The organism is Desulfocurvus sp. DL1XJH-121, assembly GCF_054819825.1.
The window spans coordinates 1-57671 of sequence record NZ_JBTVWW010000016.1; the positions used below are offsets into that span (position 1 = coordinate 1).

The following is a 57671-nucleotide window of genomic DNA, read 5'->3' on the forward strand; positions in this document are numbered from 1 at the left end:
CATGACGTTCTCCTGGTCGAGGTTTCGGTGAAGTTTCGTAACTCCAGCCGTACCCCAACCAAGGGCGGCATGACCACTTCGCTTTTGTGGTCTACTGTCAGGTGATAACTAACAGCACATTTTGTGGTTCCTCCGGGCGGCCGTGCCCGGAGGATTCGAATTTCCCTTGCGCGACGGGGTATTGTGCTCGTATCATTCCCGGCATTGACGAGGAATAGGGGCTGGTTTCGTGATATCTCAATCAATTGGGACGGAGGCCATGGGCATGGAAGACGCCTTGAACGATGTGCTCGCCGAGCTCGCCCGGGAGCTGGAGCTCAATCCCGCGGGGATTCTGCTGCAGGACGGCTACACCTGTCTGGCCGTGGACAGGGCCAGAATCGTTCACATCCGGCTGGTGGAAGACGTCAACGATGTTGACGTCTTCATGGAGTTGGGCAGCGTGCCTGCCGGGTGCCGCCAGGCCGTGTGCGAGGACATGCTGCAGGGCAACGTCCTCTGCCAGGCCACGGGGGGCGGGGCTCTCGGCCTGGATCCCGAGCGCGGCGTGGCCACCCTGACCATGCGCCTGGGTGTTCCTGGTATGGATGTTGCCTATTTCAAGGCCAGGCTGGAGGCCTTTCTCACGGCGGCCCTGTTCTGGACGGAGCGCATCGGCGCTTCGGGCCCTGCCGGGGAGAGCCCGGGAACCGACGTCATCGGCGACGGGTTCCTGAGGGTCTAGGAGGCGGCCGACGTTTCAATTCGGGCAGACAATCGCAGCACGGAGCATTCCCATGGCACTTGAAGTCAACGTCGGCAGCCAGAGGGTCTCGGTGGACCTGGAGGCCTTGAAGAACACCTCGGGCACGCTGTATCTCCAGGGCGGCGAGATCAAGGAATCCAAATTTTCCCTGGGCCGGTCCATTCTCGGCTTCTTTTCCTCTTCCATCCGGCAGCAGAACAGGGGCGCCCTGCAGGCCCTGACCATGGCCATGCGGCAGTCCTTCGGGGCCGTCCCGTCCACGGTCCAAAACCTCGACAAGATCAGCGGCTCCGACATCCCGCGCATGGCCAACCGCGCCCGCATGGAAGGGTTCATGGGCAGGGTGCAGGCCGAGTACGGCTGCTTCGCCCAGGGCACCCTCGGCGAGATCCGGGGCATGCAGGACTGGGAGCTGAACAGGATCCTGGACAGCGACGGGCGCACGGAATCCAAGATATCCAGCCTGGAACACGGGGTCGAGCGGCAGGAGACCCAGGGCCTGGGCAATCTGGGGAAGATCATGCGCAACGCCGATCTCAGCCCCCGCGAAGTGCTCACGGGCATGCGCGACATCCCCCGCTTCGCCACGCTCTATGACGGGGGTTTCGGCCTGGGCAGGGATTTCACCGTGGGCAGGCACACGGAGCAGGTCCTGACCCAGTATGAGGACCAGAAGAGCCACTACGACCTGGACGGGATGACCGCGCGCCTCCAGGGCAAGCCGGGGTTCGAGGATTTCAACGCCGACCGCTTCATGAAGACGGTGCTGGCCTTCCACGACATCGGCAAGTCCCTGTGCCACGGGGACAACGCCCGGCAGCACGAGTTCACGGTGCCCATCATGAAAGAGGCCATGCAGAAGATGGGCTACAGCGAGCAGCAGGTGCGTCTGGCCCTGAACCTGGTGAACAACGACCTCCTGGGCGAGTGGCAGCAGGGCAAGACCCACGACGTGAAGCAGGTCCTTTCGGGCATTCGCGGGCTGGCCCAGGATTCCGGCGTTCCCCCCAGGGACCTCCTGGCCATGCAGAAGCTGTTCTACATCAGCGACGCCAGCTCCTACCAGCCGTTGCGCGAAGCGTTCATGGAAGCGGACTCCAGCGGCAAGCTGCACTTCTCCGACAACAGGACCGACGACGTGCTGGCCTCCTTCGCCCGGGAGCACGGCGCCCTGGGCCAAAAGATCGGCACGGCCCTGCTCGCGCCCGACGCCCTGGCCGGCAAGGAGCTGTATCCGGTCAAGCTCTTCTCCCAGGACCTGTCCGGCACGGGCACCAACGTCTACGACCTCTCGCGCACCATTCTGGAGAACAAGGACCGGCTCAGGGAGCAGATAGCCAAGCTGGAGCCCGCGGAGTTCCGCGAGGTCGCCGCCAAGCGCCTGGACCAGGCCCTGGAGATGGCGACCACGGCCCTGAAGATGGACGCGGACCATTGGACCGCGGAGCATACCCAGGGCGTCATCGTGGCCCGGCTGGACATCCGCAGGGCGGGCATATCCGACGTGCTGCCCCGCACCCTCGGGGCCCAGACCCATGAAAAAGCCTATTTCGGGGAGCTGGAGGGCATGGACGGTCTGCGCGGCAAGGACAGCGTCTCGGACAAGTTCTACGAGCTGGTGGACGCCCGGGGCGGCAGTTCCGCGCTGTTGCAGGTCACGGGACAGTGCCAGGTGTTTTCGTCCTGGTGCCCCACCAGCATGGCCGTCAAGGGCTACCTGGCGCGGTCCCGCGCCGTGTCCGAGGACCACTACTTCCAGGCCAAGAGCGACCAGCACGGCCCCGTGACCATCAAGTCCGGGGAATGCTACGAAAAGTTCGCCCACGCGCCGCGCGGCTATTGGCAGGGCCTGAATTCCGGCATCACGGGCGGGGACATGGGGGCCTATATCGACCAGGTTTCCACGACCACGGACCGCACCAGGGAGGACATCGCCGGACAGCCCGCCACGGATACCTCCATGTTCGACACCTCCATCCGCTACCAAGTCGCCATGCAAATGGAGATGTTGGCCAATTTCGATTTCCCGGGCAACGACCCCGAGAACGGCGTGATCCGGCTGTACCGCGTGGAAGGGCAGGGCGTGCTCGCCATGTACGGCATCGAGAACCCCGGGGACAAGGGCGTGATGACGCGCGGGGCCTCGGATTCCTCGTCCATCCTCAGCCCCGTGATGGGCGCGGGCGGCCAGGACGCCACCGTCACCACGGTGCCCCACCACCGGGTCTTCAACTCCTTCTTCCTCGGCGCGCAGCATTCCAGCGTGTCCGACTCTCATGCGCAGACCAGCGTGCTCATGGGCAACATGCAGCGCGAGGTTCTGTTCATGAGCGACGGGCTGGAGACGGAGTTCCTCGGGGATGGCCAGGATCTGTGCCGCGAATTCATGAGGCAGCCCGGCGTGGTGGGCAACATCACGGCTACGACAACCCAACCATAGGGGAGATATCCCATGCTCGACATACAATCTTCCGAATATACGTACCTTGACGGCGCTCCGGCCCTGCGCCTGGTCATAGACGGCAAGGACGCCTATGTCTGCGGCGTGCGCAAGCCGCTCCTGGACGCGGGCTTCGTCTATCTCATCAGCCTGACCCCGGGCCTGCAGTGGGAGGACGAGTTGCCCGTGGCCACGGTCCCGGCCACCCCCGGGCTTTGCGCCACGGACATGCGCTTCCCGGGCGTCACCGACGACCCTGAGGTCCTGCGCCTGACGCGCGCTTTCCTGGCCGCCCTTCGCGGCGGGGAAGGGCGGGGCTTCAAGCCGGGACCCGTGTCGTAGGGCTTCGGCCCCGCAGGGCGGCGGCCGCGAGGACGAAGACCTCGGCCCGGTCCAGGCCCGTTTCCCGTGCTGTACACACGAAGAGGGCGGCCTGTGCCGCCCTCTTTTTTTTGCGGAGTGCGCAGGGCGGCGATCACGGGATCGGCTCTGCGCGGCGTCGCCTCAGTCCAGGTTCTTTTCAGCCAGCCAGGCGGAGAGCAGGTCCGCGACGGCGAGGTTGTTCAAATCGGAAAATGGGAAATGGGTGTTGCCGAAGATGCCGATCTCGGGCAGGCGCACCAGCGTGACGTCCCCGCCATGCCGGTTGACTGCGTCGGCCCAGAGGCGCGCCATCACAAGCCTGACTCGCCATTGGTCCATCCAGAAGAGTTCCGACGGCTCGTCGGGAATGTAGTCGCCGTAGTAGAGGACGATGGGGATGCGCGTCAGCTTCATGAACTCCTCCTGCGGCACGCCGCGGGCTCCGAAATCGCCGAAGGCGCTTTTGACCGGGGGAGGGACTTCCCCTTCGGGGAAAATAAAGTTGCTGCCCGGTTCGTAGGAGGCCACGGCGCGGATGTCCTGGCTCTTGAGCACCGCCGCCCAGCCCATGCCGCCGCTGTGGGAGTGGGTGACGAGGATGCCCGGGCCGATCTTGCGGAACAGCGCGGCCACGGCGTCGGAGTTCGCCTCCAGGTCAATGGGGCCGGTGTCGGGTGTCATCTGGCGGAAAAACTGGGCCAGGGCTTGCGGCGACTTCGAGAACTGAACCCCGGGGTGGTAGTGCGGCCAGTAGCCGACCCTGAAGAGGTTGAACCAGAATTGATCGTTGGGGACCGCTTCGACGGTCGCGCCCTCGGTGCCGCGTCCCGCGTTGCCTCGCCTGGGCTGGTCCAGGACATAGACGCTGAACCCCCGGCGCAGGAAGATGGTCTGGTAGCCTTCGCGCCCGTCCGGCGTGGTTTCCCAGGTCTTGGAGAACTGGCCGAATCCGTGCCAGAGCACGAGAGGGCGTTCACGTGTGTTTTCGGGAACCTGGTAGAACACGTAGGCGTGGTCGCCGTGAAGGGTCTGGCCTTCGGGTGAACGGGCGGACGCATCGAACGTTCCCGGATGCCGGATAACCTTGCCTCCGATGGCGAAACTCCCTTGCTCCTGGACATGGAGCGCATCCCGCCGGGAGAGGCCGGCCGTGGCGCCGCACGCCGCCACGAGCAGAAGCAGACATAGGATTAAGAGCGGTCGAAAGCGGTTGTCGAGGCCGTCCATGAGTTTCCTCCTCACGTGATGGTTCGCCGTTATGCCGCCTGTGAGGGGAGTCAGTCCCGCTGCGCTTCCTTGGCGCAGACCTGGTCCAGGATGTCCCGGAACCAGGGTTCGCCGCGCACGGAGTCCAGATCGTCGTCTTCCAAGACAGCAACGGCGATATAGATGCGGTGCATGGGCTCCCCTAGGCAATGGCGAGGTGGCCCCGCCGTTTGCTGTGGCGGCTTGAATATCCGATACCCGATTTTTGTCCAGAAGCACAGCCCGGCGAGTAGGCGGTATCCTGTCCGTTTTCCTTCTGTGGAGCGGGCCTGCTTGGCGAAGTTTCGCGAGCATGAAGAGGGGGACGACATTATTTGTGTTTGTACAGGGGAGAATCTGTTGCTTGCGTGCGTCCTGAATGGGCGTTTGCATTTTTAACCCGGATATCCGGCCAGGAGCGCAGCTGTTTTTGAGCATTTGATATATCACCTTTCATGTCCCGACCTTCTCTGCTATCCTACGCGCATACTATGAAGAAGTTGCGCGCGGCGGCCCCTGGGCGGAGTTTTTCGCGCGGCGCAACGCTTAAGGCGGTCCAGCCCGGTTCGGGCGGAATTCGTCGGTTTTTTGTTTTCGGAACCTTTGGCCTCAGCCTCTTTTGGGAGTCGTTATGCGTTCGGGAAAGGTGTTTTTCTCGCTGTTGGTGGTCGTCCTGCTTCTGGTGGGCGCGGTCTGGATCGTGTCCTTTTTCCGGGGGGCTTCGTCCCTGGACAAGCCCGTGGCCTTTCAGGGGGCCGAGGGGGGGCGCATCGAGCCCCTGGGGGTGGTCTTCGATCCCCCGGCCCTAGACGAGGCCCCGGAGGATATCCGCGAGGCCGTGCTCCTGGGCTACAAGATCATGACTGAGACCAAGAAATACGCGGGCAAATACGTGGGCAACGACCTGGCCTGCACCAACTGCCATTTCGACGGGGGGCTGAGCAAGGACAGCATCCCCCTGGTGGGCGTGGCCGCCACGTATCCGCGCTACCGGGGCCGTCGCGACTACTCGGCGGACCTGACCCTGCGCACTTCGGGCTGCTTCGAGCGCAGCATGAACGGCGTGGCCCCGCCGCCCCACGGCCAGATCATGCAGTCCCTGCAGGCCTATTACCACTGGATTTCCAAGGGCATCCCCATCCACGCCGACGTGCCCTGGCTGCGTCTGCCCCATGACCTGGGCATCGACCACAAGCCCGACATGAAAAACGGCGAAGCCGTGTACGCCGACGTCTGCGCCCGCTGCCACGGTGACGACGGCCAGGGCACGGACATCGCCCCGGCCCTGTGGGGCGACGGGTCCTTCAACGACGGCGCGGGCATGCACCGCGTGCGGACCTTCTCCAGCTTCGCCTACCGCTTCATGCCCAAGAACGCGCCGGAGTTGACCAAGGAGCAGGCCGTGGACGTGGCCGGGTTCGCGCACGGCAAGCCTCGGCCCAAGTTCAAGGCAACGCATCCCAACAAGATCGAGCGCGTGCTCAAGCTCGGGGAGGGGATGGTGAAATGAACTTTCCCGTACATCACATCCCGGGCCTGGGCGACGGCATGACCATCGCCCTGGACGCCGTGCTGCACGTGCTCATCAGCCATGGCCTGGCCATCGGCCTGGTGACCATGGTGGTGCTCTTCCTGCACCTGGGCGTGGCGGGCAGGGGCCGGTTCTGGATCGACATGGCCCGCAGGCTCCTGGGCCCGGCCGTGGTCGTCACAACCTCCGTGGGCGCCATGACCGGCGTGGGCATCTGGTTCATCACCGGCACCCTGGCCCCCCAGGGCATAGGCTCCCTGATCCACCTCTTCTTCTGGCCCTGGTTCATCGAATGGCTGGCCTTCACCAGCGAGGTGATCCTGCTGGTGATTTTCTATTTCCTCTGGGACAGGATTCTGGAAAAGCGGCCCTGGCTGCTGGTCCTGGTGGGCTGGGGCTACGTGGCCGTGGCCCTGGCCTCGGCCGTGCTCATCTCGGGTATCCTGGGCTTCATGCTCACCCCGGACGGCTGGCCCTGGGGCCAGGGCTTCGCCCAGGCCTATTTCAACCCGACCTTCGCCCCCCAGTGCTTTTTGCGCATCTTTGCGGGCCTGGCCCTGGGCGCTCTAACGGCCCTGGCCTGGGTCGCCTGGCGCTTCAAGGGCGCGGACGCTGACCGGCGGCGGGCCCTGCGTCTTTGCGGGCTGGTTCTCCTGGCCTGCGCCGCGGTGGCGGGCGCGAGCGCGGCGATCTATTTCTCCCGCGTGCCCGCGACCTACCTGACCCACTGGAAGTTCGCCGTGGCCACCTCGGCCCTGTCCCAGACTCCCGGGTTCCTGCCCGTGCTGAACACCGTGGCCGTGGTCTTCCTGGCCCTGGCCGGATTGGCCGGGCTGGCCGGACGGCGCATGTTGTCCCGCGTCCTCTGCGTCCCGGCCCTGGTCCTGGCCGTGGGCCTGGTGGTGGAGTTCGAACGGGTGCGCGAATTCGTGCGCGGGCCCTATCTCATCCCGGGCTACATGTACGCCAACCAGGTGCCCCTGACGCGCGGCCTGGACGCCGCGCGCACCGGGCTGCTGCCGCATCTGGCCTGGGTGGCCGAGAACCATGAGCCCGTGGCCGGAGCCCGGGCGGGCAGGGCGCTGTTCGACGCCAACTGCGGGGTCTGCCACACCATCGGCGGCATCAACGACATCACCGCGCGCATCCAGGGCCGCACCCTGGAAGGCGTCAACGCCATCACCTCCATCACCGAGAGCATGGTGCCCTTCATGGCCCCGTTCTCGGGCACGGAGCAGGAGCGGCTGACCATGTCCACCTACCTCTACCATCTGGCCAACCGGGACGTGCGCCCCAGGCCGCAGCTTCTCAAGGAGGGCAAGTGATGGACGCCGTGACCGATCTGTTCCTGCGCATGCCCCTGTCCGAGGGCTGGCTGCGGGGCCTGCTCTTCGTGACCTTCGGCCTGCACCTGTTGTTCGTGCTGCTCATGTTGGGCACGGCCATGCTCAGCCTGTTCTTCTTCCTGCACGGCAGGGCCACGGGGGAGGGCGCGAACCCGGGTTGGGACCGCCACGTGGCCGAGTCCCACCTGGGGCTGAAGAGCTTGGCCGTGGTCCTGGGCGTGGGGCCGCTGCTGCTCATCCAGGTCAAGTATTCCAACGCCTTCTTCACGGCCACGGGGCTCAACGCCTACGCCTGGCTGGCCGTGATTCCCCTGCTCATCTGCGCCTTTCTGCTCATCGACGCCTTTGCCCACAAGCTGGGCTCCCTGCCCAGGCTGTCCTCGGTGCTGGGCGTGCTGGGCGTGGGCCTTCTGCTCACGGTGCCCGCCGTGTTCACCGGGGCCCTGTCCCTCATGGAGCGGCCCGATCTTTGGGCCCCGGTTGGGGCTCACGGCTTCGCGGACCTTGGGGACTACGTGCCGCACTGGGTGCTGCGCTACCTGCACGTGCTGGGGGCTTCCCTGGTGCTGGGCGCTGCCTTTCATCTGTTCTTTTCGGCCTCGCGCAACCCCGAGCGCGCCGCGCGGCTGCGGCGCTGGGTCTTCGGAGCGACCCTGTTCCAGGTTGTGGTGGGCCTGCCCCTGGTCTTCACTCTCATGGACACGTTGAGTTGGCCCGTGGTCCTGGCCGTGACCGTGGGCACCCTGGCGGCCATGGCCGTGCTCTGGGCTCTGCGTCCGGCGGCCTGCAAGGAGGGGCGGCTGGCCCCGGCGGCGCTGCTGGCGCTGTTGCCCGTGGCCCTGGTGGCCATGCTCACGGCCCGCCAGATGCTTCAGGAACAGGCCATGGAAGGGCCGCATCAGGCGGCCCTTGAGGCCCGCGCTGAAGAGGCCAAGGCCCTGGCCCCCCTGCGCGAGGAGGCCCTCGCGGGGTTCAAGGCCAAGTTGGCCACGGTGCACGACAACGGGGCCACCATCTTCGAGAAGAGTTGCGCCCCGTGCCACGGCCTGAACGGGCGCGGCAAGGGGCCGGCAGCGCGCAGGCTCTTGGTCCAGGCCGAGGACATAGCCTCGGTGCGTGTGCACAGGGATTACCTGCACACGATCCTGGCCATGGGTGTGCCCGGTTCGGCCATGCCCTATTTCACGGTTTTCGACCGCGGCAAGCTGGAGTCCGTCATGGATGAACTGGATAAGCGTTTCCAGGTCTTTTCGGACCCGGGCCGCGCCGGGGCCGCGGGCGCGCGGGCCGAGGAGGTCTGGGCCGACACCTGCGCCACCTGCCACGGCGTGGGCGGCGAGGTCAGCGAGTTCGGCGCGACCCTCAGGCCGGCCCCGCCGGATCTCACGCGCTTCACGGTCATGCCCGCGCGGGCCATGCAGATTATCAGCGAGGGCTATCCGGGCACGGTGATGCAGCCTTATCGGCATCTGCCCGAGGACGTGCTGCGCGGGCTCACGGCCCTGGCCGTGGACATGTACCAGCCGCCCGCGCGTTGACGGCCGGGCCGGATTCCGGGAGCCGTCCGGCGTGGAGCATCGGTTTCATCCTTTCCATGCCGCCTTCGGGCGGGGGAGGGCATGGGCCGCCCCTTTTTGTGCCGACTTGACCGGAGGGGTGTTGCGCAGACGCTGTGCGCGCCGCCGCCTGCCCGCCGTGACGGGGCGCGCGGGGCGGCTTCCTCGAACCATCAAAGCAGCTCCTGCCCGCTACGCCGTCCTGTTCGCGGCCGCGCCGTTCTCCCGCAGGCCCCAGGCCCCGGCGCGCAGCCCCAGGAAGAACCGGCGGGCGTTGGCCCCCATGGTCCGGATGCGGTAGCCGCCCTCCTGGACCACCAGCACGGGCAGGCCCAGGGAGCCGATGGCCCGTCCGTTGGCCTCGAAGTCGCCCTGGCCCAGGGCCCAGGTGCCCGTGGGGTCGCCCTTGGCCGTGTCCAGGCCCAGGCAGACCACCAGCACGCTGGGGCCGAAGGAACGGATGCGCTTGAGGGCCTTTTCCAGGGCCTTGGCGTAAGCCTCGCCGTCCACGTTTTCCTTGAGGGGCAGGTTCAGGTTGCAGCCCCGCCCCCGTCCCTCGCCGGTTTCGTCGGCGAATCCGCTGAAATAGGGATAGGCGAAGCTCGGGTGCCCGTGGATGGACACCGTGAGCACGTCTTCGCGGCCGTAGAAGATGTCCTGGGCGCCGTTGCCGTGGTGGTAGTCGATGTCCAGCACGGCGATGCGCCCGTGGGCCGAGAGGTGGTGGGCGGCCACGGCCGCGGAGTTGAAGTAGCAGAATCCGCCGAAGGATTTGCGCTCGGCGTGGTGCCCCGGGGGCCGCACCAGGGCGTAGGCCAGGCGTTGGCCGTCCAGGATGGCGTCGGCCGAGGTCAGGGCGCAGTCCACGGCCCCCTTGGCCGCCAGGAAGGCGTTTGCGTTCAGCGGGGTGAAGGTGTCGATGCAGTAGTAGCCCGCGCGCACGGGCAGTTCCTTGGGCGGCCGGGCCTGGTTGCGGATGGGGAAGACGTACGGGTAGAGGGATTTGCCGGGCTTGAGGCTCGCGGTGGCGGCCTTGAAGTAGCGCACCATGCCCTCGTCGTGCACGGCCAGGATGGCGCGCTCGGGGTGGCGCTTGGCCTCGGCGCGCTGGAAGAGGCCCGTGGGCTCCAGGGCCTCCAGGATCCTGCCCACCCGCGCCGGGGACTCCACATAGCCGCGCTCGTGCACGTGGTGGATGTCGTGGCGTTCGTTGACGGTCAGGAAGATGCTCGGGGTGCTGCCCGGCATCGGGGCCGGGGCCTGGGTGATTGTTTGGCGCGGTTTGCGGATGCGCACGGGGTTGTCCCGGAAGGAGCGAACCACGCCGTCGACGTAGCCCGCGGGGCAGCGCTTGCCGTACTTGCGCTCCAGTATGGCGCGCACGATGGTCTTGGTGGGCCCCAGGGGCGGCGCGGCCATGATTCCCAGGCCGTCGAAGACCAGCACGGGCGGGCTGTCGTCCTCCGGGGACAGGGGGGTCTCGTAGGCCGTGTTCACGATGGGCCTGGCCCCGTAGCGTTCGTAGAATTTGAGCCGCGCAGCGTTCTGGCGCAGCAGCGAGGCGTCGCGGCAGATGGCCGAGTCGTCGGACGGGCATTCCAGGAAGATGCCCATGTCGCCCAGGAGCAGCGCCTCCTCGCGCACGCGTTCGTAGAGCGAGCCGCCGATGCCCCGGCTGGTGCGGCCGGGCAGGGAGCCGATGTAGTCCAGATAGCAGAAGGACAGATCCGGCGCGTGCAGCAGCAGGGCGAAACCGCGCACCGCGTCCCGCCCCTCGGCCACGAAGAGGATGGTCTTGAAGCCGTAGGACAGGGGGTCGCGCAGCTTGGCCGGGATGTCCTCGTACTCCCCGGCCGGGGCGTCCCGGAACTGGGCCTTGAGGATGGCCTGGACCTGGGCCACGGCCTGCCGGTCGCGCGGCACGATGTCGTCGAAGATGCGGCGGATGCGGAACATGAGGCCTCCGGGATGGGAATGGGGGGATTGTCCGAAATGTATACCCGTCCACGGCGGGGCGCAATATTCGGCCACGGACGTGCGGGAGGGCCGAGGCTTGAACCGGCCTTCGATTGGGCCTACACTGTGCGCGCTGCCGCCTCCCCGCCGTGACGGGGCGCGCGGGACGGCTTCCTCGAACCACCATCGCTCCCCATGCAAGCAGCTCCTGCCCGCTACGCCGTCCTGTCCGTGGCTGCGGCCCTGACCACCCTGGGCCTCAAGTCCGGGGCCTATTTCCTCACTGGGTCCGTGGGCCTGATGTCCGACGCCGCCGAATCCGTGGTCAACCTGGCCGCCGCCGGGCTGGCCCTGTGGGTGCTGATATTGGCCGCGCGTCCGGCGGACGAGCATCACGCCTACGGCCACGGCAAGGCCGAGTATTTTTCCAGCGTGTTCGAGGGTGCGCTGATCATCGTGGCCGCCGGGGGCATCGCCTGGGCGGCCTGGGGGCGCTTCCTGAGCCCCGAGCCGCCCCAGCGCCTGGGCCTGGGCCTGGGCCTGGCCCTTGTGGCCTCGGCCGTGAACTTCGCAACCGCCCGCGTGCTTCTGGCCGCGTCCCGGCGCTACGACTCCATCACCCTGGAGGCCGACGCCCGGCATCTCATGACCGACGTCTGGACCTCCGCCGGGCTGGTGGCCGGGCTGGGGGTCCTGCTGATCGCGCCCCCGTCCTGGGCCTGGCTGGACCCGGCCGTGGCCCTGGTCATGGCCGGGAACATCGTATTCACGGGCATGGACCTCATCCGGCGCTCCTTCGGCGGGCTCATGGACGCGGCCCTGCCCGACGAGGACATCCAGGCCATCGGGGCCGTGATCCGGGAGTGCGCCCCGGAGCACGTCACCTACCACGCCCTGCGCACCCGGCGCTCCGGGGCCAGGCGCTTCATCGACTTCCACCTGCTCCTGCCCGGGGCCACGCCCGTGGCCGAGTCCCACGCCCTGTGCTGCGACATCGAGGACGCCATCCACAAGGCCCTGCCCGGGGCCCAGGTGACCATCCACGTGGAGCCCATCGAGGAGGAGTCCTCCCGCGACGGGCGGGCCGTGGGCGGGCTGTGCGAGGCCCGGGTGGGCGGCACGGTCTGCCCCTTCGCCGACGAGCCGCGCAAGGACTGATTTTCCCCGGCCATGAAAAGCCCCCGCCACTGGTCTGGACCGGAGGCGGGGGCCTTGTTTTTGGTTCGGCGGACCCCGGGGGTTACTTCACGCCCTTGGAGTTCAGGAACTTGCTGTACTGCTGGTCCGTGCCCTGGATGTGGTCGATGAGCCACTGCTTGAGGAAGCGCAGCACCTCCATGGACACCGTGGCCCGCCCGGCGCGCAGGTCCGCGTCGAACTTGGCCACCGTGTCCACGAACTTGACGTGGATCTTCTTGTGCTCCTTGCTGTTCGGGTAGCCGTGCTTGTCGAACAGGGTCTCCTCGAACTTGAAGTGGGTCACGGTGTAGTCCTTGAGGCGCTTGACCACGTCCAGGAGGATGGCGTTGCCCCGGCGGTCGCGCATGGCCGCGTGCAGCTCGTTGATGAGGTCGATGAGGGTCTTGTGCTGCTTGTCGATGGCCTTGACGTTCACGGACAGGGAGTCGTCCCAGGATACGAGTTGGCCCTTGACGTCGTCGGCAGCGCCGCCCTTGGCCTCGCCCAGGTCGCGCACCAGGGTGTCCAACTCCTCGACGAGGCTTGAGATTTCCATCAGCGCCTGGGCCGCCGAGGTCATGCCCTGCGCCGTGTCCCCGGCCACGCGCGTGACCTCGGCCACGGCGCGGTTGATCTCCTCGGCGGTGGCGGACTGCTCCTCGCTGGCCGTGGCGATGGACTCCACCTGCGTGGCTGTGTCCTCCACCAGGACCACGATCTCCTCCATGGAGCGCCCGGCCTCGTTGGCCGCGCCCGTGCTCTGGGCGATGAATCCGGCGGTGTCCTCTACGGCCTTGATGTTGTCCTTGGCCGTGGCCTGGATCTCCTGCACGGCCTGGCTGACCTCGCCGGTGGCGGCCATGGTCTTCTCGGCCAGCTTGCGCACCTCGTCGGCCACCACGGCGAAGCCTCGCCCGGCCTCGCCCGCGCGGGCGGCCTCGATGGCCGCGTTGAGCGCCAGGAGGTTGGTCTGGTCCGCGATTTCGTTGATCACGTTGATGACCTTGCCGATGCCGTCGGCCTTGACGCCCAGCTGGTCCATGGTCTCCTTGAGATTCAGCATCCGGCCTTCGATCTGGCGCATGGAGTCCACGGCCGTGCGCACGTCCGTGGCGCTGGCCTGGGCGTTCTCGCGCGAGCGCGCCGCGCTGGCCGCGGAGTCGGATGCGTTCTTGGCCACCTCCATGACCGTGGCGCTCATCTCTTCCATGGCGGCGGCGGTCTCGGTCATGCGGTCGCGCTGGACCTCCACGCCCTGGTTTACGCGGTCGATCTGGGAGGTCAGCTCCTCCACGGCGGAGAAGACCTTGGCCGAGATGGGGCGGGCGGTGTGCGCGGCCCGGGCCATGGATTCGGCCAGGGCCCGGCCCTTGTCCACCAGGGCGCGGGCCTGGGACAGCTGCGTCTCGGCCTCGCGGGCCTTTTCGCGGGCCGTCGCGGCCTCCTGGTCGCCGTGGACCCGGGCGGCGTCCAGGGACGCGCGCAGGCTTTCGATGCCGGCCAGGATGGCGGCGGGATCGCCCGCCAGGGGGCGCGAGGGCGGCGTGGCCTTGCCGCCCTTGGCCAGGGCGGCGGCGTAGTCCTTGACTACCCTGATGGGAGCGGTGAGGGTTGTCTTGAAAAGTACGGCTGAGGCCAGGGCGGTGAGGGCGGCCAGCACGGCCAGCACGGTCACGGCCGGGGCCGCTTCCTCCGGGCCCAGGGCCCAGGGCGCGGCAGCTGTGGCGGCGATCAGGGCCAGCACGGCATATTGAATGAAAAAGGGGAAAGTGGGGCGCACGGGGAGTCTCCTGTGAAGTTGTTGAGCGCAGCGAGGCGTGGAAAGAGGTATATTAGTAACAATAATCAATTGTCAATAGGGCAGGAATGGAGTATCCTGTCGCGTTGCCAGCCGTAAGAATTTGGGGTAGCTGTGCTCGCCATGTCAAGCAAGAACGCCTGGTACGAGCATCTTTCGCGCCGCCGTCTGGACCTGGAATCCCGGGCCCGGCTGCGGACGGTCCCGGCCGTTGACCGGGGGGCCGACGCGCACCTCATGGTGGGCGGTCGGAGGCTCGTGAACCTGGCCTCCAACAACTACCTGGGCCTGGCCGGGGAAGCGGCCCTGCGCCGGGGCGCCGAGGCCGCCATGGCGGACTGCGGCGCGTCCAGCGGGGCCTCGCGCCTGGTAACGGGCAACTACGCGGCCTACGACGCCCTGGACCGGGCCGTGGCCCGCTTCAAGGGGGCCGAGGACTCCCTCACCGTGGGCTCGGGCTACGCCGCCAACCTCTGCGTGATGACGGCCCTGGCCGGGCGCGGGGTCACGGTCTTCTCGGACCGCCTGAACCACGCCAGCATCGTGGACGGCATCCTCCTGTCCCGGGCCGAGCACGTGCGCTACCGGCACTGCGACATGGAGCACCTGTCGGCCATGCTCCAGCGCCACGCCGACGCCCCGCGCAAGATCCTGGTCACGGACACGGTGTTCAGCATGGACGGAGATCTGGCCCCGTTGGAGGACCTGGCGCGCCTGGCGCGGGACCACGGGGCACTGCTGGTCCTGGACGAGGCCCACGCCACCGGGGTCCTGGGCAAGGGCAGGGGCCTAGCCCACGAGCTGGGCCTGGAGCGCGAGGCCGACGCGGTGGTGGGCACCTTCTCCAAGGCCCTGGGCTCCTACGGGGCCTTCATCACGGGCCGGGGCGAGGTTCTGGACGCGGTGCGCAATTTCGGCCGCGCCTTCATCTTTTCCACCTCCCTGCCTCCGGCGGTGGTGGGCGCGAACCTCGCGGCCCTGGAGATAGTGGCCGCCGACCCCTCGCGAGGGGAGCGCGTTCTGGCCCTGGCCGCCGGGCTGCGCGAATACCTGGCCGGCCTCGGCTTCGACACCGGGGACAGCGCCACGCAGATCATCCCCGTGGTCCTGGGGGACAACGAGTCGGCCCTGGCGGCCCACCGCCTGCTCCTGGAGCATGGCGTCTACGTCCCGGCCATCCGCCCGCCGTCCGTGCCCGAGGGCACGGCCCGCCTGCGCCTGTCCCTGCGCGCGGACTTCAGCGACGCGGACATGGACGCGGTGCGCCGGGCCTTCGCGGCCCTGGCCGGGGCCCGGCGGTGAGCGCGCCCCAGGCCGTGACCTTCGTGTCCGGCTGGGCCGGGTACGCGGCCCTCATGCCCCGGGTGGCCGAGACCACCCGCTTCGTCCAGCCCTTCGCGGACCTGGACGAGGCCGGGACCCTGGCGGCCCTGCGCCGGGGCGGGGACCTCCTGGCGGCCTGGTCCACGGGCGCGCACATGGTCCTCAAGCACGCCGACGAACTCTTCCCCCTGTACGGCCGCATCGTGCTCTTCGCCCCGTTTTTGAGCTTTTGCGCGCACACCCCCCGGGACACGGTGCGGGCCATGTTGGAAAACCTCGCCTCCCAGGGGCCCGAGCGCACGGTGCGCGCCTTCTGGCGCGCGTGCGGGGCCAAAAGGGTGGACTTCGTGCCACCGCTGGAGCATTGTGATAGACTGTGCGCCGGGCTGCGCTATCTCCTGGATTCCCTGGCCGCCGTCGAGCCCGGTCGGGACGGCGGCGGGGTGCGCATCCTGCACGGCGCCGGGGACCGCGTGGTGCCCATGGCCGCGGGGCGGGAGGTGGCTTCGCTGCTCGCCGGGGCCTGGCTTTCCATCATGGACTTCGGGCATCTGCCCCCGGAGCGGATCATACTGGACGTGTTGCATGAAGAAACGGGTTGCCCTGCATTTCAGCCGCGCGGGTGAGACCTACGCCCGCGCCGCCGACGTGCAGCGCGAGGTGGCTGGGCAGTGCGCCGCGCTGTTGCCCGCCGGGCATTTCCCCCTGGCCGTGGAGATCGGCGCGGGCGGGGGCGTGTTCACCGAGGCCCTGGCCGAGCGCCTGAGCTGGGACCGCTACGTGGGCCTGGACATCGCCCCGGGCATGCTCAGGGCCGCCGCGCCCCGGGCCGAGGCCCTGTACGTGGCCGGGGACGGCGAGGCCGCGCCCCTTGCCCCGGGCCGGGCCGACCTGCTGGTCAGCTCGTCCACCATGCAATGGTACGAGCGCCCCGAGCATTCCCTGCCCGCCAACCTGCGCCTCCTGCGCCTGGGCGGGCGCTTCGCCATCGGCATGTTCGTGCGCGGCACCCTGGCCGAGCTGGCCCGCGTGAGCCGCGAGACGGGCTTCGGCAGCGTGGCGCCCCTGCCCGACGTCCGCGACATCCTGGCCATTCTGTCCCTGATGCGGGACGTGCGCTACGGGTTCCAGACCGTGTCCTACGCCCGGACCTATCCCTCGGTGCGCGAGTTCCTGCGCCGCATCCAGGAGACCGGGGCCACCAGCACCCAGCGCAAGCGCCCCTTCTCGCGCGAGCGCTGGCGGGCCTTCCAGGAGCGCTATGCCGACCTCTTCGGCGAGGGCGGCGGGGTGCGCTCCACCTATCGCGTCCTCTACCTCTGGGGCGAACGCTGCGCAGGCCGTTGAAAAGCAGCGATCTGCTTCGTTGCTGCGGAAAATGCAGACCCTCGCGTATTGAAATACGCGTCGGTCCTGCATTTCCCTTGCGCCTCGCATCTCACTACTTTTGAACGGCATGCGCGGGGCAACCCGCTAGGCCTCCTTTCCATTTCCTGTTCCCGCTTTTCCGATTCCCCGGCGTTGTTTTGACGGCGGGTCCGGAGCTTTCCTTTTTTCCCGTCTTCCGGGCCCAGGCCTTGCTCTTTGGGGGCTGGCGGGGATTCGGCCAGTGGCGGAAATTCCTGTGTTTTGCTTGGCGCGGAACTTGCTTCCCAAGGGGCAGACCCAAACCCCAGGGAGGTCTTCGTCGATGCAAGAAAGTATGTATTCCGCCATGTTCGGGGCTCTGACCCAGGAACATCGCATGGATATCATCGCCAACAATTTGGCGAACGTGAACACCACCGGCTATAAGCGGGACCGCCAGGCCTTCAAGGACGTGTTCGTGAGCTACGCCCACGACACCATCCGCGAGCCCATGATGAACATGCGCTCCGAGGCCCTGTTCCCGCCGCCCGACTACTACGCCAAGCCCCGAATCGCCGTGTCCAAGACCGAGTTCACCCAGGGCGCCCTCAAGCAGACGGGCAACGACCTGGACGTGGCCCTGTCCGGCGAGGGCTTCTTCAAGGTCCGCGCCCAGAACGGCGAGGACTACTACACCCGCGACGGGGCCTTCTCCCTCACGTCCGAGGGCCAGCTCATCAACGGGCGCGGCGATTCCGTGCTCGGCGGGGGCGACGTCGTGGAGATCCCCCCGGGGTCCAAGGTCTTCATCGACGACCAGGGCCGCATCATCGCCAACGGCGAGGAGATCGCCGTCCTGGACATGGTCGACGTGGCCGACACCATGGAACTGGAGAAGGTCGGCGCGAACTATTTCAAGCTCATGGACGGCGCCCAGGGCGGGGAGGTTCCCGTTCCCGAGGGCACCGTGGTGGCCCAGGGCTACCTGGAGCAGCCCAACGTCGAGGTGGTCACGGAAATGGTCAATATGATCGAGACCCAGCGGGCCTTCGAGGCCTACCAGCGGGTCATCACCACCACCGGCGAAACCGACAGCAAGGCCATCCTCAAGGTTGGCTCCGACAAGTAAGCGGAGGATTCGAGCCATGATGCGTTCATTGTGGACCGCGGCCACGGGCATGGTGGCCCAGCAGCTGAACATCGACGTGATCTCCAACAACTTGGCCAACGTGAACACCATCGGCTTCAAGAAGAGCCGGGCCGAGTTCGAGGACCTCATGTACCAGAACCTCAAGATCGCGGGTTCCCCCACCGCCGACGGCACCCTGACCCCCACGGGCATGCAGATCGGCATGGGCGTCAAGCCAACGACGGTGCACAAGTTCTTCACCCAGGGCGACTTCCAGAGCACGGACAACCCGTTGGATCTGGTCATCGAGGGCGAGGGCTTCTTTCAGGTGGAGGTCAACGGCGAGATGGCCTACACCCGCGCCGGCGCCTTCAAGCTGGACAGCGAGGGCCGCGTGGTCACGGCCAACGGCTACGTGCTGCAGCCCGAGTTCACCGTGCCCACGGACACCTCGGACATCACGGTCACGGAGAACGGCCACATCTCGGCCTTGGACGACGAGGGCAACGAACTCGCCGGGGCGGACATCCCCCTGTACATGTTCATCAACCCCTCGGGCCTCAACGCCATCGGCAAGAACCTCTACAAGGCCACCGAGGCCTCGGGGGACGAGGTGGAAGGCACGCCCGGCGAGGACAACGTGGGCACCATCGCCCAGGGCTACCTGGAGATGTCCAACGTGGAGATCGTGGACGAGATGGTCCAGATGATCGTGGCCCAGCGCGCCTACGAGATCAACTCCAAGGCCGTGACCACCTCGGACCAGATGCTGCAGACAGCGAACCAGATCAAGCGCTAGCGATAGCGGGAGCGACAGTACCATGCACGGCAACCAAAAGCGGACGATCACAACGGCGAAGGCGGCCACGGCCGCCCTGTTGGCCGCCCTCGTGCTGCTCGCGGCCGCCGTTTCGGCCGGGGCCGGCTCGGTCCAGGCCGAGTGGCGCCTGTCCGTGGGCACGGCCGCCGTGGCCCAGGGCGACAGGGTCCTTCTGGGCGACATCGCCTCGCCCGTGGGCAAGCTGCCCCGGGAGCACTGGCAGCGCCTGGCGGCCATCAAGCTCTGGAACGCCCCGGACAAGCCCGGGGTCCGGCAGACCGTCTCCCGGGACAAGCTCGAGGAGATGCTCGCCTACTACCTGGGCGAGGTGGGCCAGCTCTGCGTGCTCTCGGGCCAGTTGGCCGTGCAGCGCGGCGGCAAGGTGGTCCAGGGGCCGGAGCTGGAAAGCCTGGTCATGGATTCCCTGACCCGCCGGGTGGTCGGCATGCAGGGCGAGGTCCGGCTGCGCGACTTCCGGCTGCCCTCGTTCATCTTTCTGGACGATTCCAAGAGCGCGCTCGAGGTCGCCGTGGCCGGAGACTTCAGGCCCGGCCGCCTGTCCCTGCACCTGGTGGAGAACGATCCCGCGGGCAACGCGGGCAAGCGCTACACCGGCTCCGTGTTCATGGACCAGTGGCTGAGCGTGCCCTGCGCGGTGAAGCCCATCGCGTCCAAGGAGCGCCTGTCCCCGGCCCTGGTGGCCTTCCAGCGCAAGAACGCGGCGTACCTGCGCGGCGAGCCCTGGGACGGCCGCGATTTCGGCCAGCGCGTGATCCGCTCCATCGGCGGGGACGAGGTCATCTATGCCGACAACCTGGAAGACGTGCCCCTGATCAGCAAGGGCGCCGGCGTGAGCCTGGTCTTCCTGGGGCGCTACGTGCAGCTCACCACCGACGCCAGGGCCCTGGCCGACGGCAGGATGGGCGAGCGCATCGCGGTGCAGAACATTTCCAGCAAGCGTGAGATCATTGCCGAGGTCCTGGACGCGAACACCGTGGTGGTGCGCTGACATGGCCCGGCGGAGGATACGAACCATGCGTACGACGATTGCGGCCATCCTGGCCATGGCTCTCCTGGCGGGCTGCTCCGCGCCGAGGTCCAACCCGGCCCCCGCGCCCATGCTTACGCCCCCGGTGGCCGAGGCCGTGCCCGAGCAGGAGAACCCCGGTTCCCTGTTTGATCCGGCGGAGGCCCATTACCTGTACGGCGACAACAGGGCCCGCAACGTGGGCGACGTGGTCCTGGTGAACATCGTGGAGACCTCCGACGCCAAGCACGAGGCCACCACCAAGTCGGACCGCGACTCGTCCATCGACTTCGGCATCGAGAGCTGGGCGGGCAAGGGCGACGCGGGCCTGGTGCCCATCGTCGGTTCGGCCCTGGGCCTCAAGGGCAAGGTGGGCTCCACGTCCATGTTCAAGGCCAAAGCCACCAACGCCTTCCAGGGCGACGGCGAGACCGAGCGCAAGTCCCACATCACCGCCACCCTGGCCGCGCGCGTGGTGCGCCAGGTGCCCGGGGGCCTGCTGCAGATCGAGGGCGCCCGCGAGATCAAGGTCAACAACGAGACCCAGATCCTGGTGGTGCGCGGCCTGGTGCGGGCCAAGGACATCTCCCCGGACAACTCCATCTCGTCCACGTATCTGGCCGACGCCAAGATCGAGTACTTCGGCGAGGGAGTGCTCGCCGACAAGCAGCGCCCGGGATGGCTGACGCGCATCCTGGACAACGTCTGGCCCTTCTAGCCAACCTGGACCCACGGTGACAGCAATGTACAGCAGAAACGATTCCGCCCCCCGCCCGCGCAAGGCCGTCCTGGCCCTGATGCTGGCCCTGGCCTGCGCGCTCCTTTGGCCCGCCCCGGCCTCGGCCGTGCGCCTCAAGGACATGGCCGCCATCGGCGGCGTGCGCAGCAACTCCCTGGTGGGCTACGGCCTGGTGGTGGGCCTCTCGGGCACGGGCGACAAGTCCAGCGGCTCGCAGTTCACCATCCAGTCCATGGTCAGCATGCTCGACAGCCTGGGCGTGGCCGTGGACCAGGCCCAGCTGAAGCCCAAGAACGTGGCCGCGGTCATGGTCACGGCCAAAATGCCCGTGTCCGCGTCCCCTGGGTCGCGCCTGGACGTCACGGTCTCCTCCCTGGGCAACGCCCAGAGCCTCCTCGGCGGCGTGCTGCTGCTCACGCCCATGCGCGGCGTGGACGGCAAGGTCTATGCCCTGGCCCAGGGCTCCCTGGCTCTCGGCGGCGTGTCCGTTCAGGGCCAGGCCGCGGCGGCCCAGAAGAACGTCACCACCGTGGCCAGTATCCCCAACGGGGCCGTGGTGGAGCGGGGCGTGCCCTTCAAGTTCAACCAGCAGGGCGAGATCAAGTTCCACATGAACGTGGCCGACTTTTCCACCACCATGCAGGTGGTCAAGGCCATCAACGACACCCTGGGCCAGGATTTCGCCACCGCCGACGACGCGGGCACCGTGCGCCTGCGCGTGCCCCAGGAGTTCAGGGGCAACCTGGTGCCGCTCATGGCCTCCCTGGAGAATCTCGAAATCAGCCCGGACACCAAGGCCAAGGTGGTGGTGGACGAGAAGACCGGCACCGTGGTGCTGGGCCGCAACGTGCGCCTGTCCAAGGTGGCCGTGGCCCACGGCAATCTGCACATCGTCATCAGCGAGGGGGCCGACGTGTCCCAGCCCGCGCCCTTCGGCGGCGGCCAGACCACGTCCACGCCCACCACGGACATCGGCGTGAAGGAGGAGAACCGCCGCCTGACCCTCATGGAGGGCGCCACCCTGCAGGAGCTCATCGACGGTCTGAACAGCATCGGCGCCACGCCCCGCGACCTCATCTCCATCCTCAAGACCTTGAAGACCGCCGGGGCGCTGCACGCGGAACTGGAGGTCATGTAGCGTGATAGGCAATTTCGACGCCACCAGCCCCCTGGTCGCGGGCGACGCCCCCGAGGAGGTCCGCCGCAAGCTGGCCCTGGACGAGGTGCGCCGCAACCTGAAGTCCTCCGGCCCCGGGCAGGAGGAGAAGCTCAGGAAGGCCACCCAGGGCTTCGAGGCCATCTTCATCAACAAGCTCTGGTCCGAGATGCGCAAGAGCGTGCCCAAGGAAGGCATGCTGCACAGCCGCGAGGAGGACGCCTACGTCTCCATGTTCGAGCGGGAGATGTCCGTGAAGATGGCCGAATCCGGCGGCATCGGCCTGGGCAAGATGCTTTTCGAGCAGCTCAAGGAACAACTGGCCGACTCGGCCAGCGGCACCCGCAGCCGGACCCTGCCGCAGCCGGACCTGTCCATGGCCGAGGCCAAGAAGCCCATCCCCTTGGACAAGCCCAAGGACACCATCAAGTCCCTGGAGGACGCCCAGCGCGTGAAGTCCCTGCAGGAGGCGGGGCTCGTCCTGCGCCAGGCCGCCGCGCAGACCCCGGGCCCGGCCGAAACCGCCGACGCCATGCCCCAGCGCATGGAACCCGATTTCAACCCCCTGGCGGACACGGACCCCAACGTGGGCGCCGCCGCCTCGGCGCCGCCTGAGATCATGCGGAAGGCCCTGAACCTGGCGGCCCGCATCGAGATGGGCGACGCCAAGGCCCGCGCCGTGGCCCAGGCGCGCAGCGCCGCCCCCGCCGCGGACGCGGACAAGGGGCTGCCCGGCGCCCTGGTCTGGCCCGCGCAGGGCGGCGTTTCCGAGGGCTTCGGCTGGCGGACCGACGCGGCCACGGGCGAGCGCTTCTGGAAACCCGGGGTGGAGATCGCCGCCGGAGCCGGGGCCCCGGTCAAGGCGGGCTGGGATGGCAAGGTGGTTTTCGTGGGCCAGCGCGGGGAGACTGGGGATACCGTGGTCTTGGAGCACGCGGACGGCTGGCGCTCCATCTACGGCCAGGCCGGGAAGATCAAGGTCGGCGTGGGGGATCGGGTGAATGCTGGCAGCATTATTGCAACGATGGGGAGCGACAGGCAAGACTCGCCCGCCTCCCTGTACTTCGAGATCCGCAAGGGAGAGCAGGCCTTCAACCCGGAGACCCTCCGGGAACGTAGACAGAACGTGGCTTCTGTAGAGAAACGTTAAGCGACGGAGCGGCTCATGCTTGACAGGATCACCGACAACATCCGCCGGCAACTCAAGGGCCTCGAACTCCTCTCCACACTTCTTGAGGAAGAATTTGCCTGCCTCACGGGCAGGGATCCCCAGGCCGTGACCGGCTGCGAATTCTCCATCCAGGAATTGTTGCGCCAGTTGGCCGTCGAGCGCATGACCCTCAAGGGCATGGTCAAGGACGTGGCCCCCGAGGCCAGGAGCCTGCGCGATCTGGAGGCCGTGGTGGCTCCCGAGGCCGCGGCGGAGTTCAGCTCCCTCCTGGACCGGGTGGACCCCCTGGAGCAGCGTTGCGCCGTGCAGGCGGAAAAGAACTCCCGCATCGCCTTCGCCCTGGCCGACCAGAGCCGGGGCCTTCTGGAATACATGCACAAGAAGATCCAGCCCAAGTGCCAGGACACCTACGCCAAGAACGGCCGCTTCCAGGACCACAGGCCCGAGGCCGCCATCCTCAGGGGGAGGTCCTAGAAGATGGCCGGTTTGAATACGCTCCTCGATATCAGCAGGGGGGCGTTGTACGCGAGCCAGGCCAGCATCGAGGTCACTGGCAACAACATCGCCAACGTCAACACCCCCGGCTATTCGCGCCAGGTCGTGCAGCTCGAGGAGTCCATCTCCATCGACTACTCGCCCGGCCAGCTCGGCACGGGCGTGAAGGCCGTCCAGGTGATGCGCTACTTCAACGACTTCGTTGAGGAGCAGTACGTGGACAAGTATTCCCAGCAGAGCCGCTGGGACGCCGCCTACCAGAACCTGCGGGCCGTGGACAGCCTGTTCAACGAGAGCAACGTGGACGGCCTGAACGCCGCCCTGGCCCAGTACTGGGCGGACTGGCAGGAGCTGGCCGACAACCCCTCCCTCATCGCCGCGCGCGAGGCCCTGGTGGGCAACACGCAGAACCTGCTCAACTCCATGCACACCATCGAGCAGGACCTGAACTCCATGCAGCAGCAGGTGGACGAGTTCATCGGCCAGGAGGTGGAAGAGGCCAACGGCATCCTGCGGCAGATCGCGGACATCAACCTCCAGATCCAGTCCCACGACGTGCCCGGGCAGAACAACGCCAACGCCCTCAAGGACCGCAGGGCCGTGCTGGTGCGCGAGCTGGCCGGGATGATCGACGTGGACTACGTGGACAACGGGGGCGGCGACTTCCTGGTCATGACCAAGGCCGGGCACACCTTGGTGGACGGCATCGAGGTCTACGGACTGAGCTTCGAGAACGCCCAGGCCACCAAGGCCCTGACCACGGGCTCCAATTTTCAGGGCGACATCTATTTTTCCGGCAGCGACGACTTCGAGTACACCTTCGAGGTCGTGTCCGGCGGGCAGGTTTCCAACGCGGGCAGCGCGGCCATGATGCGCGTGTCCCTGGACGGCGGCAAGACCTGGCTCACCGACGACGACGGCAACGAGCTGCGCGTGGCCGCCCGTCCCGAGGACGGCAAGGTCACCGTGGGCGACCTGGAGGTCTGGTTCGGATCCGAGACGTCCTTTTCGGGCACGGCCAGCGGCGACCTGGAGGTGGGCGACTCGTTCACCATCGTGCCCAAGAAGGGGCTGTACTGGCACCAGACCACATCTTCCAAGGTGAACATCACCCCCCAGGTCTTCGCCAACGGGTCGGACAACGAGCGCCGCCTCGTGGGCGGCTCCATCGCCGGGTACTTCCAGTTCCGCGACCAGCACGTGGGCCGCTACAAGGACATGCTGGACGGCTTCGCCAAGACGCTGGTCTGGGAGACCAACCGCCTGCACAGCCAGGGGGCCGGGCTGCAGAAGTTCGACACCGTCACCGGCACCTACAGCGTGGATTCCACCACCGCCGCCCTGGGCAGCAACGGTTCGGGCCTGGCCTTCGCCGAGAATCTGCAGGACGGCAACATGATGCTCTATTTCTACGACGAGGCCAGCGGCGAGCTGGCGTCGGGCGCGTCCTTCGGGCCCCTGGACTTCGGCGGCGGGGCCAATTTCGACGCCTCGGTGCACAGCCTCGTGGACGTGCGCAACGCCATCAACTCCACCTGGGGCACCTATGTGACCGCGGACATCGTCAGCGGCCAGCTGCGCCTCACGGCCCAGGACGGCTACGAATTCGCCTTCGGCACGGACTCGGCCGGGCTGGCCGCGGCCCTGGGGGTGAACACCTTTTTCGAGGGCGACAACGCGGCCAACATCGAGATGACCACCAAGGTGCGCTCGGACCTGGACTTCATCTCCAGCGGCCACGTCAACGGCGCCGCGGAAACCAACTCCGGCGACAACACCTCGGCCCTGAACATCGCCCAGCTCAAGGACAAGGTGGTGACCATCAACATCAACTCCGAGAACCCCGTGAACCAGACGCTCGGCGACTACTTCAACGGCCTGGTTTCGGGGGTGGGCGCGGACACGTCCACGGCCAAGTTCAACTACCAGTACAACGCGACCCTGGCCCAGGACCTGGACACCAGGCAGCAGGAGACGGCGGGCGTGAACCTGGACGAGGAGATGGGCAACCTGATCAAGTTCCAGCACGCCTACACCGCCGCCGCCAAGCTCGTGAGCACGGCGGACAGCATGATGCAGACCCTGCTGGGCATGAAGAACTAAGGGGATCCGGACATGCGCATTTCGCACCAGACGCGGTTCACCTATTTCATCGGCAACATGAACTCCTCCCTGGAGGAGCTCATGGAGCTGAACATCAAGGCCTCCACCCAGAAGGACATCAACCGTCCCTCGGACGATCCCGTGGGCATGGCCCGCGTGCTCCGGCACCGCAGCACCATCTCGGACCTCGGGCAGTACAAGGACAACCTGAACACCGCCAAGGGCTGGCTGGGCCAGGCCGACAGCACCCTGACCCAGGTGAACACGATCCTCACGCGCATCCGGGCCCTGGCCGAGCAGGCCGCCACGGGCACCATGAGCGCGGACAACCGCGAGCAGGCCAGCTACGAGGCCCGCCACCTCTACGAGGAGCTCATCGTCCTGGCCAACTCCGAATACGAGGGACAGTACATCTTCGCCGGGCACAAGACCGGGGAGCAGGCCTACGAAAAGGCCCTCTGGCTGATGGACAACGACGGCTCCACCGCCGGCACCAACTTCAGCATCACCGGCGACACCGAGAAGTCCATCGTGCTGCGGTTCCTCTCCGACGGCGTGGTGGGCACCGACTCCCTGGACTACGAGTATTCCCTGGACGGCGGCAACACCTTCATCACCGGCAACGTCCCGGCCACGGCCGGGGACAAGACCCTGGACCTCGGCGGGGTGCAGTTGACCCTGGAGGCCGGGACCACGGTCACGGCCTGCGACAACACGGTGGAGGGCGACCAGGACAACGGCACCTGGATGTGGGTGCGGCCCACGGCCCTGTACAAGGGCGACGACGAGGACGCCGTGAGCGTGGACACCATGGGGCCGTCGGCCCTGTCCAACGCGGCCGCGGGCATCTTCGCCCAGGACGTCACCGTGCGCATCGACTCGGACACCACGCTGGGCGGCAACCCGGTGGAGTATTCCTACAGCCTGGACGGCGGGGCCACATGGGTCGAGGGCCTGGAGGCCGACGGCTCGGACAGCACCACCGAGTTGACCCTGGTGGTGCCCGGCGGCACCCTGACCCTGTACGAGACCGGCGCCAGCGGCAATCTGCTCAACGCGGGCGACCAGTGGGTCATCAGACCGCGCATGGCCGACGTGAAGATGGAGATTTCCCCGGGCGAGAACATCACGGTGAACAGCGTGGGCAAGGACGTGTTCGGCGGCATCTACATACCGCCGGGCTCCACGTCGGCCGTGATGGCCCCGGGCGTGCCCGACAGCGAGAACATGTTCGACGCCGTGGGTCGGCTCGTCGCCTACATGGAGACCAACAACCAGAGCGGTTGCCAGCAGGCCCTGGCCGATTTGACTCCGATTTCGGAAAGGATCATGAACAATGCCGCGCGCATCGGCGCGGCCGAGAACAGGCTGGAAGTCGCCTCGGGCATGCTGGACACCCTGAGGATCAACGAGGAGGAACGCCTGTCCAGCGTGGAGGACGCGGATCTTACGGAACTCATGACCAAGCTCGCCAACCAGCAGATCGTGTACGAGACCGTGCTTAGGTCCTCGTCCATGGTCATGCGCATGAGCTTGATCAATTACCTGTAGAGGGGGCGGGCGGCCTGGGGCCGCCAAGGGGCCGTTCTGCCAGGATGGCGGGGCGGATGAACCACAGCCACATGGACGGATATGCTGATTCTTACCCGTCGGCCGGGAGAGAGCATCTATCTCGGCGATGACATAAAACTGACGGTCCTCAGCGTGCAGGGCAAGCAGGTCAAGGTCGGGCTTGAAGTCCCGGACGACATGCCCGTGTATCGCGAGGAAGTGTACCTGCGAGTGCAGGAGCAGAACAAGATGGCCCTCCAACTCACAGCAAAGGATTTGCTGGCGGCGACACAGTTATGGCACAAAGAGAAGTAGAGAATACCATCCAGACCCGCTTGGGCGAGCTTTCGGTGGACATGGACCGTGTGATCCGTTTTCCGAGGGGCATCATCGGCTTTGAGGAATGCAAGAACTTCACGCTGCTGCACCTGCGGGACAATTCGCCGTTCCTCATGCTGCAGAGCATGGACAGGCCCGAACTCGGGCTGATGGTGGCCGACCCCTACACCTTCCTGGCCGACTACAAGGTCAAGATCGGGTCCGCCGAGCAGAAGATCCTGCAGCTGGACAACGTGCGCGAGATCGCCGTGCTGGTCACCGTGTCCATTCCCCCGGGCAAGCCCGAGGAAACCTCCCTGAACCTCATGGGGCCCATCATCGTCAACTCCCGCTCCCGCGTGGGGCTGCAGGTGCCGCAGGTGGACGCCCAGTATCCCTCCCGCTATCCCGTGGGCGAGGGCGCAAAAAAAGCCGCCGAGGCCCTGGCTCAAGACTAGGGCGCCCGGCGGCGTTGCCGTCTGTTTTCAGCGGAGCGGGGCCTGGGCTCAGAGGAGCATTTCCAGGTCCTCCTCCACGATCTTGGCCGCGGTCCTCTGCAGGTCGGGCTCGTACTGGCCCGAATCCACGAGTTCCTTCAGCCTGTCCACCTTCTGCTGGCGGACATCCGCTGTGTTCTGGGCCGCGGTCAGGGCCTCCCCGAAGAGCTTGCCCTCATCGGATATCCTGACCGAGTCGCTGCCCCCCGCAGCGGACTTCGCCCCCTTGGCTCTGGACGTCGACGAGTCGGTCTTCGAAACCTTCTCGTAGCCGCGCAGGCTGGATGTGATTCCTGAAAGTTCCATAGCCGTTCTCCCCTTGAGTGACTTAAAGCATCGTTTCGTTGACCTTCTCCAGCGTGACCTCCCACAGTCTGTTGAAGAGGGTTTGTTTTTCCGGACCCGTTACCTCCACCGGGCCCTGGTCTTCGATCCTGAAGACCTGCAGATCTATTTCCGATGGGGGATAGGCGAACTCTAAGCGTCCGCCGAATTCAACCTCCATCTGAGCCAGGATCCCCTGGACCACCTCATTCTCACTCCCCGAGACAATGAGGTTTTCCACGATTTCCCTGGCGATCTGCTCCACCAGCATCTTGCGTTTGGCCAGGCGCGAAATGGTGACGTCCTCTTCCGCTCCGGCCGCCGCAAGCGAGCGTTTGAACCGGGCCAGGCGGCGCGCGCAGGTCAATTGCCTGCTGTACGTCCGAAGCATCCGGTTGGTCTGGTATGATGTCGCTGCGCTCACGTCGAGTCCCTTCTTACCCTGCTTATCGGTCCCCAAGGGGCGAATCTTTAGATGTGTTTATCAAAAATTTGGAAAAAATCGCAACGTGTCGTGATTTTTGGCACTCTTTTTTCAAGGGCCCCGGTCCTTGAATGCCGGGCCTGGATGGTTTAGACAGTGACGACCATGACGGACAAACCTTCACGCGTGCTTTTGGTGGTCCGCGCCGAGAACAGCGAGGCCCCGGCCCTGGCCGACGAGATCCGGGCCTGGCTCGAGTCCCGGGGCGTCGAGGCCCTGGTGGCGAACCATCCCGGAGAGCGGGGCGGCTCGGCCGGGGATCTTCCCGTGTCCGGCTGCGACCTGGTCATCGTGCTCGGCGGCGACGGTACCATGATCAGCGTGGCCCGGCAGGTGGCCGGCCGCGCGCCCATGGTCGGCCTGAACATGGGCCGCCTGGGCTTTCTCTCCGAGCTGTCGCCCCGCGACTGGCCCCAGTTTCTGGAACGGGTCCTGGCCCGGGCCTGCCGCTATTCCGAGCGCCTGGTCCTGGAATACTCGGTTTCCCGCGACGGCGCGGAACTGCGCCGGGGCCTGGCCGTGAACGACGTGGTCCTCAACAGGGGCAGCCTGGCCCGGCTCATCCGCCTGGACCTGGACCTGGGCGGCGAGGCCCTGGGCAGCCTGCGCGCCGACGGGCTGGTGGTTTCCACGCCCACGGGCTCCACCGCCTATTCCATCTCCTCGGGCGGGCCCATCGTGCAGCCCGAACTGGACGTCTTCACCGTCACGCCCATCTGCCCGTTCCTGCACAATTTCAGGCCCATGGTCCTTTCCGGCGGGGCGGTCTTCACGGCCCGCGTCCAGGATCCCAGGAGCGAGGTCTTCCTCACCGTGGACGGCCAGGACTGCCTGCCCCTGGAGGCCGGGGACGAGGTGCGCGTGGCCCGCTCGGCGCGGGGTCTGAGGCTCCTGGAGCCCGAGCGCCCGGCCTGGGTCACGCGGCTGCGGGACAAGGGGCTCATCGAGTAGAACACCATGCGAACGACGCCTGTTTTCGACATACCGGCCCGCGTGCTGCGGCGCCTTCCCCTGGCCTGCGCCCTGGCGGGCCTGCTGCTCGCGGCCGTGCTCTCGGGCTGCGCCGTGAAGCCCTACGCCCCGTCCGCCCCGGCCACGGCCGCGCGGGCGGCGCTGTCCCTGGACGCGGCGGAGCAGGGCCTGTCCTCCTGGCAGGACCTGCGCCCGGCCCTGGAGCGCAGCCTGGCCTACGTGGCCGCACGGCCCCAGCAAGCCGCGGCCCTGGACCGCGACGGCCTGCGCGTGACCTGGGCGCAGCTGGACTCCACCCTCACGGACCTGCTGGCCCTGCTGCCGCGCCTGGACAAGGAGCCCGGGCTGCTGGCCGAGCGCTTCGTGTGGCTGCGCGTGGCCCCCGAGCCGCTCATGACCGGCTATTACGCCCCGTACCTGGACGCCAGCCCCGTGCGGACCGAGGAGTTTCGCTATCCCCTGTACGCCGTGCCCGACGACCTCCAGGTCCTGGACCTGGGCGACTTCCACTACCGCTGGAAGGGCCAGCGCCTGGTCTTTCGCATGGAGGACGGCCAGCCCGTGCCGTACTACGACCGCGAGGCCATCGACTTCGACGGGGCCCTGGCGGACAAGGGCCTGGAAATCGCCTGGGTGCGCGATCAGACCGACGTGTTCTTCCTGCAGATCCAGGGCTCCGGGCTGCTGCGCTTCCCCGACGGCGGCACCCGCCACGTGCTCTACGCGGGCAAGAACGGTCACAAGTACGTGAGCCTGGGCCGGGTGCTGGCGGATAGGGGGCTCCTGCCCCTGGAAGGCATGAGCATGCGTGTGATCCGCGAGTTCCTGGCCGCCAACCCGGACAAGAAGCAGGAGCTGTTCTCCACCAACCCCAGCTACGTGTTCTTCCGCCTGGGCGACGACGGGCCCTACGGGGCCATGGGCAAGCTGTTGACGCCGAGGGTCAGCATGGCTACAGACCCGGGAACCCTGCCCCTGGGTTCGGTTCTGGCCTTCGACACCGTGCTGCCCCCCGAGGCCCCGGGCCTGGACGAGACCCGCGTGGCGGGCATCGGCCTGGCCCAGGACAAGGGCGGGGCCATCAAGGGCACGCGCCTGGACTACTTCTGCGGCAGCGGGCCGGACGTGGAATATTTCGCCGGGCACATCAAGGCCCGGACCACCGTGCATCTTTTACTCAGCCGCGAGGCCTATACACGATGACAGCCGTCACCCTGGCCGCACTGCAAGAGGCCGTCGCCCGGATCATCGACCGCCAGACCGAACAGGTGCGGGCCTGGCACGCCGCCGAACCCGGCGACCTGCCCGAGCCCGCCCCGGCCCCGACCCTGGAGACCCTCGCGGCCCTGGCCGCGCGCGAGAATCAGGTTAACTATCAGCTCTGGCACGTCGAGGACGACGCCCGGCGCACTGACGTGGACGACGCCGACATCGCCCTTTGCAAGCGCCGCATCGACGGCCTGAACCAGCGCCGCAACGACCTCATCGAGAAGGTGGACGCCTGCCTCGTCCCTCTGGTAACTCCCCTGATTCCGGGGGACGCGCCCGCGCGGCACAACACCGAGACCGTGGGCTCCGCCCTGGACCGCCTGTCCATCATGGCGCTGAAGGTCTTCCACATGCGCGAGCAGACCGGGAGGACCGACGTGGACGAGGCGCACCGCGAGTCCTGCCGCGCCAAGCTCTCGGTGCTCATGGAGCAGCGCTCGGACCTCGGGGCCAGCGTGCTGGAGCTGCTGGCGGACTACGCCGCCGGGCTCAAGCGCCCCAAGGTCTATTACCAGTTCAAGATGTACAACGATCCCAAGCTCAACCCGGCCCTCTACGCCCCCAAGGCCAAGGCGTAGCCAGGGCCCGAGGGGCCACTCATGTCCAGCTACGAAGCCGTCATCGGACTCGAAGTCCACGCCCAGCTCAAGACGAAGACCAAACTCTTCTGCGCCTGCTCCACGGAGTTCGGGGCCGAGCCCAACTCCCATACCTGCCCGGTGTGCGCGGGCATGCCCGGGGCCCTGCCCGTGGTCAACGAACGCGCCGTGGAATACGCCACGCGCATGGCCCTGGCCACGGACTGCGCCGTGAACCTCAAGAACGTGTTCGCGCGCAAGAACTATTTCTACCCGGACCTGCCCCTGGGCTACCAGATCTCGCAGTTCGAGCTGCCCATCGCCGAGCACGGCCACATGGACATCGACGCGGGCCAGGGCGTCAAGCGCATCGGCATCACGCGCATCCACATGGAGGCCGACGCGGGCAAGTCCATCCACTCCCAGGCCGACAACCTGAGCTTCGTGGACCTGAATCGCGCCAGCACGCCGCTCATCGAGATCGTCAGCGAGCCGGACATGCGCAGCCCCGAGGAGGCCGAGGCCTACCTGCGCGCGCTGCACGAAATCCTCCTCTATCTCGGCATCTGCGACGGGAACATGGAGGAGGGCTCGTTCCGCTGCGACGCCAACGTCTCCATCCGGCCCAGGGGCCAGGCGGAGTTCGGCACGCGCACGGAGCTAAAGAACATGAACTCCTTCCGCAACGTGCGCCGGGCCATCGCCTACGAGATCGAGCGCCAGGAGGACCTGCTGCACGACGGCGAGGCCGTGGTGCAGCAGACGCGGCTCTTCGACGTGAACACGGGCGTGACCCACGCCATGCGCGGCAAGGAAGAGGCCCACGACTACCGCTATTTCCCGGACCCGGACCTCGTGCCCCTGGTGCTGGAACAGGCCTGGGTGGACTCCGTGCGCGAGTCCTTGCCCGAACTGCCCGCGCCGCGCCGCGCGCGCTTCATCGAGCAGTACGGCCTGCCCGAGGACGCCGCCGCCGTGCTCACAGCGGACCGCGCCCTGGCCGACTACTACGAGGCCGCCGTGGCCGCCTACGCCGAGCCCAGGAAGATCGCCAACTGGATGCAGACCGACATGCTGCGCATGCTCAACGACGAGGGCTGCGCCGTGGCGGACTGCGGCCTCGCGCCCAAGGACTTCGCCTCCCTGGTGCGCATCGTGGACCAGGGCCTCGTGAACCAGAAGATCGGCCAGAATATCTTCAAGGAACTCTTCGCCCAGGGCGGCGACCCCGAGGCCCACGCCAAGGAGCAGGGCCTGGCCCAGATCTCCGACACCTCGGCCCTGGAGGCCGCCGTGGACGAGATCATCGCCGCCAACCCCGGCGAGGTAGAGGCCTTCCGGGGCGGCAAGACCAAGCTCATGGGCTTCTTCGTGGGCCAGGTCATGCGCGCCACCAAGGGCCAGGCCAACCCCAAACTCGTGAACGAAATTCTGGCCAAGAAGCTGTAGACGACGCCGCAGGCGTTGCGCCACGTGTTCGGGGGGCTCTGCCCCCCGGCCCCCCGCCAAAGGGAATAATTCCCTTTGGAATCCTTTTAGGGCCGGTTTTCGTTGTGCTCCCGCACAGCGAAAACCGGCCCGTATAGGGATTCTCAAGGGGGTTACCCCCTTGAGCCGCCGGAGGCAAAAGAGCCCCGCACAACCAAGGAGCAGACCATGGACTGGCATATGGTGTGGAATGACGGGCAGGGGTGTCTGGACCTGTTGGACCAGCGGTTTTTGCCCATGCGCGAGGACTGGTATGCGTGCGTGGACACGGACAGCACCATCTACGCCTTGCAGACCATGGTCATTCGCGGCGCTCCGGCCATCGGGGTTGCGGCGGCGTACGGGTGCTATTTGGCGGCCCGCGAGGCGGCCGGGGCCGGGGCGGGTTGGCGCGGGAAGCTGGAGATGTTGCTGGCGCGCCTGCGCAACGCGCGGCCCACGGCCGTGAACCTGGCCTGGGCCGTGGACCGCATGCGCGCGGCCTGGGACGCCGAGCCGGAGCTGGACAATGCCGGGCTGTGCGCGCTGTGGCTCGCGCTGGCCAAGGATATCCACGGCGAGGACAAGCGGATTTGCCGCACCCTGGGGCGCATCGGCGGCGAGGTCATCGACGACGGCGACACGGTGCTGACCCACTGCAACGCGGGCGCGCTGGCCACGTCGGACTACGGCACGGCGCTGGGCGTGATCCGCGGGGCCTGGGACGCGGGCAAGCGGAACATCCGCGTCATCGCCGACGAAACCCGGCCGTTCTTGCAGGGCGCGCGCCTCACGGCCTGGGAGCTGCAGAAGGACGGCATCCCCGTGAAGGTGGCCTGCGACAACGCCTGCGCCCTGCTCATGAAACGCGGGCTGGTGCAGAAGGTGGTGGTGGGCGCGGACCGCATCGCGGCCAACGGCGACGCGGCCAACAAGATCGGCACCATGGGCGTGGCGATTTTGGCCAAGCATTTCGGGGTGCCGTTCTACGTGGCCGCGCCCCTGTCCACCATCGACCGCAACACGCCCACGGGCGACGACATCCCCATCGAGGACCGCACCCCCCGCGAGGTGACCCACGTGGGCGAGACCCAGATCGTGCCCGACGGGGTGGACGTCTACAACCTGGCCTTCGACCCCACCCCCGCCGAACTCATCGCGGGCATCGTCACCGAGGTCGGCATCCTGCGGCCGCCGTACAAGCAGAGCATCGCCGAGGCCTTCGCCCGGTCCTGAGCCTGGTTTTCCCGAGAGCCTTTCCGGCCCCGCGCGGCTCGCCGCGCGGGGCTGTTTTTTGCGGTTGTTTTGTCCTTTATCTTTGCCCGGGAATCGCCTATAGAATGGAGCATAACCTTCTCCTTTTTGCGTCGATTCCCGGGGGGTGGGCATGTTCCGTGACGTTTTGCGCGGGCGGGCCCGGGGGTTCGCCTTGTGGCATATGGTGGGGGCCGTGGCCTCGCCGCTGCTGGCGCCGGTGTACGTTCTGGCGGCCCTGGCCTTTTTCGATCCCTGCGTGGAGCGCTACAATCCCGACAAGCTCCTGTTTCCCGTGCTCTTCTTCACCCTCGTGTCCTGCTACGGGCTGCTGCCGGAATACGTGTTCACCCGGCGGCGCATCAGGAGCATGGGCAAGCGGGCCTGCCTGGCCGTGATCCTGCCTCTGGTCATCCTGGGGTTGTGGATGCTGCTGGTGCCGGGCATGTGCGTTCGCCTGCGCCTGGGCGCGGACCCGCCCCGGCAGTACGAGGCCGTGGTGGTCAGCTGCTCGGTGCCGCGCTCGGGCCCGGCCTGGGTGGAGGTGCGCGACGCCGGGGGCGGGAGCCACCGCCTGAACATCGGGGGCCGGGTCCCGGCCCCGGGCACGGAACTGGTCTTCACGGCCCGCGAGGGCATGTTCGGCGTGCTCTACGACATCCGCCACGTGCACGGGCTGCGGCGCAACCGTTCGGCGGATTAGTCTTTCCGGTTGCGTATCGCGGCGTTTCCGTTTACCACCTCGGGCCTGAGCCTTCCGAACCTCGGGTCGGCCGCAACCTTTGCCTGTAACTCCACCGCGAAATCCGGTATAGGAATTGACCATGCTCGCCACCATAGCCCTGGTGGGACGCCCCAACGTGGGCAAGTCCACCCTGTTCAACCGCATGATCCGCCGCAACAAGGCGCTGACCCACGACCTGCCCGGCGTGACCCGCGACCGCATCTACGGCGTGGTGGGCCAGCGCGGCAAGGCCCGGCCCTACGCCCTGGTGGACACGGGCGGCCTGGTGCCCGGAGGCACGGGCGACTTCGAGGCCGAGATCATGGAGCAGGCCGGGGAGGCCATGGCCGAGGCCCAGGTGGTGCTCCTGGTGGTGGACGGCCGCGAGGGCCTGACCCACGTGGACGAGCACGTGGCCCGGGATCTGCGCGCCTCGGGACGGCCCACGCTGCTGGTGGTGAACAAGGTGGACGCCCCGGAGCAGGAGGAGCTGGCCGCCGAGTTCCACGCCCTTGGGCTCGATATCGTCGCGGTTTCCGCAGCCCATGGCTACGGCATGGCCCGGATGATGGAGCGCATCGAGGATTTCCTGGAAGAGCGGGGCATCCAGAGCGAAGAGGAACGCATCGACAAGGACAAGCAGGGCCTGCGCCTGGCCTTTGTGGGGCGGCCCAACGCGGGCAAGTCCTCCATCATCAACGCGCTGCTGGGCGAGCGCAGGCTCATCGTCTCGGACAAGGCCGGCACCACCCGCGACAGCGTGGACGTGACCTTCGAGCGGGATGGGCGGATGTTCACCTTCGTGGACACAGCCGGGGTGCGCCGCCGCACCAAGATCACCGAGGACCTGGAGCGCTTCTCCATCCTCTCGTCGCTCAAGTCCTCCAAGAAGGCCCAGGTGGCCGTGCTGGTGCTGGACGGCTCCGAGGCCCTCTCGCACCAGGACAAGCGGCTGATCAATTTTCTGGACCGCGAGAAGACGCCCTTCATCGTGGCCGTGAACAAGACGGACCTCGTGCCCAAGGACAAGCTCAAGGAGCTCAAGGAGCACTTCGCTCACGAGCTGAAGATCGTGCGCCACGTGCCCGTGGTCTACACCAGCGCCCTGGGCCGCACGGGGCTCTCCAAGCTCCTGCCCCTGGCCGAGCGGGTCCACGCCGAGTGCTCCCTGCGCGTGGGCACGGGCGAGCTGAACCGCATCATGCAGACGGCCATCGACCGCCACCAGCCCCCGGTGGTCAAGCGCCGCCGCGCCAAGTTCTACTACCTTACCCAGGCGGACACCATGCCGCCGACCTTCGTGTTTTTCGTCAACGATCCGGCCATCATCATGCCGTCCTACGCCCGCTATCTGGAGGGCCAGCTGCGCAAGCTCGCGGGCCTGACCATGGCCCCGGTCATGGTGCGCTTCAAGTCCAGCCACGGGGAAAAGGGCGGCAAGAAGGGCAAGGGCGGCAAGTAGCCTCTTTTTTTCATTTTTCAGGATGCGTTCAAGGGGCCAATTTTGTCGGCATGCCTTGACCTCCGTTGACGATTTCCTTACCGTCGATGATCTATCACGTGCGTTTGGTTGAACCCGACCGCTGGGGGTCGCATAGGCATTTCGGGCGGGGCGCACAGGTGTAAAATCTACGAAGAGAGGAAATACCCATGGTCCAGAAAGCTGAGCACATCTGGTTCGACGGCAAGCTCGTCCCCTGGGACGAGGCCAACGTCCATGTCCTGACCCATACCCTGCACTACGGCTGTGGCGTATTCGAGGGCATCCGGGCGTACAAGCTAGCCTCGGGCGAGTCCTCGGTATTCCGGCTCAAGGACCATGTGCACCGGCACTTCATGTCCGCCAAGATCATGCTCCTGGACATGGGCATGACCGAGCAGGATCTCTACGACGCCATCATCGAGACGCTCCAGGCCAACAAGCAGGCCGAGGGCTACATCCGACCCCTGACCTTCATCGGCGAGGGCGCCATGGGCGTGCATCCCGCCGACAACCCCGTCCACACCATCGTCGCCACCTGGCCGTGGGGCGCGTACCTGGGCGAGGAGGCGCTGGACAAGGGCATCAGGATGAAGACGTCGTCCTTCACCCGGATGCACGTCAACGCCTTCATGACCAAGGCCAAGGTCTGCGGTAACTACGCCAACTCCATCCTGGCCAAGCGCGAAGTGGTGGCCGACGGCTATGACGAGGCCCTGTTCCTGGATACCGCGGGCTACGTGTCCGAGGCTTCCGGCGAGAACATCTTCATCGTGCGCAACGGGTATATCAAGACCCCGTCGCTGACCAGCATCCTGGACGGCCTGACCCGCAACAGCCTCATCGCCGTGGCCAGGGACCTGGGCTACCAGATCGTGGAGCAGCGCTTCACCCGCGACGAGCTCTACGGCGCGGACGAGGCCTTCCTGACCGGCACCGCCGCCGAGCTGACCCCCATCCGCGAGGTGGACCACCGCGTCATCGGCGCGGGCAAGGCCGGCCCGGTGACCAAGGAATTGCAGAAGGAATTCTTCAAGGTGGTCAAGGGCGAGAACCCGAAATACGATCACTGGCTGGACAAGTACACCATTTAGCAACCAAGTAATTAGCGCGAGACAATGATGCGCGCCGCGCCGGGGCACCCGGCGCGGCGCGCCATCGACACAGCCATGAGCCAGTCGCACCTCACGAGCAAGTACCGGCCCCAGCTCTTCAGCGAAGTGGCCGGGCAGGAGATGATCAAGACCATTCTCTCGCGCGCCGCGGCCACCAGGACCGTGGCTCCGGCCTATCTCTTCTCGGGCACGCGCGGGGTGGGCAAGACCACCATCGCCCGCATCTTCGCCAAGGCCATCAACTGCGAGAACGGCCCGGCCGCCGAGCCGTGCAACAAGTGCCTGCACTGCCGCCAGATCCAGGCCGGGGCCGCCGTGGACGTGGCCGAGATCGACGGCGCGTCCCACACCGGCGTGGACAACGTGCGCTCCTTGAAGGAGGACGTGGGCTTCGCGCCCCTGGACTGCCGCTACAAGGTCTTCATCATCGACGAGGCGCACATGCTCTCCAAGGGGGCCTTCAACGCGCTGTTGAAGACCCTGGAGGAGCCGCCGCCCCACGCCACCTTCATCATGGCCACCACGGAGCCCCACAAGTTCCCGGCCACCATCATTTCCCGCTGCCAGCACTACATCTTCCAGCGCCTGACCCAGAAGGAGCTGGAGGATCACCTGCGCGGCGTGCTCGGGGCCGAGAGCCTGGGGTACGACGAAGACGCGGTGTCGCTCTTGGCGCGGCGCGGCGCGGGCAGCGTGCGTGACGCCATGTCCCTCATGGGCCAGGTCCTGGCCCTGGGCGGCGAGCGCCTCACCGCCTCGGACGTGCGTCAGGTCCTGGGCCTGGCCGGTCGCGAGATCATGTTCCGGCTGCTCACCGCGCTGCACGCCCAGGACTGCGTTGGGGTGTCCGAAATCCTGCGTGAGGTCCTGGACCAGGGCCTGGACCTGGGATTCTTCCTGCGCGAGCTCACGGAGTGCTGGCGCAACCTGTTCCTGGTCTCCCAGGCCGGGGACAGGGCCATGGACGTTTTGGACGCCCCGGCGGAAGAGCTGTCCCAGTGGCGCGACTGGGCCGGGAAATTCTCCCTGTCCCACGTGCATGCCTGCTGGCAGCTGACCCTGGAAGGGCAGCAGCGGGTCAAGTCCAGCGTGGAGCCCGCCCTGGCCCTGGAACTGCTGCTCCTGAATCTGGCCTATCTGCCGCGCCTCCTGCCCCTGGGCGACATCGCCTCCACCGGCGCCGCGCCCATGGCCCCGGCGGCTGCGCCGGGCGGTGGGGCCGCGCCCGGGCCCCAGGCTCCGCAGGCCGCCCCCGCGTCCCGGGCTTCGCAGGCGGCCGAGCGGCCCGCACCGGCGCGTCCGGCCCCCGAGGCGCCGGCTCCCGATGCTTCGGCCCCCGGGGCTCAGGCCCCTGAGCCGCCGGACGAGGAAGAGCCGCCCCTGCAAGAGGACCCTCCCCCTTTCGAGGATGAGGGACCGGCCTTTGTCCCGGCCTCCGGTCCCTCCGCATCCCCCCCGGCCGAGGATGTCCCGCCGCCGCCCCCGGACGGCCCCCGCACCTGGCAGGGTTTCCTGGACTACGCCCGCACCGTGCGCGAGGAGACGGGCCAGGGCATAAACGGCCTGGAGCAGGCCGGGGCCCAAATCCGCGGCAACCGGGTTGCGGTTTGCTGCGCCAGCCGCGTGCAGGCCGACCAGATCCGGCGCGGCGAGTATTTTTCCCGGCTGACCGCCCTGGTGCGCGCGTTCTTCGGCGCGGACTTCGAGGTGGAGCTGGAGGTCCGGGCCAAGGCCCGGTCCAATCCCCGCCAGGCCCAGGCCGACGCGGCCTCCCATCCCCTGGTCAACCGTCTGGTGGAAGAGATGGACGCCCGCATCGTGGACGTGCGTCCCATGGACAAGAACTGATCACCCCCCGAGGAACGAGGAGCGATATATGCGTGGAATGCAGGACATGGTCCGCCAAGCCCAGATGATGCAGAAGAAGATGCAGAAACTCCAGGACGAGCTGGAGGAGCGCGTGGTGGAGGCTTCGGCCGGGGGCGGCATGGTCACGGTGCAGGCCTCCTGCAGCGGGATCATCAAGTCCGTGAAGATCGACCCCTCGGTGGTGGACCCCGAGGACGTGGAGATGCTCCAGGACCTGGTTCTGGCCGCCGTGAGCGAGGCCGTGAAAAAGGGCAAGGACACGGCCGAGGCCGAGATGAAGGCTCTTACCGGCGGGATCAGCATCCCCGGCATGTTCTAGGCAGACTGTCCCAAAACGCACGTTCGCTGCGTTGCTGCGAAAAATTCAAATCCTCGCGTACGGGGAGTACGCGTCGGCCTTGAATTTTTCTTGCGCCTTGCGCCCGCACATTTTGGGCCAGTCTGCATCAGGAATGAGGCGCGGGTTTTGCACCGAGCGCCGAGAAGGTTGGATACGACGTGCAGGATAGACTTCCCGAACCCCTCCGGGCCGTGGTGGACCAGTTGTCCAAGCTGCCCGGCCTGGGCCCCAAGAGCGCGTTGCGCGCGGCCCTGGAACTGCTCAAATGGCCGAGGCCCCGGGCCGAGGCTTTGGGGCGCAGCATCCTGGAGTTGCGCGAAAAGCTCTGCGTGTGCGACCGCTGCGCCAGCCTTTCGGACTGCAGCCCGTGCTGCATCTGCTCGGACCCGGAGCGCGACGACTCGCAGCTCATGGTGGTGGCCGAGTGGGACAGCCTGCTGACCCTGGAGGAGGGCGGCTTTTACCGGGGCAAGTATCTGGTGCTGGGCGGGCTCCTGGAGCCCCTGGCCAACGTCGATTCCGCCAGCCTGGAGACGGACCGCCTGATCCGCCGCCTGGACGAGGGCAAGGTCGTCGAGGTCATCCTGGCCCTGGGCGCGACCCTGGAGGCCGAGGCCACGGCGTCCCTGATCAAGGGCCTGGTGGCGCGCCGCTACCCGGGCGTGCGCGTCAGCCGTCTGGCCCAGGGCATCCCCCTGGGCGCGGAGGTCAAGTATGTGGACCGCGAGACCCTGCGCCAATCCCTGCAATACCGGCAGGATATCTGAGGCCCCGTCCGGCCGGGGACCACACCGAATGACCCAGACGCTCAAAGCCGAAGTCCGCAGCATCACCTTCCAGAATTCGGAAAACGGCTGGACCGTGGCCCGGGTGGTGGCCGACGGCGAGCCCGGCTTGGTCACGGTGGTGGGCGTCATGCCCCAGGTGCAGCCCGGCGAGCGTCTGGAGATCAGCGGCCAGTGGAAGGAGCATCCCAAGTTCGGCCGCCAGCTGGAGGTCCACGTCTGCCAACAGCTCATGCCCGCCACGGAGAACGGCATCCGCCGCTATCTGGCCTCGGGCATGGTGCGCGGCGTGGGCAAGGTGCTGGCCGGGCGGCTGGTGGAGGCCTTCGGCACCGAGGTCCTGGACATCCTGGACACGGACCCCGACCGCCTGCTCTCCGTGGAGGGCGTGGGCAGGAAGAAGCTCGCGCTCATCAAGGAGTCCTGGGACGAGCAGCACGAGGTGCGCAACCTGATGCTGTTTTTGCAGTCCCACGACGTGCCCCCGACCTACGCCGCGCGCATCTTCCAGCGCTATGGCGGCGGGGCCGTGAACAAACTCAAGGACAATCCCTACGAACTGGCCTACGAGATCCGTGGCGTGGGCTTCCGCACGGCGGACAACATGGCCCTGCGCCTGGGCTTTTCCCCGGACGCGCCCCAGCGCGTGGAGGCAGCGGTCATCTACAGCCTGTTCACGGCCTCCGAGCGCGGGCATCTGTTCCTGCCCCAGGAACGCCTGACCCCGGACACGCTGGAGCTGCTGGCCGGAGCGCGCGGGCCCGCGCCCGCGCAGAACGGCGCGTACGGACCCGAGCCGGACTCGGATTTCGCGCCCGAGGAATGGGGGGAGCCCGAAGACCAGGGCGGAGTGGGGCGGCCCGAGGTGCTGGCGGCGGTGCGCTCCCTTGAGGAGCGCAAGCGCGTCATCGTGGAGGACCTGCCCGAGCAGGATGTGCGCGACGCCGTGTATCTGATGCATTTCTATCGCCAGGAGCGGGAGATAGCCTCGCGCCTCTATCATCTCATTGAGCATCCCGCGCCCATGGACATCGCCAAGATCCGCTCGGTCATGCCGCGCCTGGAGTCCGAGGACCGCATCGAGCTCTCGCCCGAGCAGCGCGAGGCCGTGCTCGGGGGCTGCGAGAACAAGGTCTTCGTCATCACCGGCGGCCCGGGCACGGGCAAGACCACCATCACCCGCATCCTGGTCAAGACCCTGGACGAGATGCGCTTCAAGATAAAGCTGGCCGCGCCCACGGGCCGGGCGGCCAAGCGCATGAGCGAGGCCACGGGCTATCCGGCCTCCACCCTGCACAGGCTGTTGCAGTATTCGCCCGACGGCGGGTTCGCCAAGTGCGAGGACGACAAATTGAAGGCCGACGCCGTGGTGGTGGACGAGGCCAGCATGCTGGACGTGGGCCTGTTCCTGTCGCTGCTCAGGGCCCTGCCCCTGACCTGCCGCTTGATCCTCATCGGCGACGTGAACCAGCTGCCCAGCGTGGGGCCGGGCAACGTGCTGGCCGACGTCATCGAGAGCGGCACCGTGCCCAGCGCCGTGCTCACGCGCATCTACCGCCAGGCGCGCGAGAGCCTCATCGTGGTCAACGCCCACCGCATCAACTCCGGCCAGGTGCCCGAGAATCCGGACCCGCCGAGGCCCGACGACGATTTCTTCTGGGTCCAGCGCTCCAGCGTGGAGGACATCCAGGCCTACATCCTGGACTTGGTGACGCGGCGCATCCCCTCGGCCTACGGCCTGGACCCGCGCAAGGACATCCAGGTGCTCACGCCCATCCACAAGGGCGACCTGGGCACCAAGGTCCTCAACGCCCTCCTGCAGGAGCGCATCAATCCCACGGGCCCGGAGATCCGGCGCGGCGACACCGTGTACCGCCGGGGCGACCGCGTGCTGCAGCTGAAGAACGACTACGACAAGGACGTGTTCAACGGCGACCTGGGCTGGATAGAGGACGTGGACCCGTCCGAGGGCGAAGTGCTGGTGGACTTCGACGGCCGCAGCGTGACCTACGAGTCCTTCGAGCTGGACGAGCTGGCCCCGGCCTACGCCATCAGCGTGCACAAGTCCCAGGGCAGCGAGTATCCCGCCGTTGTCATGCCCGTGGTCACCCAGCACTACGTGATGCTGGAACGCAACCTCATCTATACCGGGCTCACCCGCGCCCGCAAGCTGGCCGTGATGATCGGCCCGCCCCGGGCCATGCACATCGGCCTGGGCCGCAAGGACAGCCGCAAGCGTTTCACGCATCTGCGCTACCGCCTGCGCGGGGCCATCAATTCCTAGTGGGGCGTGCGTTTTGGGGCTCTCTCGGCCCGTCTGGCCTTGGCATCATCAGGGCTTTGGTTTATGAAGCCGTGACGCCCACGCCGGTCGTGCTTTGGCCGGAAATCTGGCTATACAGCAATACGGAATCGCCATGATCCTATCGCCCCACAAGACGCGCATTCGCGACCTGTTCGACGTCCTGGCCCCCGAGAGGGCCAAATGGAAGGCCAAGAACGCCTATTATTACGATGCCCAGGCACGATATCTGCGGTTTCTGGTGCCCGAGGGCGCGCGGGTCCTGGAGCTTGGCTGCGGCACGGGCGAGCTGCTGGCCGCGCTCAAGCCTTCGCTGGGCGTGGGCCTGGATATCTCGCCCGCCATGGTGGAGCGGGCCGCAGCCGCGCATCCGCACCTGGAGTTCCGCGTTGCCGACGCCGAGGACGCCTCCACCTGGGGCCTGGAAGGGCCCTTCGACTTCCTCGTCATCTCCGACACCGTGGGCCATCTGGAGGACATCCAGGCCTGCTTCGAGGCCCTGCGCCCGTTCTGCACGCCCGAGACCCGGGTCATCGTCACCTACTACAACTTCCTCTGGGAGCCCCTGCTCAAGGCCGCCGAGAAAATGGGGGCCAAGATGCCCCAGGCCACGGGCAACTGGCTGTCCCCGGGCGACATCAGGAACCTGTTGTATCTGGCGGACTTCGAGACCGTGAAGACCGACCGCAGGCTGCTTTTTCCCAAGCGCGTGCCGCTCCTCTCGCCGTGCATGGAATTCCTGGGCAGCCTGCCGGGGATCCGCAAGCTCTGCCTGTGCAACTACGTGGTTGCGCGCATGCGCGAGCGGGGCGAGGCCGCCGGGGACATGAGCGTCACCGTGCTCGTGCCCTGCAAGAACGAGCGCGGCAACATCGAGCCCGCCGTGCTGCGCACCCCGGAGTTGGGCAGCCACACGGAGATCATCTTCGTGGACGGCCACTCCGGGGACGGCACCCCCGAGGAGATCCAGCGGGTCATGAAGGCGTATCCCGAGCGGGACATCAAGTTCATGGTCCAGGATGGCAAGGGCAAGGGCGACGCCGTGCGCAAGGGCTTCGCCGCGGCCTCCTGCGACGTGCTGATGATCCTGGACGCGGACCTGACCATGCCCCCCGAGGACCTGTCCAAGTTCTACCGCGCCATCGCCTCGGGCAAGGGCGAGTTCATCAACGGCACGCGCCTGGTCTATCCCATGGAGGACGAGGCCAGGCGCTTCCTGAACCTGTTGGGCAACAAGTTCTTCAGCCTGGCCTTTTCCTGGCTGCTCAATCAGCGCCTGCGCGATACGCTCTGCGGCGCCAAGGTGCTCACGCGCGAGAACTACGAGCGCCTGGCCGCCGGGCGGGCCTATTTCGGGGACTTCGATCCCTTCGGGGATTTCGATCTCTTGTTCGGCGCGTCCAAGCTGAACCTGAAAATCGTGGAGGTGCCCATCCGCTACCGGGCCCGCGAATACGGGGAGACCCAGATCAGCCGCTTCCGGCACGGGGTCCTGCTGCTGCGCATGTGCCTCTTCGCCATGCGCAAACTCAAGCTCGTGTAGGAGCGCCATGTCGTCCCGAGGCATCCTCGACAGCCAGCTTGAGGCCTGGAACCGCAAGCCCTGCCTGCGGCGGCTGTACGGCGGTTGGTTTTCCATGCTGCGCGGGGCCCTGGCCCCGGGGCCGGTGCTGGAAGTGGGCGCGGGCATCGGCAAGTTCAAGGAACACGTGCCCGAGGCCGTGACCCTGGACATCGTGGCCACGCCCTGGACGGACATGGTGGGCGACGCCCAATGCCTGCCCGTGGCCGACGGGGCCCTGGGCAACATCGTGCTCTTCGACGTGCTGCACCACCTGCCGCGCCCGTCCCTGTTCCTGGCCGAGGCCGTGCGCGCTCTGGCCCCCGGCGGCAGGGTGCTGGTCATGGACCCCTACGTGTCCCCGCTGTCGCACTTCGTGTACAAATACCTGCATCCCGAGGGAGTGGACACTGCCTGCGACCCCCTGGGGGAATATGCGGTCTGCTCGGGCAAGCCCTTCGACTCCAACCAGGCCGTGGCCACGGTGCTGTTCTGGAAACAGCCCGGCCGTCTGGAGGAGCGTTTTCCGGAACTCAGGGTGGTGCGGCGCGAGCGCCTGGCGCTCTTGGCCTATCCCCTGTCCGGCGGGTTCGGGGGCCGCGCCCTGGCCCCGGACGGGCTGCTGGCGGCGGTGGAGCGCATGGAGCGCGGGCTCGGGGCCCTGGCTCCGTTGATGGCGTTTAGAACCTTCATGGTCCTGGAGAAACATGTCCGCTAGCACGCGTTTTCTGCTCTACAGCCTGCTGGCCGGGTTGGCCCTGCGCGCGGGGCTCGTGGGTTTGGCCGCCTGGGATCCGACCGTGCCTCCGGGTGACTCCCCCATCTACCTGGGGATGGCCGGGAATCTGATCAGGCATTGGGACCTCGGATATCAGTTCGGCACCGAGCGCATGCCCGTGTATCCACTGTTTCTGGCGGTCTGCCATCAGCTTACGGGGCTGTCCCTGGACGGGAATACCCTGCCCGGGCGTTCCCTGGTCACAGTGCTCATCGTGCAGAACATCCTGGGCATGACTTCGGTGTACGTTCTCCACCGCCTGGGCGCGCTGTTTTCGCGCACGACCGCCGACCTCTGCGCGGGGTTCGCGGCCCTGAACCTGAATATGATCCTGTACAGCAACCAGATCCTCACCGAGGCCCTGTTCTACCCCCTGATGGTGCTCGCGCTGTACGTGTTCCTGCTTTATAGGCGCACCGGCGGGCCCGTGCGCCTAGCCGTGCTTGGGGCGCTTCTGGGGTTCGGCGTGCTGGTGCGTTCGGTGAACATGTACCTGCTCCTGTTCCTGGTGCCATACCTGCTTCTGGAATGGGACCGGGGCGGCCTGGGGCCACGGCTCAAGCGCGTGGCCCTGTTCTGCGCGATGTTCGGGCTGTTCGTGCTGCCCTGGATGGGCCGCAATCTCTATCTGTACGGCCACGCGGGCCTGACCACCCAGGGGGAGTACCATTTGCGGAACTGGGTGCTGCCCATGATCATGCAGAACCAGGAGGGCCTGTCCTACACCGAGGCCACGGCCGCCAGCGCGGAGGCCTGGGACGCGCGCCTGGAGGCCATGCCTCCGGAGGAGCGCAGGGATCCCTTTGCGCGGGACGCCGAGGCCAAGGCCATGTTCCTGGACTACGTGCGCGAGGCGGAGCCGGCGGCCACGGCCACGGCCTGGTTCTGGGGCGCGGTGAAGAACCTCTTCACTCCCGTGGCCGTGGAAGTCGCCAACGCGTTCCAGATGCCCCATACTGGGTTTTCCGATTCCCCTGGGGCCGGGGCCCCGGAGCAGGCCTGGAATTTCCTGGCGCACAACGAAAACGGACTGTACGCGGCCCTGATCGCCCTGGGCGTCGCGGGCACGCTGCTGTTCCGCCTGGTGCAGGCCGTGGGCTTCTTCGTCCTGGCCCGCCGCTGGCCCGGCGCCCTGGCCATCTGTCTGCTGCTCGCGGTCTATTATCTGGCGGTCAGCGGCCCCGTTGGCTACGCCAAGTACCGGTTGCCGTTCGAGGCCGTCTTCGTGCTGCTCACGGCCCAGGGCGCGGGGCTGTTGCCCGTGTTCCGCGGCGGGCGGGCCCCGGCCGCTCCTGTCCGGTCCGCCCCGTATGTGGTGGGGCGTGAGGCCGGGGAGGACGCGCGGCGGGACGCGCCGGGAGGGGACGAATGAAGCGCGGCCTGTCCCTGGCCCTGCGCCTGGTCCCGGCCCTGGCCTGCCTGGCCTGGGTGCTCTGGGATCTGGATTTTTCCCGCCTGGGCTCGGCCCTGGCCGCCCTGGCCCCCTGGCCCCCTGGACCCTGGGGCTGGCGGCGGTGCTCCTGGTCCTGGACTACACGGGCATGGGCCTGCGCCTGTCCGTGGTCAGCCGGGGCAGGGTGGGCGTGGCGGGCGGGATCAACGCCGCGATCCTGGGGCTGGGCGTGAACAACCTGTTGCCCGCCAAGGCCGGGGAGTTCGCCAAGACCCTGTACCTGCGCCAGGAATGCGGCGTGTCCGTGGGCACCAGCCTGGGTTTCGTGTTCTGGGAGCGCTTCGCGGACCTGAACCTGTTGCTCTTCCTGGCCGTGGGCGCGGTCTGGGCCTCGGGCCTGGACCTGGCCGCTGGGCCGCTGGCCCTGGCGGCCTGCTGCCTGTGGGCGGGCGTGGCCCTGGCCGTGCTGGCCCCGTCCCTGGCGGACCGGCTGGCGGGGCTTTTGTACTTCCAGCCCCTCAAGGACATGACCCGGGACGTGGCCGGGCAGTTGCGGGACGGCGCATCCCCCGGGTTGCTCCTGCGCGTGGCCCTGGTGTCCCTGGGCGTCTGGGTCCTGTATTTCCTGCAATTCTACGTGCTCGTGCGCTTCGCCGCGAACCTGCCCCTGACCCCGGCCCAGGCCCTGGCCGCCTTCCTCATGGCCGCCGGAGCCCTGGCCGTGCCCTCCACCCCGGGCGGGGTTGGGGTCTACGAGGCGGTTGTGGTCGCGGCCCTGGGGCTATACCATGTGCCCGGCGAACGCGCCCTGGCCGTGGCCCTTGTCTACCACGCCATGCTCTACCTGCCGTCCACGGGCTACGCCCTGTGGCTGCTGGCCCGGCGCGGCCTGAGCCTCAAGGACCTGCGCCCCGGGGGCGGCGGGCCTTCGTGAATCCATCTTCTTCGCCTCAAAGGAGCACCATGCCTCTTCCTCCCAACATATTGACCATCGCCGGCTCCGATTCGGGCGGCGGCGCGGGCATCCAGGCCGACCTGAAGACCATCTCCATGCTCGGCGGGTTTGGCATGTCCGTGATCACCGCGCTCACGGCCCAGAATTCCCTGGGCGTCACGGGCATCGAGGCCCCGACACCCGGGTTCGTCGGGCTGCAGCTCTCCACGGTGCTGGAAGACTTTCCCGTTCACGCGGCCAAGACCGGGATGCTTTTTTCCGCGCCCATCATCGAGGCCGTGGCCAAGGGCCTGGACGGCAAGTCCTTCCCCCTGGTGGTGGACCCGGTGTGCGTGAGCCAGAGCGGCCATGCCCTCCTGCAGGAGGACGCCGTGGACGCCCTGCGCCGGCGCATGCTGCCCCTGGCGGACCTGCTCACGCCCAACCGCCCCGAGGCCGAGCTGCTGTCGGGCATCGAGATCAAGGACAGGGATTCCCTGTTCCTGGCGGGCGCGCGGCTCCTGGGGCTCGGGGCCAAGGCGGTGCTCGTCAAGGGCGGGCATTTCGAGGAGCGCGAGTCCGGGCGCGGCAGCGTGTCGGACTGGTTGTTCGCGGCCGGGCGCGAGCCCCGCGAGTTCCCCCAGCCCAGGGTGCGGACATCCCACACCCACGGCACGGGCTGCGCCCTGTCCGCGGCCATCGCCACGGGGCTGGGCCAAGGGTTGCTCCTGGCCCAGGCCGTGATCCAGGCCCAGGAGCATCTGAATCTGGCCCTGCGCGCCGGGTACGGGCCGGGCAAGGGCTACGGCCCGCCCAACCATCTGGCCGTGCTGGAGCGCGCCAAGGCCGGGCGCGCCATCCTGGAGGAGCTGGAAGAGGCCTCGGCGCGCCTGTCCCGCGTGCCTTCGGCCCAGCTCCTGGTGCCCGAGGTGCGCATGAATCTGGCCCGGGCCCTGCCCTGGGCCGCCGGGCCCGAGGACGTGGCCGCGTTCACCGGGCGCATCTCCTGCGACAACCGGGGGCGGTTCGTGTTTTGCGGGCCTCCGGCCTTCGGGGCCTCCTCGCACATCGCCCGGGTGCTCCTGGCGGCCATGGCCCACAATCCCGACGTGCGCGCGGTGGCCGCCTGCCGCCTGAACGACAAGACCCGCGAGGCCATGGAACGCAACGGAATGGTCCTGGCCTGGTTCGACCGGGCGGACGAATCCGAGGAGACCCAGGATCTCGACGGCGGCACCATGGAGTGGGGCACCGCCCGCGCCCTGGCCACGGCGAACGACCCCGGAGCCGTGGACGCGGTCTGCGATCTGGGCGGCCCGGGCAAGGAACCCGTGGCGCGCATCCTGGGCCGCGACGCCCTGGACGTGGTGGACAAACTGGCCCGGATATCCGTCGCCCTGCGCCTGTGATGCGTCGTTTCAGGGCTTTTGCCTTGACACAATTGTGGAAATAAGGTTTTAACCCGCTGGCGACGAGGGCCGTCCGCAAGCCGCAGGCGGTCGCGTCGACCTGTGCGAGAGTGGCGGAATTGGTAGACGCACTGGATTTAGGTTCCAGCGGGCAACCGTAGGGGTTCAAATCCCCTCTCTCGCACCAATGATACATCGTTTGAGGGGCTTGCGCAGGCATCACGGCATGCGGCGCAGGCCCCTTTCCCGTGCATCCGTACCGCGCCGTCCCCTCGCCCGTTCTCCGGGCGGCTGTCCGCCCCATCGTCAGGGCGTTGACGCGCGCGCGTATCTCGTTTACGTTGCTCCGTCTTGCGCTTTTGCGCGTAAATCTGCGGCCACGCCGCCTTGAGGGATCAATCCAAGGGAACGCCGAACAGGCCAAGGAGGACAAGTTCCGTGGAATATAAGGTCGAAGAGAAATCTCCGGTTGAACGTACCGTGACCGTCACCGTGCCCGTGGACGAGGCCAACGCCGCCATCGGCGCCACCATCGCCATCTACAGGACCTCGGCTGACTTCAAGGGCTTCCGCAAGGGCAAGGCCCCCTCCCAGATCGTGGAGTCCCGCTTCCGCGCCCAGATCTACGAAGAGGCCACCAGCGACCTCGTCAACTACCATCTCAACGAGATCCTCGGCGAGCTGGGCGTGCAGCCCCTGTCCCGCCTGGACGTTGACGCGGGCCTGCTCAAGCGCGACGAGGAGTTCGTCTACACCGTGAGCTTCGAGGTCGCCCCGGACATCGACCTGCCCCAGTACGAGGGGCTGGAGGTGGACCAGGAGAAGCCCGAGATCGCCGCCGAGGAGATCGACTCCGTGGTGGAGCGCATCCGCGGCAATATGGCCGAGATGGTCAAGGTCGAGGAGGACCGCACGCCCGAGGACGGCGACGTGGTCGTCATCAGCTTCAACGCCTGGCAGGACGGCAAGGCCATCGACGAGATCAAGGCCCAGAATTTCCAGCTCGTCCTGGGCGAGGGCCAGTCCCTTCCCCAGTTCGAGGACATGGTCAAGAAGCTCAAGGCCGGCGAAAAGGGCGAAGAGGACGTGACCTTCCCCGAGGACTTCATCAACAAGGATTTCGCCGGGCAGACCGTGACCATGCGCGTGACCCTGCATGAGATCCAGAAGAAGGTCCTGCCCGAGGTCAACGACGACTTCGCCATCAAGGCCGGCGGGTTCAGCGACGTGGAGACGATGCGCAAGGCCATCGAGCACTCCTATCTCGAGTCCCGCAAGAACCTGGTCAAGGCCGCGGCCCAGAAGAAGCTCATGGACGGCCTGCTGGACGGCCTGGACTTCCCCCTGCCCCCGGCCATGGTCCAGGAGCACGTGGAGCGCCTGGCCCAGGACTACGTGCAGCGCCTGGAGCAGCAGGGCCGCCGTCTGGACGCCACGGGCAAGACCCTTGAGGATCTGCGCGCCGAGAGCCTGCCCATGGCCGAGGAACTGGTCCGCACCCAGCTCCTGCTCCTGGCCATCGCCACCAAGGAAGGCCTCACCGTGTCCCCCGAGGAAGTGGACATGCACATCCAGCGCGAGGCCATCCAGACGCGCCAGGATCCCGAGGCCGTGCGCCGCTTCTACGAGGAGCACAACCTGATGTTCGCCTTGAAGGACCGCCTGCTCTGCGACAAGGCTATGGAGATGATCTACTCCAAGGCCAAGGTCAACGAGGTGGAGCGCGCGGACGAGGCCGGCGACAAGCCCGCCAAGAAGGCCCCGGCCACGGAGGCCGCAGAGCCCGAAGCCGACGGCGAACTGATCATGACCAAGGGCGGAACCCCCTTCAAGACCGAGGGCGCGGCCAGGACCCGCCTGAATTCCATGGACGGGGACGGCGAGATCGTCGAGATCGAGGGCGGCTTCGCCATCAAGCCCCAGGCCTAGCCTGATACGACGCTACGGGCGGGGGCTTCGGCCCCCGCTTTTTTTTGCGGCCCGGGGCGCCCCGGGGGGGTGGACGACCGCCATAGTCATGGCTATTATATCCTTCGGCCCCTCCACAGGCCCGTATTCCAAATCATTACGAGAAAGGGGAGCACAGCAGATGACCACCATTCCCATTGTCGTCGAGACCACCGGACGCACCGAGCGGGCCTACGACATTTTTTCCCGCCTGCTCAAGGACAGGATCATCCTCCTGGGAACTCCCATCGACGATCACGTGGCCAGCCTGATCTGTGCCCAGCTGCTTTTCCTGGAGTCGGAGAACCCCGAGAAACCAATCAACCTGTACATCAATTCCCCCGGTGGAGTAGTGACTGCGGGCCTCGCCATCTATGACACCATGCAGTACATCTCCTCGCCCGTGTCCACCCTGTGCATCGGCCAAGCCGCGAGCATGGGGGCCTTCCTGCTGGCGGCCGGGGAGGACGGAATGAGATTTGCATTGCCCAACGCTAGAATTCTCATCCACCAGCCCCTGGGCGGCATGCAGGGGCAGGCGTCGGACATAGAGATTCACGCCAACGAGATGATCAAGACCCGCAAGCGGCTGAATGAAATTCTTGCCGGGCATACCAAGCAGAAGATCAAGAAGATCGAGAAGGACACGGATCGCGACTACTTCATGAGCGCCGACGAGGCCAAGGAATACGGCCTCATCGACAAGATTCTTGTTTCCAGGGCGGATCTTCAGGAAGAATCCAAGGAGTAGCTACCAGATGACCAAGCAGAAGATGGGCCTGCCCCCGGAACTGTGCTGTTCGTTTTGCGGCAAGAGCCAGGAAGAGGTCCAGCGCCTCATCGCCGGGCCCGACGTCTACATCTGCGACGAGTGCGTTTCCCTGTGCAACGAGATCATCGCCCAGGAAAACCTTTCCCAGGAAGTGGAGGAAGGACGCCTTCTGACCCCCGAGGAGATCAAGGCACTCCTGGACGACTACGTGATCGGCCAGCCCCAGTCCAAGAAGACCCTGGCCGTGGCCGTGCACAACCACTACAAGCGCGTGTTCTACGCCGAGGGCTCGTCCTCGGACGTGGAGCTGGACAAGTCCAACATCCTGCTCATCGGCCCCACGGGCTCGGGCAAGACGCTCTTGGCCCAGACCCTGGCGCGGGTGCTCAAGGTGCCCTTCGCCATCGCCGACGCCACCACCCTCACCGAGGCGGGCTACGTGGGTGAGGACGTGGAGAACATCCTCGTGCAGCTGTTGCAGAACGCGGACTACGACATCGAGGCCGCGTCCCGGGGCATCATCTACGTGGACGAGATCGACAAGATCGCCCGCAAGAGCGACAGCCCGTCCATCACCCGCGACGTGTCCGGCGAGGGCGTGCAGCAGGCACTGCTCAAGATCATCGAGGGCACCGAGGCCAACATCCCGCCCAAGGGCGGCCGCAAGCACCCCCAGCAGGAATTCATCCGCATGGACACGGGCAACATCCTGTTCATCCTGGGCGGCGCGTTCATCGGCCTGGAGAAGATCATCCAGAACCGCAGCAAGGGCGGCGGCATGGGCTTCGGCGCGGACGTGAAGCCCAAGGCCAAGGAAGAGGACACCGGCGAGGTCATAAAGGGCGTCACGCCCATGGACCTCATCAAGTACGGCCTGATTCCCGAATTCGTGGGCCGCATCCCCATCGTGACCACCCTGGAGGAGCTCACCGAGGAGGACTTGGTGCGCATCCTTCAGGAGCCCAAGAACGCCCTCATCAAGCAGTACCAGAAGCTTTTCGAGCTGGACAACGTCAAGCTGCGCTTCACAAAGAACGCCATGGTGGCCATCGCGGCCAAGGCCCTGGAACGCAAGACCGGGGCGCGCGGCCTGCGCAGCGTGCTGGAAGGCATCATGCTGGACATCATGTACCGCCTGCCGTCCATCGAGGGCGTCAAGGAATGCGTGGTCAACACCGCCGTGGTCGAAGGCGGACAGGAGCCCCTGCTCATCTACCAGCAGGAAGCCCGGTCCGCGTAGGCGCGTCCCCGGCGCGTTGACTTTCCGTTTCCCGGATTTATCTTCTTCACTGCCCCCCGGCCGTCGCCGGGGGGCGTGTTGCAAAGACGCAACCCGGAGGGTTGAATGACCAGTTTCATGACCATTGACAACGATCCCCATTCCGACGCCGTTCGCCTGCCGGTGATGTCCCTGCGGGAGGTTGTCATGTTCCCCCGGTCCATCGTGCCCCTGTTCGTGGGCCGGGAGGCGTCCGTGCGCGCCATTGAGACCGCGCTGGCCGAGCACGGCAAGCAGATTTTCCTCGTGGCCCAGCGGGTGCCCGAGCAGGAGAAGCCCGAGCCCGGCGACCTCTACGAGGTGGGCACGGTGTCCAAGATCCTGCAGCTGTTGCGCCTGCCCGACGGCACCATCAAGGTGCTCTTCGAGGGCCTGTACCGCGCCACCTGGAGCGCGGCCTCCGGGTTCGGCGAGCCCCTGGAGGATGACGGCGAGGAGTTCCCCACGGCCTTCGTCAGCCGCCTGCCCGAGCCCGCCGCGGATTCCTCCGACGGCGAGGCCCTGGTGCGCGCCACCCACGAGGCCCTGGAGGAGTACGGCAAGATAAACAAGAAGATCGCCACCGAGACCATCACGGCCATCACCTCGCTGACCCACGCGGGGCGTCTGGCCGACGCCATCATGCCCCACCTCAAGGTGGACTACGAGAAGAAACAGGCCCTTCTGGAGGAAGGGGACGCGTCCAAGCGCCTGGAGGAGACGTTCGCGCTCCTGCAGGGCGAGATCGAGATCGCCCACCTGGAAAAGAAGATCAAGTCCCGCGTCAAGGACCAGATGGAGCACAACCAGAAGGAGTACTATCTCAACGAGCAGCTCAAGGCCATCAACAAGGAGATGGGCCGCGAGGACGACCCCTACCAGGAGGTCGCCGAACTGGAGAAGGCCTTGAAGGCCAAGACCATGCCCGATGAGAACCGCGAGAAGGCCCTCAGGGAGATCAAGAAGCTCAAGCAGATCCCGCCTTCCTCGGCCGAGTACACCGTGGTCCGCAACTACGTGGACTGGATTCTGGACCTGCCCTGGAACGTGTACAAGGAGACCGACCTGGACATCGCCGAGGCCCGGCAGATCCTCGAAGAGGACCATTTCGGCCTGGAGAAGCCCAAGAAGCGCATCCTGGAATACCTGGCCGTGCAGAGCCTGGTGGGCACCATGAAGGGTCCCATCCTCTGCCTGGTGGGCCCTCCCGGCGTGGGCAAGACGTCCCTGTCCAAGTCCGTGGCCCGGGCCACGGGACGCGAGTTCGTGCGCCTGTCGCTCGGCGGCGTGCGCGACGAGGCCGAGATCCGCGGCCACCGGCGCACCTACGTGGGCGCGCTGCCCGGCAAGATCATCCAGGCCCTGAAGCGCGTGGAGTTCAACAATCCTGTGTTCTGCCTGGACGAGGTGGACAAGATGAGCATGGACTTCCGGGGCGACCCCTCGGCGGCCCTGCTGGAGGTCCTGGACCCGGAGCAGAACTCCACCTTCAACGACCATTACCTGGACATGGACTACGACCTGTCCAAGGTCTTCTTCATCACCACGGCCAACAGCCTGCACTCCATCCCGGCCCCCCTGCAGGACCGCATGGAGATCATCCAGCTGCCCGGCTACTTGGAGACGGAAAAGGCCCAGATCGCCAAGCAGTTCCTGGTGCCCAAGCAGATCAAGGAGCACGGCCTCAAGCCCGAGAACCTGAACATCTCGGACAACACCGTCCTGGACATCATCCGCCACTACACGCGCGAGGCGGGCGTGCGCAACCTGGAGCGCGAGATCGCGGCCGTGGCGCGCAAGACGGCCATGCGCCTGGTGGAAGAGGGCGACCTGGACAAGCATCTGAACGTCACCGTGCAGCAGCTGCCCAAGCTCCTGGGCGTGAAGAAGCACCGCCACGGCGAAAAGGAAGACGCGCCCCAGGTGGGCGTGACCACGGGCCTGGCCTACACCGAGATGGGCGGCGAGCTGCTCATGGTGGAGACCGCGCTCATGCCCGGCACGGGCAAGATCCAGATCACCGGCAAGCTCGGGGACGTGATGCAGGAGTCGGCCAAGGCGGCCCTGTCCTACATCCGCTCGCGTTCGGACCTCTTCGGCCTGAAGCGCGAATTCCACAAGGAGATCGACATCCACGTGCACGTGCCCGAGGGCGCCATCCCCAAGGACGGGCCCAGCGCGGGCATCACCCTGGCCACCACCCTGGCCTCGGCGCTGCTCAATATCCCGGTGAACAACGAGCTGGCCATGACCGGCGAGATCACCCTGCGCGGCCGCGTGCTGCCCATCGGCGGGCTCAGGGAGAAGCTCCTGGCCGCCCACCGCGGGCTCATCAAGACCGTGCTCATCCCCAAGGACAACGCCAAGGACTTGAAGGACGTGCCCGCCGCGATCCTGAAGGACCTGACCATCATCGAGGTGGAGAACATGGACGAAGTCCTGTCCAACGCCCTGGTCTGCGCGGATCCCGAGAAGATATTCAGCGGCCGCAACACCGAGGAATGTCATATATCGGCGACTCTCATGAAAGAGGAGCCGCAGGTCAACGGACAGACGCATTAGCGGTTGGACGTTTGATTGAACGTGGGAAAAGGCCGTCTCCGTGGGAGGCGGCCTTTTTCTGTTTTTGTTTGGGAGGGGAGGGGCAGGGGGGAATCGTGGCGCAAAACCATTTGTGCCCTCCCTCCCGCCCACCGCGTTCCCTCGCGGGTAGGGCGTTGGTTTGTCGGGAGTGTTGGGGGAGGCGGCGTGGCCGCGCCCCGGGCGGGTACGGGGGGCTTCGCTTTTCTGATTACCATCACAGCCGCTGCGCCCCCCGCACCCGCCCGGGGCGCTGGGGCGTCGTGGTGGTGCGGTTCCGAGAGGGTGCTTCCCCTTGTGTCGCGGCACAGGTCGTGCTGCCCCGTCGTACGAGCCCGGCTTCGCTTCGTTGATTTCCATCACAGCCGCTGCGCCGGGCAGCGCGCCGGGGCTTGGGGAGTCCCGGGGGGCGGAGCGTTAGGAGCGCTGCACCCCGGGCCGGGAGACGTGGAGGATTACGGCGGCGTGGATTGGAGTCCCCGAGGACGCGGCACGAGTAATGCGACAATCCATGGCAAAGAACCCTCGCGTCGGGCAATGTCCACGGATACCGACCCTCATCCGCTCAACGTCCAAGCTCATCAGCCATCACCAACGGCGCACATCCATACCCGCCCCGTAAATCGGGACCGTAAAGCGAATTCCCGGGCGTACCGTGTAGCCCGAGGAATTACGCAGGGACCGCCTGCCCCCTCGGCGTTATGACCCTGCGGCCTTCCTCCTCCGGCAACGCGCCTCTCGGGTGCACAGTCCCACCCCCTGCATCGGGGCGATAGGGGCGACGCGGAGGCGTATCGCGTAGCCCCGCCAAAGCCCCTGCCCCGCCGACACGCACGGCTTTCACGGGGTGACACGCCTTGGCGTCATCCATACCTAATAAGGGTGCTGTAACGCTTTTGCTTCAAAAGGGGGGCAGGGGAGTGCAGAGGGGCCTGGGGGGCTCGCTCCCCGGCCCCTTTGCCAGCTGGTTCAAAAGCCGCGCTTTTGAACCAGCTGTTCCCCCGAAACCAGACAACCAAGACGTGGCGCGATCGGGTTTTAGCCGCGACTTTTCTCTTTCTTCCCCTTTTCGGCCTACGCTATATGTACCCAACCATCTTGTTTCACAGTAAAATCCTTGGTTGTTGCCTGTCCCTCCCTCGGGTAGGGTCCCCGTGCGGCGCGGGGTGGCGCTGGTGGTGGAACCCGAAAACGAGGAGACGAGCCATGACCGAATGCCTGGCCTTTCTGGACCAGTGGGCCGAGGACCCCAACGAGGTCAAATCCCTGTTCGTGCAATACAAGGACCTGCTGGGCTCCTGCGAGGGCGTGGGGTTGTCCTTCAAGGCCCGGCCCGGGATCAGCTATTCCCTGCGCGGGACCGTGCCGGGCAACGGGCGCGATTTGTTCGTGATGGTGGACGTGGTGGACGACGACCCGGCGGACCGCTGGCTGTCCGTGTGCTTCTACGACGACCAGGTCAGCGACCCTGACGACCTGGGCGACTGGGCCCCCGAGGGCCTCGCCGGGCAGGACGCCCGCTGCTTCAGCGTGGACTGCGCCGATGCGGCGGACATGGCCGTCTATGTGGAGGCGCGCATCCGCGAGGCCTACGCGGCCGCCCGCGCGGTCTAGGCCCTCGATTTTCCGTTTTGCCAATCAATAAGGCCGACGCCCGTGCGGGCGTCGGCCTTTTGCTTTGCGTTGCGATCGCCTTTTATTCCGTGAGGTCCAGGACCTGCGGCGGGTTGCCCGAATAGCCCGGTGCGTTCATGGGGCGGAAGCCTCCCCACGGCGTGTTGGCGGCCTGGGCGGCCGCTTCGCTCTGGGCCACGTCCACCTTGCCCAGCACCGTGCGCACGTTGGGCAGGATGCGGCGGGCCTTGGCTCGGGCCTCGTCGTCCAACAGCTGCCTGGTCTCCTTGGTGATGCCCAGGGTGCGCGCGGCCATGGCCAGGACCTCGCCCGTGGGCGCGTGCAGCAGGCGCACGTTGAAGCGCACGTGCTTGGTGGTCTGGGTGTAGGTGGCCGTGAGCAGCACCGCGCTCTTCACGTAGCGCGAATCCACGAAGCGCAGGTCGCGGGACAGGGCCAACTCGCCTGTGCCCGGTTCGAGCATCAGGCTCTTGGCCTTGCGCACCTCGCGCACGCGGTAGCCGTTCTGCACGAACCAGACGGCCATTTCCTCGCCCAGCAGCCGGGCCAGGGGGCAACTCTGCTCCATGTCCTCCAGGCTCACCGGGGTGGTCAGGATCAGGCTGG

50 protein-coding genes and 1 tRNA gene (1 of these 51 running past the window's edge) are annotated in these 57671 nt (G+C 67.0%); 44 read left to right on the forward strand and 7 right to left on the reverse strand.

Translation table 11 applies throughout. The annotated features are described in order from the left end of the window. Positions 1-265: 265 nt before the first annotated feature. From ACYYG1_RS11630 to ACYYG1_RS11640, 3 genes are read left to right on the forward strand one after another with little or no spacing between them, the layout of a single operon-like run. Positions 266-724 (forward strand): type III secretion system chaperone, encoded by a 459-nt coding sequence (locus ACYYG1_RS11630; protein ID WP_461210482.1) that lies wholly within the window; start codon positions 266-268, stop codon positions 722-724. Positions 725-776: 52 nt separating this feature from the next. Next, positions 777-3185 (forward strand): hypothetical protein, encoded by a 2409-nt coding sequence (locus ACYYG1_RS11635; RefSeq protein WP_461210483.1) that lies wholly within the window; start codon positions 777-779, stop codon positions 3183-3185. 12 nt (positions 3186-3197) lie between these two features. Continuing rightward, positions 3198-3527, forward strand: coding sequence for a hypothetical protein (locus tag ACYYG1_RS11640; RefSeq protein ID WP_461210484.1), 330 nt, complete (start codon positions 3198-3200; stop codon positions 3525-3527). Between the two features lie 162 nt (positions 3528-3689). Here ACYYG1_RS11640 and ACYYG1_RS11645 read toward each other — a convergent pair whose 3' ends face one another. Together ACYYG1_RS11645 and ACYYG1_RS11650 are read right to left on the reverse strand one after the other, a co-directional pair. After that, positions 3690-4775, reverse strand: coding sequence for an alpha/beta hydrolase (locus ACYYG1_RS11645; protein WP_461210485.1), 1086 nt, complete (start codon positions 4773-4775; stop codon positions 3690-3692). A 50-nt stretch (positions 4776-4825) separates the two neighbouring features. Then, a complete protein-coding gene (locus ACYYG1_RS11650; protein WP_461210486.1) occupies positions 4826-4948 on the reverse strand; it encodes a hypothetical protein in 123 nt (40 codons plus the stop codon). Between the two features lie 476 nt (positions 4949-5424). On the opposite strand from ACYYG1_RS11650, the gene ACYYG1_RS11655 reads away from it, so the two are divergent. Genes ACYYG1_RS11655 through ACYYG1_RS11665 form a run of 3 tightly spaced genes read left to right on the forward strand, consistent with a single transcriptional unit; the run spans position 5425 to position 9208 of the window. Further along, positions 5425-6303, forward strand: coding sequence for a c-type cytochrome (locus ACYYG1_RS11655; protein ID WP_461210487.1), 879 nt, complete (start codon positions 5425-5427; stop codon positions 6301-6303). Next, positions 6300-7649 (forward strand): c-type cytochrome, encoded by a 1350-nt coding sequence (locus tag ACYYG1_RS11660; RefSeq protein WP_461210488.1) that lies wholly within the window; start codon positions 6300-6302, stop codon positions 7647-7649. Before ACYYG1_RS11655 ends, ACYYG1_RS11660 begins: the two co-directional genes overlap by 4 nt. Further along, the gene (locus ACYYG1_RS11665) at positions 7649-9208 is read left to right on the forward strand and encodes a cytochrome c (RefSeq protein ID WP_461210489.1); all 1560 of its coding nucleotides are present in this window, start codon (positions 7649-7651) and stop codon (positions 9206-9208) included. The genes ACYYG1_RS11660 and ACYYG1_RS11665 overlap by 1 nt, the downstream gene beginning before the upstream one ends. A 210-nt stretch (positions 9209-9418) precedes the next feature. Here ACYYG1_RS11665 and ACYYG1_RS11670 read toward each other — a convergent pair whose 3' ends face one another. Then, entirely contained in the window at positions 9419-11182 is a 1764-nt protein-coding gene (locus ACYYG1_RS11670) for an acetylpolyamine amidohydrolase (protein ID WP_461210490.1), read from the reverse strand. A 195-nt stretch (positions 11183-11377) separates the two neighbouring features. Here ACYYG1_RS11670 and ACYYG1_RS11675 point away from each other — a divergent pair, with 195 nt between their 5' ends. Beyond that, positions 11378-12340: a cation diffusion facilitator family transporter gene (locus ACYYG1_RS11675; protein WP_461210491.1), complete on the forward strand. Its 963-nt coding sequence runs from the start codon at positions 11378-11380 to the stop codon at positions 12338-12340. Positions 12341-12422: 82 nt separating this feature from the next. Here the strand turns inward: ACYYG1_RS11675 and ACYYG1_RS11680 are convergent, their stop codons facing one another. Then, positions 12423-14141 carry a bacteriohemerythrin gene (locus ACYYG1_RS11680; protein ID WP_461210492.1) on the reverse strand — a complete coding sequence of 573 codons (1719 nt, stop codon included), beginning with the start codon at positions 14139-14141 and terminating at the stop codon, positions 12423-12425. A 141-nt stretch (positions 14142-14282) separates the two neighbouring features. Here ACYYG1_RS11680 and ACYYG1_RS11685 point away from each other — a divergent pair, with 141 nt between their 5' ends. From ACYYG1_RS11685 to fliW, 14 genes are all read left to right on the forward strand, one after another. After that, on the forward strand, positions 14283-15461 hold the full coding sequence (locus ACYYG1_RS11685) for an aminotransferase class I/II-fold pyridoxal phosphate-dependent enzyme (protein WP_461210493.1): 1179 nt from the start codon (positions 14283-14285) through the stop codon (positions 15459-15461). Beyond that, positions 15458-16108 (forward strand): alpha/beta hydrolase, encoded by a 651-nt coding sequence (locus ACYYG1_RS11690; RefSeq protein WP_461210494.1) that lies wholly within the window; start codon positions 15458-15460, stop codon positions 16106-16108. The genes ACYYG1_RS11685 and ACYYG1_RS11690 overlap by 4 nt, the downstream gene beginning before the upstream one ends. Then, complete coding sequence (locus ACYYG1_RS11695) at positions 16068-16829, forward strand: methyltransferase domain-containing protein (protein ID WP_461210495.1); 762 nt, start codon at positions 16068-16070, stop codon at positions 16827-16829. Before ACYYG1_RS11690 ends, ACYYG1_RS11695 begins: the two co-directional genes overlap by 41 nt. A 355-nt stretch (positions 16830-17184) precedes the next feature. Continuing rightward, positions 17185-17958, forward strand: a complete 774-nt coding sequence (gene flgF / locus ACYYG1_RS11700; protein ID WP_461210554.1) for a flagellar basal-body rod protein FlgF — start codon at positions 17185-17187, stop codon at positions 17956-17958. Positions 17959-17974: 16 nt separating this feature from the next. Then, on the forward strand, positions 17975-18757 hold the full coding sequence (gene flgG, locus ACYYG1_RS11705; protein WP_461210496.1) for a flagellar basal-body rod protein FlgG: 783 nt from the start codon (positions 17975-17977) through the stop codon (positions 18755-18757). Between the two features lie 22 nt (positions 18758-18779). Then, entirely contained in the window at positions 18780-19787 is a 1008-nt protein-coding gene (flgA, locus tag ACYYG1_RS11710; RefSeq protein WP_461210497.1) for a flagellar basal body P-ring formation chaperone FlgA, read from the forward strand. Positions 19788-19812: 25 nt separating this feature from the next. Next, the gene (locus ACYYG1_RS11715) at positions 19813-20523 is read left to right on the forward strand and encodes a flagellar basal body L-ring protein FlgH (protein WP_461210498.1); all 711 of its coding nucleotides are present in this window, start codon (positions 19813-19815) and stop codon (positions 20521-20523) included. A 25-nt stretch (positions 20524-20548) separates the two neighbouring features. Further along, on the forward strand, positions 20549-21682 hold the full coding sequence (locus ACYYG1_RS11720) for a flagellar basal body P-ring protein FlgI (RefSeq protein WP_461210499.1): 1134 nt from the start codon (positions 20549-20551) through the stop codon (positions 21680-21682). A gap of 1 nt (position 21683) precedes the next feature. Then, on the forward strand, positions 21684-22850 hold the full coding sequence (locus ACYYG1_RS11725) for a peptidoglycan DD-metalloendopeptidase family protein (protein ID WP_461210500.1): 1167 nt from the start codon (positions 21684-21686) through the stop codon (positions 22848-22850). Between the two features lie 15 nt (positions 22851-22865). Further along, positions 22866-23345, forward strand: coding sequence for a flagellar export chaperone FlgN (flgN, locus tag ACYYG1_RS11730; RefSeq protein WP_461210501.1), 480 nt, complete (start codon positions 22866-22868; stop codon positions 23343-23345). A gap of 3 nt (positions 23346-23348) precedes the next feature. Further along, positions 23349-25469 (forward strand): flagellar hook-associated protein FlgK, encoded by a 2121-nt coding sequence (flgK, locus tag ACYYG1_RS11735; protein ID WP_461210502.1) that lies wholly within the window; start codon positions 23349-23351, stop codon positions 25467-25469. 12 nt (positions 25470-25481) lie between these two features. Continuing rightward, positions 25482-27020: a flagellar hook-associated protein FlgL gene (gene flgL / locus ACYYG1_RS11740; RefSeq protein ID WP_461210503.1), complete on the forward strand. Its 1539-nt coding sequence runs from the start codon at positions 25482-25484 to the stop codon at positions 27018-27020. An 81-nt stretch (positions 27021-27101) separates the two neighbouring features. Beyond that, positions 27102-27335: a carbon storage regulator CsrA gene (gene csrA / locus ACYYG1_RS11745; protein ID WP_461210504.1), complete on the forward strand. Its 234-nt coding sequence runs from the start codon at positions 27102-27104 to the stop codon at positions 27333-27335. Continuing rightward, on the forward strand, positions 27317-27796 hold the full coding sequence (gene fliW / locus ACYYG1_RS11750; protein WP_461210505.1) for a flagellar assembly protein FliW: 480 nt from the start codon (positions 27317-27319) through the stop codon (positions 27794-27796). The genes csrA and fliW overlap by 19 nt, the downstream gene beginning before the upstream one ends. Before the next feature lie 48 nt (positions 27797-27844). On the opposite strand, the gene flgM is transcribed toward fliW, so the two are convergent. Further along, on the reverse strand, positions 27845-28141 hold the full coding sequence (gene flgM / locus ACYYG1_RS11755) for a flagellar biosynthesis anti-sigma factor FlgM (protein WP_461210506.1): 297 nt from the start codon (positions 28139-28141) through the stop codon (positions 27845-27847). A 22-nt stretch (positions 28142-28163) separates the two neighbouring features. Beyond that, positions 28164-28583, reverse strand: coding sequence for a DVU0524 family FlgM-associated protein (locus tag ACYYG1_RS11760; protein WP_461210507.1), 420 nt, complete (start codon positions 28581-28583; stop codon positions 28164-28166). Positions 28584-28748: 165 nt separating this feature from the next. Here ACYYG1_RS11760 and ACYYG1_RS11765 point away from each other — a divergent pair, with 165 nt between their 5' ends. The 23 genes from ACYYG1_RS11765 (at position 28749) to ACYYG1_RS11875 (ending at position 57044) form a co-directional block, all read left to right on the forward strand. After that, positions 28749-29594: an NAD(+)/NADH kinase gene (locus tag ACYYG1_RS11765; protein ID WP_461210508.1), complete on the forward strand. Its 846-nt coding sequence runs from the start codon at positions 28749-28751 to the stop codon at positions 29592-29594. A 6-nt stretch (positions 29595-29600) separates the two neighbouring features. Beyond that, positions 29601-30818, forward strand: coding sequence for an MltA domain-containing protein (locus ACYYG1_RS11770; RefSeq protein WP_461210509.1), 1218 nt, complete (start codon positions 29601-29603; stop codon positions 30816-30818). Continuing rightward, entirely contained in the window at positions 30815-31462 is a 648-nt protein-coding gene (locus tag ACYYG1_RS11775; protein WP_461210510.1) for a DUF4254 domain-containing protein, read from the forward strand. The genes ACYYG1_RS11770 and ACYYG1_RS11775 overlap by 4 nt, the downstream gene beginning before the upstream one ends. Positions 31463-31483: 21 nt before the next feature. Next, on the forward strand, positions 31484-32911 hold the full coding sequence (gene gatB, locus ACYYG1_RS11780; protein WP_461210511.1) for an Asp-tRNA(Asn)/Glu-tRNA(Gln) amidotransferase subunit GatB: 1428 nt from the start codon (positions 31484-31486) through the stop codon (positions 32909-32911). 207 nt (positions 32912-33118) lie between these two features. Next, the gene (gene mtnA, locus ACYYG1_RS11785; RefSeq protein ID WP_461210512.1) at positions 33119-34165 is read left to right on the forward strand and encodes an S-methyl-5-thioribose-1-phosphate isomerase; all 1047 of its coding nucleotides are present in this window, start codon (positions 33119-33121) and stop codon (positions 34163-34165) included. 151 nt (positions 34166-34316) lie between these two features. After that, on the forward strand, positions 34317-34886 hold the full coding sequence (locus tag ACYYG1_RS11790; RefSeq protein ID WP_461210513.1) for a hypothetical protein: 570 nt from the start codon (positions 34317-34319) through the stop codon (positions 34884-34886). A 121-nt stretch (positions 34887-35007) separates the two neighbouring features. Further along, a complete protein-coding gene (gene der, locus ACYYG1_RS11795) occupies positions 35008-36369 on the forward strand; it encodes a ribosome biogenesis GTPase Der (protein WP_461210514.1) in 1362 nt (453 codons plus the stop codon). A gap of 188 nt (positions 36370-36557) precedes the next feature. Continuing rightward, a complete protein-coding gene (locus ACYYG1_RS11800) occupies positions 36558-37481 on the forward strand; it encodes a branched-chain amino acid transaminase (protein WP_461210515.1) in 924 nt (307 codons plus the stop codon). Positions 37482-37556: 75 nt separating this feature from the next. Then, positions 37557-39350, forward strand: coding sequence for a DNA polymerase III subunit gamma/tau (gene dnaX / locus ACYYG1_RS11805; RefSeq protein WP_461210516.1), 1794 nt, complete (start codon positions 37557-37559; stop codon positions 39348-39350). A 28-nt stretch (positions 39351-39378) separates the two neighbouring features. Further along, entirely contained in the window at positions 39379-39690 is a 312-nt protein-coding gene (locus tag ACYYG1_RS11810) for a YbaB/EbfC family nucleoid-associated protein (RefSeq protein WP_461210517.1), read from the forward strand. Between the two features lie 179 nt (positions 39691-39869). Further along, positions 39870-40478 (forward strand): recombination mediator RecR, encoded by a 609-nt coding sequence (gene recR / locus ACYYG1_RS11815; protein ID WP_461210518.1) that lies wholly within the window; start codon positions 39870-39872, stop codon positions 40476-40478. Positions 40479-40506: 28 nt separating this feature from the next. After that, entirely contained in the window at positions 40507-42780 is a 2274-nt protein-coding gene (gene recD2, locus ACYYG1_RS11820) for an SF1B family DNA helicase RecD2 (RefSeq protein ID WP_461210519.1), read from the forward strand. 133 nt (positions 42781-42913) lie between these two features. Then, positions 42914-44341: a glycosyltransferase gene (locus ACYYG1_RS11825; RefSeq protein ID WP_461210520.1), complete on the forward strand. Its 1428-nt coding sequence runs from the start codon at positions 42914-42916 to the stop codon at positions 44339-44341. Positions 44342-44348: 7 nt separating this feature from the next. Then, positions 44349-45077, forward strand: a complete 729-nt coding sequence (locus ACYYG1_RS11830; protein ID WP_461210521.1) for a class I SAM-dependent methyltransferase — start codon at positions 44349-44351, stop codon at positions 45075-45077. After that, the gene (locus ACYYG1_RS11835) at positions 45067-46509 is read left to right on the forward strand and encodes an ArnT family glycosyltransferase (RefSeq protein WP_461210522.1); all 1443 of its coding nucleotides are present in this window, start codon (positions 45067-45069) and stop codon (positions 46507-46509) included. Before ACYYG1_RS11830 ends, ACYYG1_RS11835 begins: the two co-directional genes overlap by 11 nt. Beyond that, positions 46448-47464 carry a lysylphosphatidylglycerol synthase transmembrane domain-containing protein gene (locus tag ACYYG1_RS11840; RefSeq protein ID WP_461210523.1) on the forward strand — a complete coding sequence of 339 codons (1017 nt, stop codon included), beginning with the start codon at positions 46448-46450 and terminating at the stop codon, positions 47462-47464. Before ACYYG1_RS11835 ends, ACYYG1_RS11840 begins: the two co-directional genes overlap by 62 nt. 29 nt (positions 47465-47493) lie before the next feature. Beyond that, positions 47494-48873, forward strand: a complete 1380-nt coding sequence (thiD, locus tag ACYYG1_RS11845; RefSeq protein WP_461210524.1) for a bifunctional hydroxymethylpyrimidine kinase/phosphomethylpyrimidine kinase — start codon at positions 47494-47496, stop codon at positions 48871-48873. A 104-nt stretch (positions 48874-48977) separates the two neighbouring features. Beyond that, positions 48978-49060: transfer RNA gene (locus tag ACYYG1_RS11850), tRNA-Leu, on the forward strand. Positions 49061-49311: 251 nt separating this feature from the next. Beyond that, entirely contained in the window at positions 49312-50802 is a 1491-nt protein-coding gene (tig, locus tag ACYYG1_RS11855) for a trigger factor (protein ID WP_461210525.1), read from the forward strand. 160 nt (positions 50803-50962) lie between these two features. Continuing rightward, a complete protein-coding gene (clpP, locus tag ACYYG1_RS11860; RefSeq protein WP_461210526.1) occupies positions 50963-51571 on the forward strand; it encodes an ATP-dependent Clp endopeptidase proteolytic subunit ClpP in 609 nt (202 codons plus the stop codon). 7 nt (positions 51572-51578) lie between these two features. Further along, positions 51579-52832, forward strand: a complete 1254-nt coding sequence (gene clpX / locus ACYYG1_RS11865; RefSeq protein WP_461210527.1) for an ATP-dependent Clp protease ATP-binding subunit ClpX — start codon at positions 51579-51581, stop codon at positions 52830-52832. 105 nt (positions 52833-52937) lie between these two features. After that, a complete protein-coding gene (lon, locus tag ACYYG1_RS11870; RefSeq protein ID WP_461210528.1) occupies positions 52938-55412 on the forward strand; it encodes an endopeptidase La in 2475 nt (824 codons plus the stop codon). Between the two features lie 1224 nt (positions 55413-56636). After that, positions 56637-57044 (forward strand): hypothetical protein, encoded by a 408-nt coding sequence (locus ACYYG1_RS11875; protein WP_461210529.1) that lies wholly within the window; start codon positions 56637-56639, stop codon positions 57042-57044. An 82-nt stretch (positions 57045-57126) separates the two neighbouring features. Here ACYYG1_RS11875 and ACYYG1_RS11880 read toward each other — a convergent pair whose 3' ends face one another. Then, positions 57127-57671: the 3' portion of a FlgO family outer membrane protein gene (locus tag ACYYG1_RS11880; RefSeq protein ID WP_461210530.1), read on the reverse strand. Its footprint extends 199 nt past the window's final position; the window shows 545 of its 744 coding nt (coding positions 200-744); its start codon lies off the right edge, out of view — the gene reads right to left on this strand; the stop codon is at positions 57127-57129.

Excerpts from the sequence above, each read along its gene's own strand:
- flgA (WP_461210497.1), top strand. The coding sequence starts at position 18,780 with ATGCACGGCAACCAAAAGCGGACGATCACAACGGCGAAGGCGGCCACG.
- ACYYG1_RS11635 (WP_461210483.1), top strand. The coding sequence starts at position 777 with ATGGCACTTGAAGTCAACGTCGGCAGCCAGAGGGTCTCGGTGGACCTG.
- der (WP_461210514.1), top strand. The coding sequence starts at position 35,008 with ATGCTCGCCACCATAGCCCTGGTGGGACGCCCCAACGTGGGCAAGTCC.
- ACYYG1_RS11775 (WP_461210510.1), top strand. The coding sequence starts at position 30,815 with ATGACAGCCGTCACCCTGGCCGCACTGCAAGAGGCCGTCGCCCGGATC.
- ACYYG1_RS11715 (WP_461210498.1), top strand. The coding sequence starts at position 19,813 with ATGCGTACGACGATTGCGGCCATCCTGGCCATGGCTCTCCTGGCGGGC.
- ACYYG1_RS11685 (WP_461210493.1), top strand. The coding sequence starts at position 14,283 with ATGTCAAGCAAGAACGCCTGGTACGAGCATCTTTCGCGCCGCCGTCTG.
- mtnA (WP_461210512.1), top strand. The coding sequence starts at position 33,119 with ATGGACTGGCATATGGTGTGGAATGACGGGCAGGGGTGTCTGGACCTG.
- ACYYG1_RS11840 (WP_461210523.1), top strand. The coding sequence starts at position 46,448 with ATGTGGTGGGGCGTGAGGCCGGGGAGGACGCGCGGCGGGACGCGCCGG.
- flgF (WP_461210554.1), top strand. The coding sequence starts at position 17,185 with ATGTATTCCGCCATGTTCGGGGCTCTGACCCAGGAACATCGCATGGAT.
- clpP (WP_461210526.1), top strand. The coding sequence starts at position 50,963 with ATGACCACCATTCCCATTGTCGTCGAGACCACCGGACGCACCGAGCGG.
- csrA (WP_461210504.1), top strand. The coding sequence starts at position 27,102 with ATGCTGATTCTTACCCGTCGGCCGGGAGAGAGCATCTATCTCGGCGAT.
- ACYYG1_RS11630 (WP_461210482.1), top strand. The coding sequence starts at position 266 with ATGGAAGACGCCTTGAACGATGTGCTCGCCGAGCTCGCCCGGGAGCTG.
- ACYYG1_RS11770 (WP_461210509.1), top strand. The coding sequence starts at position 29,601 with ATGCGAACGACGCCTGTTTTCGACATACCGGCCCGCGTGCTGCGGCGC.
- ACYYG1_RS11665 (WP_461210489.1), top strand. The coding sequence starts at position 7,649 with ATGGACGCCGTGACCGATCTGTTCCTGCGCATGCCCCTGTCCGAGGGC.
- ACYYG1_RS11660 (WP_461210488.1), top strand. The coding sequence starts at position 6,300 with ATGAACTTTCCCGTACATCACATCCCGGGCCTGGGCGACGGCATGACC.
- ACYYG1_RS11650 (WP_461210486.1), bottom strand. The coding sequence starts at position 4,948 with ATGCACCGCATCTATATCGCCGTTGCTGTCTTGGAAGACGACGATCTG.
- ACYYG1_RS11830 (WP_461210521.1), top strand. The coding sequence starts at position 44,349 with ATGTCGTCCCGAGGCATCCTCGACAGCCAGCTTGAGGCCTGGAACCGC.
- flgN (WP_461210501.1), top strand. The coding sequence starts at position 22,866 with ATGCTTGACAGGATCACCGACAACATCCGCCGGCAACTCAAGGGCCTC.
- ACYYG1_RS11825 (WP_461210520.1), top strand. The coding sequence starts at position 42,914 with ATGATCCTATCGCCCCACAAGACGCGCATTCGCGACCTGTTCGACGTC.
- gatB (WP_461210511.1), top strand. The coding sequence starts at position 31,484 with ATGTCCAGCTACGAAGCCGTCATCGGACTCGAAGTCCACGCCCAGCTC.
- ACYYG1_RS11810 (WP_461210517.1), top strand. The coding sequence starts at position 39,379 with ATGCGTGGAATGCAGGACATGGTCCGCCAAGCCCAGATGATGCAGAAG.
- recD2 (WP_461210519.1), top strand. The coding sequence starts at position 40,507 with ATGACCCAGACGCTCAAAGCCGAAGTCCGCAGCATCACCTTCCAGAAT.
- thiD (WP_461210524.1), top strand. The coding sequence starts at position 47,494 with ATGCCTCTTCCTCCCAACATATTGACCATCGCCGGCTCCGATTCGGGC.
- flgM (WP_461210506.1), bottom strand. The coding sequence starts at position 28,141 with ATGGAACTTTCAGGAATCACATCCAGCCTGCGCGGCTACGAGAAGGTT.
- ACYYG1_RS11695 (WP_461210495.1), top strand. The coding sequence starts at position 16,068 with ATGAAGAAACGGGTTGCCCTGCATTTCAGCCGCGCGGGTGAGACCTAC.
- flgG (WP_461210496.1), top strand. The coding sequence starts at position 17,975 with ATGATGCGTTCATTGTGGACCGCGGCCACGGGCATGGTGGCCCAGCAG.
- dnaX (WP_461210516.1), top strand. The coding sequence starts at position 37,557 with ATGAGCCAGTCGCACCTCACGAGCAAGTACCGGCCCCAGCTCTTCAGC.
- ACYYG1_RS11675 (WP_461210491.1), top strand. The coding sequence starts at position 11,378 with ATGCAAGCAGCTCCTGCCCGCTACGCCGTCCTGTCCGTGGCTGCGGCC.
- clpX (WP_461210527.1), top strand. The coding sequence starts at position 51,579 with ATGACCAAGCAGAAGATGGGCCTGCCCCCGGAACTGTGCTGTTCGTTT.
- ACYYG1_RS11720 (WP_461210499.1), top strand. The coding sequence starts at position 20,549 with ATGTACAGCAGAAACGATTCCGCCCCCCGCCCGCGCAAGGCCGTCCTG.
- ACYYG1_RS11765 (WP_461210508.1), top strand. The coding sequence starts at position 28,749 with ATGACGGACAAACCTTCACGCGTGCTTTTGGTGGTCCGCGCCGAGAAC.
- ACYYG1_RS11645 (WP_461210485.1), bottom strand. The coding sequence starts at position 4,775 with ATGGACGGCCTCGACAACCGCTTTCGACCGCTCTTAATCCTATGTCTG.
- ACYYG1_RS11670 (WP_461210490.1), bottom strand. The coding sequence starts at position 11,182 with ATGTTCCGCATCCGCCGCATCTTCGACGACATCGTGCCGCGCGACCGG.
- ACYYG1_RS11875 (WP_461210529.1), top strand. The coding sequence starts at position 56,637 with ATGACCGAATGCCTGGCCTTTCTGGACCAGTGGGCCGAGGACCCCAAC.
- ACYYG1_RS11835 (WP_461210522.1), top strand. The coding sequence starts at position 45,067 with ATGTCCGCTAGCACGCGTTTTCTGCTCTACAGCCTGCTGGCCGGGTTG.
- ACYYG1_RS11790 (WP_461210513.1), top strand. The coding sequence starts at position 34,317 with ATGTTCCGTGACGTTTTGCGCGGGCGGGCCCGGGGGTTCGCCTTGTGG.
- flgK (WP_461210502.1), top strand. The coding sequence starts at position 23,349 with ATGGCCGGTTTGAATACGCTCCTCGATATCAGCAGGGGGGCGTTGTAC.
- flgL (WP_461210503.1), top strand. The coding sequence starts at position 25,482 with ATGCGCATTTCGCACCAGACGCGGTTCACCTATTTCATCGGCAACATG.
- ACYYG1_RS11640 (WP_461210484.1), top strand. The coding sequence starts at position 3,198 with ATGCTCGACATACAATCTTCCGAATATACGTACCTTGACGGCGCTCCG.
- fliW (WP_461210505.1), top strand. The coding sequence starts at position 27,317 with ATGGCACAAAGAGAAGTAGAGAATACCATCCAGACCCGCTTGGGCGAG.
- ACYYG1_RS11655 (WP_461210487.1), top strand. The coding sequence starts at position 5,425 with ATGCGTTCGGGAAAGGTGTTTTTCTCGCTGTTGGTGGTCGTCCTGCTT.
- ACYYG1_RS11800 (WP_461210515.1), top strand. The coding sequence starts at position 36,558 with ATGGTCCAGAAAGCTGAGCACATCTGGTTCGACGGCAAGCTCGTCCCC.
- lon (WP_461210528.1), top strand. The coding sequence starts at position 52,938 with ATGACCAGTTTCATGACCATTGACAACGATCCCCATTCCGACGCCGTT.